This is a genomic window from Lactobacillus helsingborgensis (genome assembly GCF_000970855.1).
GTDB lineage: Bacteria > Bacillota > Bacilli > Lactobacillales > Lactobacillaceae > Lactobacillus > Lactobacillus helsingborgensis.
Genome location: NZ_KQ034047.1, coordinates 567,093 through 612,229, shown reverse-complemented (window position 1 = coordinate 612,229; position 45,137 = coordinate 567,093). Strand labels below are relative to the sequence as shown.

At 36.9% G+C, this 45,137-nt stretch carries 40 protein-coding genes and 1 pseudogene; 19 read left to right on the top strand and 22 right to left on the bottom strand.

Going from position 1 to position 45,137, the window contains the following annotated elements; translation table 11 throughout:
- Positions 1 to 662: 662 nt before the first annotated feature.
- From JF73_RS08645 to JF73_RS08635, 3 genes are all read right to left on the bottom strand, one after another.
- Positions 663 to 1,319, bottom strand: coding sequence for an ABC transporter ATP-binding protein (locus JF73_RS08645; protein ID WP_046327845.1), 657 nt, complete (start codon positions 1,317 to 1,319; stop codon positions 663 to 665).
- Between the two features lie 2 nt (positions 1,320 to 1,321).
- A complete protein-coding gene (locus JF73_RS08640) occupies positions 1,322 to 3,511 on the bottom strand; it encodes a bacteriocin-associated integral membrane family protein (RefSeq protein ID WP_046327844.1) in 2,190 nt (729 codons plus the stop codon).
- A 120-nt stretch (positions 3,512 to 3,631) separates the two neighbouring features.
- Entirely contained in the window at positions 3,632 to 4,480 is an 849-nt protein-coding gene (locus JF73_RS08635) for a helix-turn-helix domain-containing protein (RefSeq protein WP_046327843.1), read from the bottom strand.
- 458 nt (positions 4,481 to 4,938) lie between these two features.
- Here JF73_RS08635 and rpmH point away from each other — a divergent pair, with 458 nt between their 5' ends.
- The 8 genes from rpmH (at position 4,939) to JF73_RS08595 (ending at position 15,016) form a co-directional block, all read left to right on the top strand.
- Entirely contained in the window at positions 4,939 to 5,079 is a 141-nt protein-coding gene (gene rpmH, locus JF73_RS08630) for a 50S ribosomal protein L34 (RefSeq protein WP_003549412.1), read from the top strand.
- 52 nt (positions 5,080 to 5,131) lie between these two features.
- On the top strand, positions 5,132 to 5,500 hold the full coding sequence (gene rnpA, locus JF73_RS08625) for a ribonuclease P protein component (protein ID WP_038524829.1): 369 nt from the start codon (positions 5,132 to 5,134) through the stop codon (positions 5,498 to 5,500).
- A gap of 1 nt (position 5,501) precedes the next feature.
- Positions 5,502 to 6,365 (top strand): membrane protein insertase YidC, encoded by an 864-nt coding sequence (locus tag JF73_RS08620; protein WP_046327842.1) that lies wholly within the window; start codon positions 5,502 to 5,504, stop codon positions 6,363 to 6,365.
- 115 nt (positions 6,366 to 6,480) lie between these two features.
- On the top strand, positions 6,481 to 7,866 hold the full coding sequence (mnmE, locus tag JF73_RS08615; protein WP_046327841.1) for a tRNA uridine-5-carboxymethylaminomethyl(34) synthesis GTPase MnmE: 1,386 nt from the start codon (positions 6,481 to 6,483) through the stop codon (positions 7,864 to 7,866).
- A 12-nt stretch (positions 7,867 to 7,878) separates the two neighbouring features.
- Positions 7,879 to 9,777 (top strand): tRNA uridine-5-carboxymethylaminomethyl(34) synthesis enzyme MnmG, encoded by a 1,899-nt coding sequence (gene mnmG / locus JF73_RS08610; RefSeq protein ID WP_038524822.1) that lies wholly within the window; start codon positions 7,879 to 7,881, stop codon positions 9,775 to 9,777.
- A 275-nt stretch (positions 9,778 to 10,052) separates the two neighbouring features.
- Entirely contained in the window at positions 10,053 to 11,867 is a 1,815-nt protein-coding gene (spxB, locus tag JF73_RS08605) for a pyruvate oxidase (protein ID WP_046327840.1), read from the top strand.
- 109 nt (positions 11,868 to 11,976) lie between these two features.
- The gene (gnd, locus tag JF73_RS08600) at positions 11,977 to 13,362 is read left to right on the top strand and encodes an NADP-dependent phosphogluconate dehydrogenase (RefSeq protein WP_046327839.1); all 1,386 of its coding nucleotides are present in this window, start codon (positions 11,977 to 11,979) and stop codon (positions 13,360 to 13,362) included.
- 97 nt (positions 13,363 to 13,459) lie between these two features.
- On the top strand, positions 13,460 to 15,016 hold the full coding sequence (locus JF73_RS08595) for a ClC family H(+)/Cl(-) exchange transporter (RefSeq protein ID WP_046327838.1): 1,557 nt from the start codon (positions 13,460 to 13,462) through the stop codon (positions 15,014 to 15,016).
- A 29-nt stretch (positions 15,017 to 15,045) separates the two neighbouring features.
- Here JF73_RS08595 and JF73_RS08590 read toward each other — a convergent pair.
- The 4 genes and pseudogenes from JF73_RS08590 to JF73_RS08575 form a co-directional block, all read right to left on the bottom strand.
- Positions 15,046 to 15,981, bottom strand: a pseudogene (locus tag JF73_RS08590) (MFS transporter); the annotation flags it as partial.
- A gap of 137 nt (positions 15,982 to 16,118) precedes the next feature.
- Positions 16,119 to 16,409, bottom strand: a complete 291-nt coding sequence (locus JF73_RS08585; RefSeq protein ID WP_046327837.1) for a hypothetical protein — start codon at positions 16,407 to 16,409, stop codon at positions 16,119 to 16,121.
- 144 nt (positions 16,410 to 16,553) lie between these two features.
- Positions 16,554 to 17,864, bottom strand: a complete 1,311-nt coding sequence (locus JF73_RS08580; RefSeq protein ID WP_046327836.1) for an NCS2 family permease — start codon at positions 17,862 to 17,864, stop codon at positions 16,554 to 16,556.
- A gap of 304 nt (positions 17,865 to 18,168) precedes the next feature.
- Complete coding sequence (locus JF73_RS08575; RefSeq protein ID WP_046327835.1) at positions 18,169 to 19,476, bottom strand: NCS2 family permease; 1,308 nt, start codon at positions 19,474 to 19,476, stop codon at positions 18,169 to 18,171.
- Positions 19,477 to 19,699: 223 nt separating this feature from the next.
- Between JF73_RS08575 and JF73_RS08570 the strand changes: the two genes are divergently transcribed.
- A complete protein-coding gene (locus JF73_RS08570; protein ID WP_046327834.1) occupies positions 19,700 to 20,491 on the top strand; it encodes a Cof-type HAD-IIB family hydrolase in 792 nt (263 codons plus the stop codon).
- Here the strand turns inward: JF73_RS08570 and JF73_RS08565 are convergent.
- The 5 genes from JF73_RS08565 to JF73_RS08545 form a co-directional block, all read right to left on the bottom strand.
- Complete coding sequence (locus tag JF73_RS08565; protein WP_046327833.1) at positions 20,488 to 21,336, bottom strand: amino acid ABC transporter substrate-binding protein; 849 nt, start codon at positions 21,334 to 21,336, stop codon at positions 20,488 to 20,490. The genes JF73_RS08570 and JF73_RS08565 overlap by 4 nt on opposite strands.
- Positions 21,337 to 21,990, bottom strand: coding sequence for an amino acid ABC transporter ATP-binding protein (locus JF73_RS08560; protein ID WP_046327832.1), 654 nt, complete (start codon positions 21,988 to 21,990; stop codon positions 21,337 to 21,339).
- Between the two features lie 15 nt (positions 21,991 to 22,005).
- Positions 22,006 to 22,647 carry an amino acid ABC transporter permease gene (locus JF73_RS08555; RefSeq protein ID WP_038524791.1) on the bottom strand — a complete coding sequence of 214 codons (642 nt, stop codon included), beginning with the start codon at positions 22,645 to 22,647 and terminating at the stop codon, positions 22,006 to 22,008.
- A 266-nt stretch (positions 22,648 to 22,913) separates the two neighbouring features.
- Positions 22,914 to 23,603: a deoxynucleoside kinase gene (locus JF73_RS08550; RefSeq protein ID WP_046327831.1), complete on the bottom strand. Its 690-nt coding sequence runs from the start codon at positions 23,601 to 23,603 to the stop codon at positions 22,914 to 22,916.
- A gap of 12 nt (positions 23,604 to 23,615) precedes the next feature.
- Positions 23,616 to 24,266: a deoxynucleoside kinase gene (locus tag JF73_RS08545; RefSeq protein ID WP_038524784.1), complete on the bottom strand. Its 651-nt coding sequence runs from the start codon at positions 24,264 to 24,266 to the stop codon at positions 23,616 to 23,618.
- Positions 24,267 to 25,029: 763 nt separating this feature from the next.
- On the opposite strand from JF73_RS08545, the gene JF73_RS08540 reads away from it, so the two are divergent.
- On the top strand, positions 25,030 to 26,658 hold the full coding sequence (locus tag JF73_RS08540) for an ABC transporter ATP-binding protein (RefSeq protein ID WP_052727796.1): 1,629 nt from the start codon (positions 25,030 to 25,032) through the stop codon (positions 26,656 to 26,658).
- Positions 26,659 to 26,891: 233 nt separating this feature from the next.
- Here the strand turns inward: JF73_RS08540 and JF73_RS08535 are convergent, their stop codons facing one another.
- The 6 genes from JF73_RS08535 to JF73_RS08510 all read right to left on the bottom strand — a co-directional run bounded on the left by JF73_RS08535 (position 26,892) and on the right by JF73_RS08510 (position 32,794).
- Positions 26,892 to 27,404 (bottom strand): Asp23/Gls24 family envelope stress response protein, encoded by a 513-nt coding sequence (locus JF73_RS08535; protein ID WP_038524779.1) that lies wholly within the window; start codon positions 27,402 to 27,404, stop codon positions 26,892 to 26,894.
- 24 nt (positions 27,405 to 27,428) lie between these two features.
- A complete protein-coding gene (locus tag JF73_RS08530; RefSeq protein ID WP_038524776.1) occupies positions 27,429 to 27,611 on the bottom strand; it encodes a DUF2273 domain-containing protein in 183 nt (60 codons plus the stop codon).
- 11 nt (positions 27,612 to 27,622) lie between these two features.
- Entirely contained in the window at positions 27,623 to 28,177 is a 555-nt protein-coding gene (amaP, locus tag JF73_RS08525; RefSeq protein WP_046327830.1) for an alkaline shock response membrane anchor protein AmaP, read from the bottom strand.
- A gap of 156 nt (positions 28,178 to 28,333) precedes the next feature.
- Positions 28,334 to 29,059, bottom strand: coding sequence for a glucosamine-6-phosphate deaminase (locus JF73_RS08520; RefSeq protein ID WP_046327829.1), 726 nt, complete (start codon positions 29,057 to 29,059; stop codon positions 28,334 to 28,336).
- A 161-nt stretch (positions 29,060 to 29,220) separates the two neighbouring features.
- On the bottom strand, positions 29,221 to 31,566 hold the full coding sequence (locus JF73_RS08515) for an ABC transporter ATP-binding protein/permease (protein WP_046327828.1): 2,346 nt from the start codon (positions 31,564 to 31,566) through the stop codon (positions 29,221 to 29,223).
- 136 nt (positions 31,567 to 31,702) lie between these two features.
- Positions 31,703 to 32,794, bottom strand: coding sequence for a YdcF family protein (locus tag JF73_RS08510; RefSeq protein WP_370567560.1), 1,092 nt, complete (start codon positions 32,792 to 32,794; stop codon positions 31,703 to 31,705).
- 214 nt (positions 32,795 to 33,008) lie between these two features.
- On the opposite strand from JF73_RS08510, the gene JF73_RS08505 reads away from it, so the two are divergent.
- Positions 33,009 to 33,689, top strand: a complete 681-nt coding sequence (locus JF73_RS08505) for a CPBP family intramembrane glutamic endopeptidase (protein ID WP_257011521.1) — start codon at positions 33,009 to 33,011, stop codon at positions 33,687 to 33,689.
- 72 nt (positions 33,690 to 33,761) lie between these two features.
- Here JF73_RS08505 and JF73_RS08500 read toward each other — a convergent pair whose 3' ends face one another.
- The 3 genes from JF73_RS08500 to cbpB form a co-directional block, all read right to left on the bottom strand.
- Entirely contained in the window at positions 33,762 to 35,633 is a 1,872-nt protein-coding gene (locus tag JF73_RS08500) for a heavy metal translocating P-type ATPase (RefSeq protein ID WP_046327825.1), read from the bottom strand.
- Between the two features lie 120 nt (positions 35,634 to 35,753).
- Complete coding sequence (locus JF73_RS08495; RefSeq protein ID WP_046327824.1) at positions 35,754 to 36,323, bottom strand: hypothetical protein; 570 nt, start codon at positions 36,321 to 36,323, stop codon at positions 35,754 to 35,756.
- A 279-nt stretch (positions 36,324 to 36,602) separates the two neighbouring features.
- Positions 36,603 to 37,088, bottom strand: a complete 486-nt coding sequence (gene cbpB, locus JF73_RS08490; RefSeq protein WP_046327823.1) for a cyclic-di-AMP-binding protein CbpB — start codon at positions 37,086 to 37,088, stop codon at positions 36,603 to 36,605.
- Between the two features lie 571 nt (positions 37,089 to 37,659).
- Here cbpB and JF73_RS08485 point away from each other — a divergent pair.
- From JF73_RS08485 to JF73_RS08450, 8 genes are all read left to right on the top strand, one after another.
- Entirely contained in the window at positions 37,660 to 37,977 is a 318-nt protein-coding gene (locus JF73_RS08485) for a hypothetical protein (protein ID WP_046327822.1), read from the top strand.
- A 116-nt stretch (positions 37,978 to 38,093) separates the two neighbouring features.
- Positions 38,094 to 38,246, top strand: coding sequence for a teichoic acid D-Ala incorporation-associated protein DltX (locus tag JF73_RS08480; RefSeq protein WP_038524754.1), 153 nt, complete (start codon positions 38,094 to 38,096; stop codon positions 38,244 to 38,246).
- 14 nt (positions 38,247 to 38,260) lie between these two features.
- Entirely contained in the window at positions 38,261 to 39,775 is a 1,515-nt protein-coding gene (gene dltA, locus JF73_RS08475; protein ID WP_046327821.1) for a D-alanine--poly(phosphoribitol) ligase subunit DltA, read from the top strand.
- Positions 39,775 to 41,019 carry a D-alanyl-lipoteichoic acid biosynthesis protein DltB gene (dltB, locus tag JF73_RS08470; RefSeq protein ID WP_046327820.1) on the top strand — a complete coding sequence of 415 codons (1,245 nt, stop codon included), beginning with the start codon at positions 39,775 to 39,777 and terminating at the stop codon, positions 41,017 to 41,019. The genes dltA and dltB overlap by 1 nt, the downstream gene beginning before the upstream one ends.
- A gap of 27 nt (positions 41,020 to 41,046) precedes the next feature.
- A complete protein-coding gene (gene dltC, locus JF73_RS08465; RefSeq protein WP_038524744.1) occupies positions 41,047 to 41,286 on the top strand; it encodes a D-alanine--poly(phosphoribitol) ligase subunit DltC in 240 nt (79 codons plus the stop codon).
- Positions 41,279 to 42,586, top strand: coding sequence for a D-alanyl-lipoteichoic acid biosynthesis protein DltD (gene dltD, locus JF73_RS08460; protein WP_046327819.1), 1,308 nt, complete (start codon positions 41,279 to 41,281; stop codon positions 42,584 to 42,586). Before dltC ends, dltD begins: the two co-directional genes overlap by 8 nt.
- Positions 42,586 to 43,560, top strand: coding sequence for a serine hydrolase domain-containing protein (locus JF73_RS08455; protein WP_046327818.1), 975 nt, complete (start codon positions 42,586 to 42,588; stop codon positions 43,558 to 43,560). The genes dltD and JF73_RS08455 overlap by 1 nt, the downstream gene beginning before the upstream one ends.
- 549 nt (positions 43,561 to 44,109) lie before the next feature.
- Complete coding sequence (locus JF73_RS08450) at positions 44,110 to 44,817, top strand: DUF975 family protein (RefSeq protein WP_046327817.1); 708 nt, start codon at positions 44,110 to 44,112, stop codon at positions 44,815 to 44,817.
- A gap of 84 nt (positions 44,818 to 44,901) precedes the next feature.
- On the opposite strand, the gene JF73_RS08445 is transcribed toward JF73_RS08450, so the two are convergent.
- On the bottom strand, positions 44,902 to 45,137 hold a 236-nt coding region (locus JF73_RS08445), incomplete at its 5' end, for a transposase (RefSeq protein WP_046327816.1).

The following is a 45,137-nucleotide window of genomic DNA, read 5'->3' as shown; positions in this document are numbered from 1 at the left end:
AATATTTCCCTCCGCTTACGTTGAGCAACACATATTTTACCATCTAATAAAAATGTTTTCCACAAGTGAACAACATTAATTCAGAATTAACAAGTTGTGGATAGATTAATAGGGAAAATGCACAAAAAAATGCTGAATTTTACTAATTAATTATTTTTGTACAATAAATTTGTGGAAATTTTATACTGCTATGACAGTAAAAGAGCATTCTTGGGTGACAATATATCCACATACTGTGTATAAAATTTTAAACAGCTTGTAGATTGTGGATAAAAGTGTGGAAAATCATGTTAATTGCAAAATGTGGATAATTTTTAGAGCGAAAATGTAAACAGCTTAAATGAAGAATAGTTAGCCAATGAAGAACAAAATCTTTTGTCATAACATAAAAAGATTAACTTTTAGTTCGAAGGAAAAAGTAAAGGTAATAATCATTAATTTAAAAGCTTATTGCTGCTTTTAATAACTAATAGCTTATAGTTATTTTTCGTATAACTTTAGTATTACAGTCTGCAATTTTAAAAGCTATAGAAATTGTTAAATAAGATATAAGTTATATTCCTTGTTTATAGCAGAAGCGCAAAAAGACATATTTGCTATTTTTCAAATATGTCTTTTTGTTTAGTTAATTTTTTACGGCATTCTGCATTAACTTTCGTTAATTATTGCCCCTTTGTGAGTACAATTTGGTAGTCTGCTGCCTGGGCCAGTTTCATATCATGAGTGACCATGATGATAGTTTTATGGTGCTCGTGCTGCAATTTTTGGATCAATTTCAGCACATGAAGAGCAAGTTGCGGATCAAGCGAGCCAGTCGGCTCATCGGCAAGGATTAGCTCACCGGGTTTTAAAAATGCACGTGCTAACGCAACGCGTTGCTTTTCGCCAACTGACATTGTTGCAACCGTATCATCCAGCCGGTTTTGCAATCCGACTTCTGCCAAAATGTCTGCAATTTGTTTGTCAGTTTTATTTTTGGGAACGCGGCTAAAGTTTAGAGCCAACTTGAGATTCTGTCGCACGGTCATGTTGGAAACGAGCGCAAACGTCTGAAAGAGGTAATTGATGTCATTGCGTCTTGCCAAAGTTGCTTTTCTGCTGTTAACCTCCGGTGCAGACTTGTTATTTAAAAGGTAGGATCCGCTATCGAACTGTTCCAGTAGCCCGATGATGTTCAAAATGGTTGATTTGCCAGAGCCTGACGGACCAATCAGGGCAGCAAAATCGCCATGATTAACGGTCATTGAAAAGTGGTTGAGAATTGTCCGTTTGCCGTATTTTTTCGTAACTTGTTCGAGTTTAACAATTGCTTGGGCCATGGTTATTCCTCCTTTAAGCTGTATAGCAGCTGCTTGGTGCTGCTTTGCCGCAAGTAAAGCAAACAAAATAATATTTGTATGATGAATTTAATAATAATAACCAATGTTCCGGCTTTTGAACGGTTGAAAATGGTTGTCAGCAATTCAACTACAAAAGTGATGCTCAAAAAAGCCAGCGGCTTGCTGTAAATACTATAAATGCTGTAACCTAAGAATTTTTTGATATTGAAAAGTTCCTGTTGAGATACTTGGTAGATTTTAATAATAGCGTAGATCATGACCAATGAAAGAGCTAAAAGGATGATCCCCACGATACCAAAGAGATAGAGCGTATAACTAAGGTCTTTTTGGATGCCTTTAATATAGTTGCCGATAGTGGTAAAGGCAGGCTTATAGGGGCTAATTCGGGGGTTGGAAAAAATCTTTTTCTTGGTTGTATTGGACATTTTACTAGTAGAAAATTTTGCAAGACCGCCAAATCCCTGCGCACTTAAGTTGTCACTTTCAAAATAAGACATGTTAGCTGGCGTTGCGACCAAAATAATTGCCTGTTTCATCCGTAAGGGCTCTGCAGTCTTAGTTGCCCAAGTGAAGAAATCTGTTTGTGGTCGATAGGAACCAAAGATAAATTGCCGCTGCTGGTTAAAAACGGTAGGTGTATCTTGCGGACTAATCGACTGTGTGTCGTCTTTTTGCAGCCATTTTTTAAATTTAGTAGTTGTTGAGAGTGAAAGCGAGGATGGAAGTAGGTAGAGACGTTTACCTTGTTCAGCAGCTTCCAGCTTTTTCGTGGAGACTGTTATCCCTAATTCTTTCAAGTAGTTAGGGGAGACCGTCAGTTTTAAGAAGGGTCTTTTGCTGGGCATATTAGTCCCAGCGGCTACCAAATCTTCAATCATCTTGGTGGTATAAATAGTTGTACCAACAAGATATACGCCATTTTCTTGATAAATATCCTTGTACCATTTATAGAAATCTTTACTTCTTTTTTTGAAAGCCTCTTGCTTGCTTTGATTTTGTTTGCTAAATTGGGAACTTTTTAGAATGGTTAGATGTGAAACATCTTGCCAACTTTTGGACATTTGATAAGTGTTATTAAGTGTTTGTAGAGGCCCATCGAGGGCGTAAGAACCAAAAATAATGCCGCCACTTAGTAGTATATAGCCTAAAATTGATAATGAGAGTAACGCTTTGCGCGGAAACTTATGCTTTAAGATGTCAAGAAAAGACATATTCATTACTAGAGAGCTGGCGAGCAGGGCTAATAGTACGACAAGTGCAGTACTTATGAGATTGACTGTAAAAAATAGCGACCATAAGGACAGGTATTTGCCGGAAATGATAGTGCCAAGGGGTACAGTAACAATGCTCATCGCGAATGCGGTAATGATATAAGGCAGGTAAAGTCGCAATAAAAAGTTGACTTTTGACCAGCCCAGCAAAACCAGATCGCCTAAAAGCGCTAGTGACTGCAGAAGATTGAGCAAGAAAAGAACCAAAAGCCCCAGAATGTTCAAGGCTAACCCAGTCAACAAGATAGTTGGCATCATACTCTGTTCTACTCCCAAGCCGCTTAATTTCATCTGCAACTGTTTTCTAGATTTCTGGGTACACTTTGCCAGTCCCGTTAAAAAACTAACCTGCTGTTTGCCGCTAAGCCCAATCACTTGGTAGGTGCCATTGATGCTGTGGTTCTGTTTGACCAGATCTTCAAGCTTGAAGACTGTCAGATGCTGCCCACCAGCGAAATTTGGTGTTTTGGCAATGCTTTTGTAATCTAGTGCATTGCCAATAGTTTGTGTATCTGGAGATTGCAGCAGCTTTTTCAAAGTTTCGGGTCTAATAATGGTATGACCAGCAAAGGTTAATGGTAAGGGATGCTTATCAACATCTCCCATAATACCAAGCTGGGTTTCTTGAATGCTGCCATTTTGACCTACACTTTGATCTGCGCGAACGATTACTAACTTATTCTTGATCGCTTGTTCGGCGAGAAAGTTCAAGACTTTGTTTTGCTGCGTGTCTGCAACATTTTTAAGGTAAAAAGTTGTTTTGGGCACATTGGGATAGTCGCTAATAGCGTAGTTATAGTTTCGTCCGATAAAAAAAGCCGCCAGCAAAGCAAATAAAACACTTTGGCAGGCAACCAAAAAAAGAGTAAGTAATTTAATCTTTTTATTTTGAAAATTCACGGCAGTTTATCCCTCTCCTTATTTTATCTATACAGGTTTAGTATATTTGTAAAATATTAAAATAATATAAAAAAGTCATATTTGATATTTTTGCTCAAATATGACTTTTCAACTAATTGATTACTTGTTTTCTGAAAAAAATTTAGTTAGCTCTTTGCTATACGCAGGCATACCTATAAATGAAAGAAAATCAATTGCCTTCAAACAGTTATCAATATAAGATGGTTCTTTAGTGAAATGGTAGTTGAGCAAATTAATTGGTACGAGTAAAACATCTTTATAAAAGCATAATTCTGGTACAGTGGGAATATTATTTGCAACTTTTACAAAAGGCTTTGTCTCGTCGTAGCGCTTGTTTTCGATACATAAGAACAACAAATTGCCAATAATTCCTAAAATTCTTTTTTGTATTTCAACATCAGTGCTGTTTTGAAACTGACTAACAATTTTTCTAGCGATCAGTAAGTTATCATCAATATTATAAAGTTGCATAAAAGCACAATATATGGCTAAGGATTGCTTGTCAAAACCTCTGAGGCTGAAAATTTCTCTTTTGATAATTGCTTTCGTTTCTTCATCTAATTTTTCAATATTACTTTTTGCAAGAGCAGACAAGCTTTTAGCCAAGGTAAATAAGTTATTTTGATGAGGCAATTTTTCGAGTTCAATTACGCGTTTTAGTTGTTCAAATTTACTGTTTGAATTTTGATAATAAGCATCGACTAGCAAATTTATCAGCTCTCGCTCTCGTTCATACTGCAGCTTTCTTTTGGGTCTTAGTTCGCTAAAAAAATTCGCAGCCGAAATTCCGTTGTGATCGAGCAGGTCAATTAAGTTATCAGCTGAGATGTGATTGAGTCCTTTTTCCACCTTAGAATAAAAGGAGGGACTGACGGTACTGCCGACCCATTCCTTTTGGGTCTTGTTAGCGCGCAAACGATATTGTTTTAATAGTTCACTGGTTGTCATTGGTAGTTCCTCGCTCGTAAGATAATTTTTAAGGATTAAGTTCAATTCTAATAATTATATCAGAATATTATTATAGGAGCTATTTAGTTATCAATATGATAGGGAATTCAATGAATTGAAAAAATGAACTTGTGGATTTGCCTGCTTGGCACCGATTTGCCGTTTCTTAATCACTAGCCATTAATTGAAATTACACATAATGATTTATCCTAGAAAATATTTTTACTATTAATGACGTAAAATTAAAAACTGCCGCACGCTTTAAAGAGTGAAATCAAGACTATAAAAGTGATTGAACATCCTGCTGACATGGCTTAGAAAGTTTTTGTGTTAAGGCGAATATATTTAGGTAATAAATTCGCAATTTTTTGTCTTTTTGCTTGGTTTTTTACTTTAATCATGGTATTCTAGATATTAAATTGTGCAGTCTGCATACAAAAAATTGGAGGTGTAGTTTAATGACAACTAAAAGAACTTACCAACCTAAAAAGCGTCACCGTTCAAGAGTTCATGGCTTTATGAAACGGATGAGTACATCTAATGGCCGTAAGGTTTTGGCTAGACGCCGTGCAAAGGGTAGAAAAGTCTTATCTGCTTAAACCACTGAAATCCCAGTGGTTTTTTTAATTTATAAGAGTGGAATGAAACGTTTTGAGAAAGTCTTATCGCGTTAAAACAGAAAATGATTTTCAAACAGTTTTTAAGTCGGGCAATTCAGTAGCCAATCGGGCCTTCGTTATTTATCAATTAGATAAACCGGAGAATGAACATTTTCGTGTTGGTATTTCCGTTGGTAAAAAAGTCGGTCACACTGCTGTAGTCCGCAATCGCCTCAAACGTTATATTCGTGCTGTTCTTACGGAAAACAGGTCTTTAATCAATCCCCAGATTGATTTTTTAGTAATCGCTAGACCTTATGCGCGTAACTTTAAATGGGTGGACGTTCGTAAGAACCTATTGCATGCACTCTTTTTAGCCAATATAATTAAAGAGATACCGAATAAAGTTGAGGAAGATTAGAGTGAAAGACATTTTAACCAAAAAGAATGTCAAGCGTCTACTTGTGCTGCTGACAGTAGTTGCTTTAGCAGTTGTTTTAACAGGTTGTGCGTCATCTAACAATACAGAACCCGTTTCACATACAAGCGGCAGCTGGTGGAATCGCTGGGTCATTTATTATATGTCCACGTTTTTACTTTGGCTGTCTAAATTAATTGGTAACAACTACGGTTGGGCAATTATCATCTTTACTGTTATTGTGCGGCTTATTTTGTATCCTCTTAGTGCCATTCAAATTAAAAGCACTACTAAGATGCAAAAAATTCAGCCTGAGATGGACGCTCTTCGTAAAAAGTATCCTGGTAGCGACACAGAATCGCGTACTTTGCTTTCGCAGGAGACTAACAAATTATATAAAGAGGCTGGAATTAATCCTTATGCTGGCTGCTTGCCTTTAATTATCCAAATGCCGGTTATGCTTGCTTTATACGGAGCAATTGCTCAAACACCGCAGCTTATGACCGGACATTTCATGTGGATGGATTTGGGTGTACCCGACCCGTACTATATTATGCCGATCTTATCTATGGTTTTAACCTTCTTATCGACATATATCAGTCAGTTGTCAACACCGAAGGAATCACAAACTCTGTCATCTAAAATAATGACTTATGGTATGTCAATCATGGTTGGTGTAATGGGTATTTATTTCCAATCAGCTATTGTAATTTACTGGGTAGTTTCAAACTTATTCCAAGTAATCCAGACCTTCATCTTGCAGAACCCGATTAAATACCGCCGTGAGCAGGAGGAAAAGGCACGCCAAGAGCGTGAACGCAAGCGTCAGTTGAGAAAGACTTATAAACGGCTGAAACGCAAAAAATAATTTTTAAAATTTTTAATCTAAAGTATTGATTTAGATAAAGTAGTCAAAGTGCTTTATCCATCATGATTATTCATGGTGGAATAATGCGCTTTTTTTATTGAAAAAGGAGAAAATCATGACCCAAACTTTAACGGAGTTTGATACGATTGCAGCAATTTCAACACCAATTGGTGAAGGTGGCATTTCTATTGTCAGAATGTCTGGTGAAGATGCAGTTAAAATTGCCAATCAGGTTTTCAAAGGTGCTAATTTAACTAAGGTACCAACACATACTATTCATTATGGGCACATAGTTGATCCAATAAGCGGGCAAGTCATTGATGAAGTTATGGTTTCTGTGATGCTTGCTCCTAAAACATTTACCCGTGAGGACATTGTTGAGATCAATTGTCATGGTGGTATTGTTGTTACCAACCATATTTTGCAATTGTTATTGAAAAATGGTGCGCGGATGGCTGATCCCGGCGAATTTACTAAAAGGGCATTTGTTAATGGCCGGATTGATTTGACACAGGCTGAAAGCGTGATGGATATCGTGCGTGCCAAAACTGATAAGGCTAGACAAATAGCAGAAAAGCAGCTGGAAGGTGGCTTGCTTGAAAAAATAAGGGCAATGAGGCAGGAAATTTTGGATACGCTGGCTAATGTAGAAGTTAATATTGATTATCCAGAATATGATGCTGATACCGTAACGGCTAAACAAATGACGAGTGTTTCTCAATCAGTTATTAAGAAAATAGATCGCTTGCTCAAAACGGCAAGTGAAGGAACGGCGTTACGTAACGGCTTGGCTACCGCGATTATTGGTCAACCAAATGTCGGAAAATCATCCTTGCTTAATTATCTAACGCAAAGCGATACGGCTATCGTAACGGATGTTGCGGGCACAACGCGGGATACGCTGGAAGAATATGTTTCGGTTAAAGGCGTCCCCTTAAAATTAATTGACACTGCAGGTATTAGGCATACCGAAAACAAGGTAGAAAAAATCGGTGTTGAGCGCTCGAAGAAGGCTTTGGCAAAAGCCGACTTAGTTTTGCTTTTGTTTGATTCAAGTAAGGAACTATCAGCAGAAGATAATGCTTTAATTGCTGCAACAGCGGAGAAAAAGCGGATTGCTATTTTGAATAAGACGGATTTAGGGCAAAAAATCACTGCCGCTCAAATTAAACAGCTGACCAAGAGCCCTGTAATTGCTATTTCAATCTTGCAGAAACAAAATCTTGAGCAATTAGAAAAGACAATTAAAGAACTATTTTTCCAGGGGATTGAGAATTCTAATGATCAAGTAATGGTAACCAATCAAAGACAGGTTGGACTATTAGAAAAGGCTAAAAAGCAGCTCCAAGACGTTATTCAAGCACTAAAAGACGAGGTGCCGCTGGATATTGCGCAAATTGACTTCAATGGTGCTTGGGACACTTTAGGTCAGATAACAGGTGAAAGCAGTCCGGATGAGTTGGTTAATGAACTGTTCAGTCAATTTTGTTTAGGAAAATAGGTGTGAAAATTAATGATTAAAAGTTATGATTCAAATGATTATGATGTCATTGTAGTCGGTGCGGGACATGCTGGTAGTGAAGCGGCCCTGGCAAGTGCCAGAATGGGGCAAAAGACACTGCTTTTAACTATTAGCCTGGATATGGTAGCTTTTATGCCCTGCAATCCTTCAGTTGGCGGGCCTGCTAAAGGAACGGTGGTACGCGAAATTGATGCCTTGGGCGGTCAAATGGGTAAAAACATTGACGCTACCTATATTCAAATGCGCATGTTAAATACTGGTAAAGGCCCTGCCGTGCAAGCATTACGTGCACAGGCTGATAAATGGCAATACCACGAGCAGATGAAAAAAGTGATTGAGGACACGCCAAACTTAACTTTGCGGCAGGCGACAGTTGATGAACTGATTGTTAAAGATGGAGTTTGTTCAGGTGTAATTACTAATACAGGCGCTAAATATCATGCTAAAAGTGTTGTTTTAACTACCGGAACATCAGCTCGCGGACGCATTTTTATTGGCGAATTGAATTATTCATCTGGTCCCAATAATACTATTCCTGCAATTAAACTATCAGAAGATCTAGAAAAGCTGGGCTTTAAACTGCGCCGTTTTAAAACGGGAACGCCACCACGTGTTAATAGCAATACTATTGATTATTCTAAAACAGAGGAAGAACCCGGTGACAAAATTCCGCGACACTTTTCTTATGAAACTAAAGATGAAGATTATCTCAAGGATCAGGTTTCTTGCTGGATGACTTATACTAATAAAACTACACACAAGATAATCAATCAGAATTTGACCCGTTCTCCTATGTTTTCAGGAGAAATTAAGGGCGTAGGGCCGCGTTATTGCCCGTCAATTGAAACTAAGGTAGTACGCTTTGCGGACAAGCCGCGTCATCAAATTTTTTTGGAACCAGAAGGAAAAGACACTAAGGAAGTCTATGTCGGCGATTTTTCAACTTCCATGCCAGAAGAAATTCAGCTAGAAATGTTGCATTCGGTAGCTGGGCTTGAAGATGCAGAATTAATGCGGCCAGGCTACGCTATTGAATACGATGTGATTGATCCGTGGCAATTAAAACATACTTTAGAAACCAAAAATATTAAAAACTTATTCACAGCGGGGCAAATGAATGGTACTTCAGGCTATGAAGAAGCTGCTGGGCAGGGACTGATCGCTGGTATTAACGCTGCTTTACGCTCAGCTGGTCAGCCAGGATTTACCTTAGGCCGTGACGAAGCATATATTGGTGTTTTAATTGATGATCTGGTCACCAAGGGAACTGAAGAACCTTACCGCTTGTTAACTTCAAGAGCAGAATATCGTTTGATTTTACGTAATGACAATGCTGATTTACGTTTAACTGATTACGGCTTTCAGCTTGGCTTAATCTCTGAAGAGCGTTATTCCAAATTTTTAGCAAAAAAAGAACAAATTGCACAAGCTGCTAATGCTGTTAAAAATATTACGGTTCACCCCACACCCGCAGTACAGGATTATCTTGCAAGTATTGGTGAAGAAAAATTAAAAGCGGGTGTCAAAGCCGACGTTTTTCTTAGAAGACCGCGAGTTAAAGTTGCTGACATTGAACGTTTGACGGGAATGAGTATTTCAAACGAGCGCTACGTGAGAGAACAAATTGAAATTAACGTCAAGTACGCGGGCTATATTAAGAAAGAACAGCAGCAAATTAACAAATTGCATCGCCAAGAAGCAAAGAAAATACCAGTTGATATTGATTACGATGCAATTGATGGGCTGGCAACAGAAGCACGGGAAAAGTTTGCCAAAATCAGACCGGAAACAATTGCCCAGGCTGAACGTATTTCTGGAGTTAATCCAGCAGATATGGCAATTCTAAGCGTTTACGTGCAAAATGGGCGCTATACCAAAATTAACAAATGAATTTAGTAAAAATTTAAAAATTATAAAAAATATTTTTGCTGACTAATCTAGCACAAAAAATGCACAAATTTTATGGTAATGATCAAACAATCACAAGTATTGATTATTGCTATTATCAAAAAGTTATAAATTAATTGTACAACATTGTGAAGATAATATTTTTACAAAGCGCTTACACCTTGCAATAATCGTAAATTTTGCTCACTTGAAATTGTGAAATTATATGTTTTAATACAATATGTAAGTAAACATGTATTTAAGGAGATGCACTTAAAATGGCAAAAATTAATGGCGCAAATGCCATGCTCCAAGTTTTATTGGACTGGCATATTGATCATATTTATGGTTTTCCGGGTGGCTCATTTGACTCAACAATGAACGCTATCCATGACTTTAAGGGTAAGTTGAAGTACATTGAAGTTCGTCACGAAGAAGCTGGCGCTTTGGCAGCTTCAGCTGAATATAAATTCACTGGCAAACTTGGTGTATGTTTTGGTTCAGCTGGTCCTGGTGCTGTTCACTTGATGAATGGTTTGTATGACGCAAAATACGACAAGGTTCCTATGGTAGCTATCGTAGCTAACGTTCCAACTAGCCGTCAGGATATGGATTTCTTCCAAGCTTTTGACGAAAAGCCTTGGTTTGATCCGGTTGCTGTTTGGAACCACCAAGTTAAGCGTGCAGAACAAATTCCTTCAATGATGGATGAAGCAATTCGTCAAGCTTATGCAAAGAAGGGTCCAGCCGTATTAATTCTTCCTAAGGACTTCGGTTGGGACAAGATTAGTGACAGCTACCGTGTAAATTACAATGCAATGCAAGCTGTTCCAAACTATGCAGCTCCTAAAAAAGAAGAAGTTGAAGCAGCTGTTAAGCTTCTTGCAGAAGCAAAGAACCCAGTTGTTTACTTCGGTCTAGGTATGAAGGGTCATGGCGATGTCTTAGAAAAATTTGCTGAAAAATTCAAGACCCCATTGATGTCCTCAGTTATGGCTAAAGGTGTTGTTGAAGATAGATGCCCAGCTTATATGGGTTCAATTGGTCGTGTTGCACCTAAGCCAAGTGATGACATTCAAACCCATGCTGATGCAGTTATCTGGGTTGGTAATGACTCACCATTCTCATTGTTCTTCTTTGACCCTAAGGCTAAGGTAGTACAAATTGATGTTGACTCAGAAAAATTGGGTAAGCGTCACGCAGTTGATGTTCCAATTTTGGCAGACGGTGCTAAGACTTTGCAAGCTATGATTGATGCAGGTCAACCTCGTGAAGAGTCACCACTCTACAAAGCTGCTATTGCAGACCGTGAGAACTGGGAAGAATGGGAGCACAGCTTTGACGATTCAGACGAAATGCCAATTCGTCGTGAACCAATTTTTGACATTATCAACAAATACGCTGATGACGATGCACAATTTGCTATTGATGTTGGTAACATCAACATTGACTTCCAACGTTTAGTAAACTTGCATGATGAACAAACTTGGGCAACTTCAGGCTTATACGCAACTATGGGCTTCGGTTCTCCAGCTGCACTTGCAGCAGCAACTGTTCACCCAGAGCGTGAAGTTTGGAACTTGAGTGGTGACGGTGGCTTCGCTATGATGAGTCAAGAATTGTTGACTGAAGCTCGTTACAACATGCATATCTTGAATGTTGTCTTCACAAATGATACTTTAGGTTTCATTGAAGCTGAGCAAGTTGACGAATCACACCAACCATTATCAGGTGTTATTATGCCTAATAACGAATGGGCTCAAGTTGCTGAAGGTATGAACGTGAAGGGTGTAACTGTACGTACTAAGAAGGAATTCGAAGACGCAGTTAAGGAATTCAAGCAAATGGATGGACCAATGTTAATCGACATCAAGTTCACTCATGACATGCCTTACTCAACTGAATTGAACACTCTTGATGACCCAGAATTCGTTAAGAAGTATCAAGCTGAAGGCTTGAAACCATTTAGCTACTTTGCTGAAAAGTATGGCTTGGTTGAAGATACTGCTTCAGGCGCTTCAGAAGCTGAAGAAGAACCAGAGCCAGAACCAGAAGAAGAACCTGATACAACTTCAGGTGCTTCAGCTCACTAATAAGCTAAATTATTAGAATGAAAAAAGCGGAACTTTTTGAAAGTTTCGCTTTTTTGCTGTCTTACAAGTATAATAATAAAGTATGATTTTTAATGATGGAGGACTATCAATGCAACAATTCGGTATTATAGGCTTATCGGTTATGGGTAAGAACCTGGCTTTAAATATTAGAAATAATGGCTTTTCCGTTTCTGGCTTTTCAATTGATAAGCCAGAAGTTGATGCTTTTGCTAAATATAAGGATGCTAAACTAAAACCAACTTATACTTGGGAGGAATTTGTTAATTCACTGGAAAAGCCGCGCAAAATTTTAATTCAAATAGCAGCGGGTAAGCCCGTTGATGAGACTTTGCAAAAATTATTACCTTTGCTTGATCAGGGTGATATTTTGCTTGATGGTGGCAATTCTAATTTTCATGATACCAATCGCCGTTTTCATGAAATGGAAAAACATGGTATTCATTTTATTGGAATGGGTGTCTCAGGTGGTGAAGAAGGTGCTTTAAATGGCCCTGCGCTCATGCCGGGTGGTGATGAAGAAGCCTATAATGAGGTCGCACCTATATTAGAGGCGATTGCAGCTAAAAATGAGGAAGGTCAGCCATGTGTCAGCTTTATTGGTCCAGAAGGTAGCGGACATTATGTCAAAATGGTTCATAATGGTATCGAATATGGCATCATGCAGGAATTTTCTGAAGTCTATGATATACTGCGAAAAGTTGCAGGCAAAACAAATGACGAAATGTCGGCCATCTTTGCTGACTGGAACAAGGGGATAGTCAAGGCGTATCTTAGTGAAATAACGGCTGAAGTTTTAAAGCAAAAAGATGAGTTGACCCCTGACCATGTGATTGATCATATTTTGAATGTTGCATCTTACAAGGGTACTGGTAATTGGATGCTTGAAGATGGTGTGCATTTAGGTGCGCCAATTAGCGTAATCGCTGAAGCAGTTATTAGCCGTTTTATGTCTAAGGCAACTACGCGTGAAGGTGCAGAAGTAAAATGGAGTGGTGCTGTACCTGACGACTTGGTTGATAATCTCGGTCAAGCTTTGCAATTGAGCCAAGCTGTAGCTTATGCTCAAGGCTTCCAACAATTAAAAATGGCTGCTGATGCTTATAATTGGGACTTACGTTATCCAGCAATTGCACAATCATGGGAAGCAGGGTGTATTATTCGCTCATCAATGTTAAAAGATATTGAAAAAGCTTTTGCTGAGGGCAAAAAGCTTGATAATATGTTCCAAGATCCATACTTTAAAGACTTGATGAACAAGAATATTCCAGCATTACGGGCTGTAATTGAACTAGCAACTAAAGCGGGCATTCCAACACCGACTTTAAGCGCATCACTGAATTACTTAGAATCAATCTTTAACCCGAGTTTGCCGGCAAATCTCATTCAAGGGCAACGTGACTACTTTGGTGCCCATACCTATCTCAGAAATGACCGTGACGGTGTTTACCACACCCAATGGTATGAAGAAAAATAATTTTGTTACACGTGTAACAACTGAAACCAGTTAAGTTTGAGCTTTGACTGGTTTTTTGCTAGTGTGAAAAATATTTTAGCTAAAGAGTGGAGGTACTATGAAAAATAAAAAAGCGCAAATAAAACTTTTGGTCCTAGCCATGGTGGTAGGACTCTGTAGTGGCATAGTAGTTGGCTTTTTTCGCTTTGGCATCGCCAAAATGACAAAGCTATGGTTGACTCTGTTTCACATGGCACATAAAAACTTTCTCTGGTTTATACCCATTATTATTGGTCTGATGGCGGTAGGAATAATTGCAGGCTATTTTGTTAAAAAATACCCGCATGTTGGTGGTTCAGGCATACCTGAAGTAAAACTGCAATTGGCAGGGAACCTGACTTTAAGCTGGTGGCCGACACTATGGCGTAAAGTAGTAGGAGGCATTTTAGTTATAAGTACAGGGCTGTTTTTAGGACCTGAGGGTCCTTCTTTACAAATAGGCTCAACTATAGGTCAAGGTGTCGGAGAAAGCGCTAAAGAGTCTAAAACAAACGCTCGCGTGCTTTTAGCAACAGGAGCAGCCAGCGGTTTGGCTGCTGCTTTTGGGGCTCCGCTAAGTGGAGCCTTATTCGTACTTGAAGAAGTCTTTCACAACTTTTCTCCCCGGGTCTGGATGAACGCACTTGCAGGTGCTTTAGTAGCTGATTTTGTTGTTTCCAATATTTTTGGGCAGAAGCCATCTTTATCTCTTGTTTATCGTCATTCCTTTCCCGTAAAGTTATATGGCTATTTGCTCATTTTAGGTTTGCTCTTAGGATTATTAGGTCACTTATATAAAGCTGGACTCTTTAAGGGTAAAAAGTTATACACAAAAATTACTTTCTTACCTAGCAGGCTCTACGGGTTGATCCCACTATTTTTGTTAATCCCAATTGCCTACTTTTGGCCACTAATAACCGGTCCAGGTAATCGTTTGATTTTAGCTTTACCACAAATAATTAATCACAGTGGCTGGAAGGTGATTGGCATTTTGGTATTTTTCTTTATCATTAGAATAGTATTTTCCATTATTTCCTATGATTCAGGACTTCCCAGTGGCATTTTTCTGCCAATATTGACAATGGGTGCTTTAATTGGTGCAGTCTATGGCTTAACTTTAGTGCAGCTTCATTTATTACCAGCAAAATTGGTTATTAATCTAGTAATTTTTGCTATGGCGGGGTTTTTTGCTGCGGTAATACGGGCACCTTTTACTGCCATAATGCTCATTACGGAAATGGTTGGCTCATTACTACATTTAATGCCACTCGCCGTGGTGGCTTTTGTGGCGCTGCTAGTCGATGAATTTTTAAATGGAGAGCCAATATATGGTACGCTGGCACGTGTAATGTTGACAAAGAGTAAAAAGCAGCAGGTTAAAATTTCTGGTGAAACTGATCAATTGACTGTGCCTATTTATGAAGATAGTCAATTAAACGGGAAAATGATTATGCAAATCAAATGGCCTCAACATACTTTAGTTAAAGCAATTTATCGCGATGGTAAGTCTATTATTCCCAATGGTCAGACTATAATTAAAGCAGGTGATTCTCTGATTTTGACCTTAGATGCAGGTCACCGAGGGGCAGTATTTAACCAAATTAAACGGATGCAAAAAGTGCGCTACGACGGCTAAAAAAGACACGCTATTAGAATATGATATGACCCCCAAAAGATACCTATTAACATGCTAATGTTGTATAAATTTCCCGAAATCTTAGGATTAGTAATATTCATCCCCTGTAGCAAAATAGGCAAGAAAATACTAATTCCAAAGAAGGCAAAAGTTTGACATGCATAAAAACTGCCGCCTACTAAGGTACTTCTGATATACTTTTTGCTAAAAAGTATTGTCCAAGAAACTTGTCCTTGCTTTTTAGAGCGTTTAAAGTGACAAGAGATGCCCCATTTATGACCTAAAATTTTACCAATTAATCTGTTTGCAGCTTTAATTTTACCCTTACTTGCTAACCATCCAGGAGAAGGCGGCAAGGGAAAGAAACTACGGAAAAGAGCTGTGAGCAATGCTGGTATGGCACCAGTTGCTAAAATAATTTGCCAGGTATGTTGACCATATCCTTCAAGATAAGTCCCAGTTAAATACGAAGCAATAAATCCTAAACCCCAGTAGATTAATAGGTGACTTTGTCGTTTACTGTCCTCACCTTTAGGCAGCCATTCAGTTAATAAAGCATTACCCGCTGTAAAATCAATTGCCATCATCAGTCCAATGCCAATCCTAATTAAAAAAGTCAGCGCTAAACTGCTTGTAAGGGGATGCAAAAGTGAAAGGATAGCTAATATATACATGTTGCTCATCAATAATTGGCTACGGCCAATTTTATCGGATAAACGACCGATAAGTGCGCTACTAGATAAACCAATTAGTCCACCAGCACCAATAAGTCCGGTCCACATATCACTAATTTGAATATATTTTGTAGCATTAGTTAGCGCGCCGCCAGTAATCCCTAATGAAAAGCCGCAGGTAAATTGGCCCAAAACAATGGCAGTTAATACCCGCAAATGAACTTTTGAAAGTGGCGCTTTTTTATAATCTTTTTTGGCTAATTTTGCCTTTTTTCTAGCATAGTAATAAATTAAGCAAGCACTGCTCAACCTACTTTATAACATCCCTTTCAATAAATGACTTAACTGTTATCTAACATAACAAATTTTTAGTGTTCGTGCAAAAAGACTGGGGAAAGGTAGCTTGAAATTTAAGCGCTGGTTACCCTTTATTTTTGAAAAACTAAGCCGAATAATACCAGTACTAAAGCTGCTAAAAGCCAGATACTGAAATTTACTACTGCTTTTGCCGTATTTTTGTTATCAAGGCTAATATGATTGATCAAATATTCGCCAGCAAATAGTGTAAAGCTAAAAGTGATGAGCCATAAAATGGCGCAGAGCCTTCCAGTAATAGAATAGGGGAAAAAGGCAGAATTGAAACTGGTTAGTAAAGCAACAATAAAGAAAGTAGTGGTACCGGTATATTGATTAAGCAATTTTTTGGCAGTTTTGGGCATAGTAATTTCGCTTCTTTCGCTGTTAGTTAAAATATTATGTTGCATTATAATACTAAACAAACAAAAAATAAATATTTATTAATTATGTAGAAAACAAAAAAATCACTTCTAAAGAAGTGATCCTTAATAATTAAATTAATATTTTTACATATTTGTGATTAAGAAAAAGAGCACGAACACAACTAGTAAGACGTACATCATTGGTGAAACTTTTTTGGCTTGCTTAGAAGCGATCATAGTAATCGGGTAGGCGATCATACCAAGAGCCAAACCATCTGAAATACTATAAGTTAGTGGCATGCCAACTACAGTTAAAAATGCTGGAAAAGCAATCTCAAATTTGTCCCAGTTAATTTTTTTCAGGTTTCCTGCCATTAGCACACCGACAATGATCAATGCAGGTGCAGTTACAGTGGTAGGAATAACAGCTAACAGCGGGCTGAAAATCATTGAAATCAAGAAAAAGATTCCTACAAAAATGGCAGTTAATCCGGTACGGCCTCCCATTGCAATTCCCGCACTTGATTCTACAGAAGTCCCGAGTGGTGCTGTGCCCAAGACAGCTCCTTCAACCATTGCTAAAGAATCAGAAATAAAGGCCCTGCCGATACGTGGAATCTTACCATTTTCATCGACCATACCGGCTTGTTCTGTCATACCAATCAGGGTACCTGCGGTATCAAAAAATGTAACTAAAAGAAACGTTAAAACTACCATAAACAATTGTGGAGTATTAATGTCTTTTAAATGGAAAACAGCTTGCCCAAAGGTAGGGGCAATACTGGGAGCAGTGGCAATAATACCTTTAGGAACAGCGACTTGACCGATAATCACCCCGAACACAGCTGTTACCACCATGCCGATAAAGATTGAGCCGGGAATATTCATAGCCATTAAAATTACTGTTAAGGTTAAACCAAAGAGAGTAATCCAAACAGCTGGTGAATTAAACTTACCTAGAGTAACTAAATTTGAGTCACTGTTTACGATTAATTTACCATTTTGCAAACCAATGAATGCGATAAATAAACCGATCCCAGCTGAAATAGCATATTTCAAATCTTGTGGAATAGCATCAACTACTATTTCACGTAATTTCAAGACTGTTATCAAAATAAACAAGATAGACGCTACTAAAACTGCAGCTAAAGCTGTTTGCCAGTTAATATGCATGCCGCCACAGACATTGTAAGCAAAAAACGCAGCACTACCTAATGTTGGCGCTAAAGCTACAGGATAATTTGCTACCAAACCCATAATGAAACAGCCAATTGCAATTGAAATTGCTGTGACAGTAAACGCTGCTCCTTTATCAATACCAGCTGCGTGTAAAATGTTAGGGTTAACAAAAAGGATGTAGGAGAGACTGACAAACGTGGTTAATGCAGCTATCAATTCACGTTTAACAGTGGTATGAGCATCGTTTAAATGAAAGACTTTGTCTAATGTCGTCATTTTTTCCTCCAAAAATATTTAAATTACAAAAAACTAATATATCTAGTATATAACTTATTTGTACTGTGAGTTACCCGAATAGAGAATATTTCCCAGGAAATACTTGCTATTGGCTAGTTTTGATTAGTATCTTTGTGATTGGTTAAAATAAAATCATTGCTTAATTATTAAAAAAAGGCTCCACCAAAATTTAGTGTGCAATAAATCTAGTTTGGAGATTAGATAAATAGTTAGTAACTCTTATAAAAAATGTGTTAAAAAAAGCAAATATATTTAAAATATATTTGCTTTTTAGATATTAATTTTAGAAGTTCAAAACCCATAAGAAAACTATAAATACGAAGAACAGTATCCACATCATTGGGGTAACTTCTTTAGCACGTTTAGCTGCAACCATACATATTGGATAGGTTATCAGTCCTAAAGCCAAACCATCTGAAATGGAATAGGTAAGAGGCATACCAATTAATATTAGGAAAGCCGGCACGGCAATTTCCATTTTATCCCAATGTATGTGTGCCGTATTTTGTGCCATTAGGACACCAACAATAATTAATGCCGGTGCAGTCACGTGAGTGGTAAATAAGCCTAAAAGTGGACTGAATATCATTGATATTAAGAAGAAAATGGCTACGAAGACAGCTGTTAAACCTGTCCGTCCGCCAACCGCAATACCAGCACTTGACTCAACGAAAGCACCGACTGGTGAAGTTCCCAAAATTGAACCAACCATCATGGCTGTTGAGTCAGAAGCTAAGGCTTTGCCTACACGTGGCATTTTATTATCTTTCATAAAACCAGCTTGTTGGGCTAAACCGATTAAGGTACCAGCAGTGTCAAAGAATGTAACCAAGAGAAAAGTCAATACAACTACCCACATTTGTAAAGTATTAATATCTTTCACATGAAAAATTGCTTGACCAAATGAAGGAGCAATACTTGGCGCCACTGAAACTATTTTGGTTGGCAAAGAAATCTGTCCAGTTATTACACCAAAAATGGCAGCTAAGACCATACCGATAAAAATAGCACCGGGTACATTTAAAATCATTAAGATAACAGTGACAATTAAGCCAAAAATGGTAATCCAAACGGCTGGATCATGAAGGGAACCTAGTCCAACTAAAGTAGACTTATTTCCTACGATTAAGCCACCGTCTTGCATTCCTAAGAATGCAATGAACAAACCAATTCCAGAAGAAATCGCGAATTTTAGGTCAGAAGGGATAGCGTTGATAATCTTTTCCCTTAACTTAAACATAGTGATCAGAATAAAAATAATTGAAGCAACAAAAACTGCCGCCAAAGCTGTTTCCCATGAAACATGCATACCTACACAGACTGTATAAGCAAAAAAAGCATTGATGCCTAAAGCAGGGGCCTCACCAATAGGATAATTGGCAACTATACCCATTATTGCTGTACCTAATGCACTAGCTAAGGCTGTTGCTGTAAAAACAGCACCTTTATCCATGCCGCTAGCGCCCAAAACACTAGGATTAACAAATAAAATGTATGACATGCTGATAAAAGTTGTTAGACCAGCGAGAAATTCAATTTTAACGTTGGTTTTATATTTATCGAGTTGAAAATAACTCTTTATAAAATTCATCTAACCTCTCCCAAATTTATTGTTCGTCTTTTAATATTAATTAGACAACGATTATAGTTTACCATTCATGAAAATAAATGTAAACACGAATTATAAGAGGTAAAAGTATAGCAAAAAGCAATTATTCTCAACTATAAGCCAAAACCGCAAGTTGACCGCACGATAGGATAATCGGTAAAATGAAAATAAATATCATAGATATTGCAGTCCATAAGGAGGAAAAATGGCTAAACTGATTTTTTCGGATATTGATGGTACTTTAATCAATTCAAAGCAAGAAGTTACCCCGAAAACTAAACTTGCTATCCGTCAGCAAATTATTAAAGGCAACGTCTTTATTCCAGTTTCTGCACGTATGCCCCAAGCAATCATGACTGTCGCAGGACAAATTACCAAGTCTTGTCCAATGGTCGCTTACAACGGTGCTTTAGTGCTAGATGAGATGGGACAACCACTGAACTCCTATTTTATGACGGCTGCCAAAGCAGCAGAAATATGCACATACATTGAAAGTAAAAATAATGGTGTCGTTTGGAACGTATATAGTGGCTATAACTGGTATTATTTCCCAGGAAATAATAATAGGCGAGTTAAAAATGAAGAAGCAATAGTAAGAGTTAAGGCACAACCAAGTTCTATTGCTGAAGTCAAAAAACTTAAGGGTGTGCATAAAATTTTGCTCATGGGGGCTCCAGAATTATTGGATGCTACGCAGAAAGACTTACAGGGTTTGTATCCCGAGTTTTATATAGTAAAATCTGCGTCTAACTTGTTAGAAGTTGTTGTTAAAGGGGTCTCTAAAGGACAAGGTGCTAGAGCGATAGCACAGGAATTTGGAGTAGATTTAAAGGACTGCTGGGCTTTTGGTGATAATTATAATGATGAAAAGATGCTTGAAGCTGTCGGTCATCCAGTAATAATGGGAAATGCTCCTGAAAATTTGAAGAAAAAATTTAGAACTACATTAGATAATAATCACGATGGTATTGCCTTAATACTCAATCAATTAAACTAGTTTTTATAAAGTAATGGAGATTCGGCCTTTTTGCCGAACCATTTATGGTCAATTTTTGTAATAGTGCCATTTCTAGCTAATTTGGTCAAAGCGTGGTTAATTTTGCGTTTTAAAGTTATATCACTTTTTCTCATACCCACACCAAATTCTTCTTTAGGGAATGGACTATTAATTTGAGTGTAGTCTTCTGGATGCTTTTGTCGGGAAATGTAATAGTTGGCATAAGTACTATCAATTAATAAACCTTGAATACGACCGGCATTAAGGTCAATAAAGGCATTTGTAAAAGAATCATAGAGAATTGGCTCATGGTTTTTAATTCGCTTTTTAAAAACCTGTGGATATTGCATTACATCATTGTAGCCGGAAGAACCTGTTTGTACACCCACCGTCTTACCTTTCATGGCAGCGATCTGATCTATCTTATTTTTTTTAAGGCTTACTAAAACTTGGGTGGAATATAGGTAAGTTTTACTAAAATTAATTTTAGCTTTCCGTTCGGGATTTTTACTAAAGCCATTCCAAATGAGGTCAATCGTACCGTTTTTGAGTTCAGTGGTGTTCATTGACCAATCAATAGTCTGGAAACTAACTTTGATATCATAAAGATCAAAAACGGCTTTAGCAAGATCGACATCATAGCCGATTAACTGACCATTCTTTTGCCTAAAGTCCATCGGTACAAAAGTATCATCAACACCAACAGTAATGTAACCACGCTGCTTTATGTGAGACCAATTGTCTACCGTATTCGCTTTTCTATTCACTGATACGCCGCTACAAGCAGAAATGAATAAGGTGCAAATTAGAGTTATTAATAAAGCCGCAAGTCGCTTAATTTTCACTTACATTACCTTCTTATCATCTAGAGCTTTAACGGTAAAAATCTGATCAGCCACTTGGTGTGCAAATTCCATGTCATGAGTGACAATAATTTGAGTCATTTGGTTGTCGGTTTTTAATTTTAAAATTATTTCGCCCACTTTTGTCCGCAATGCAGGGTCTAAAGCAGATGTGGGCTCATCATAACATAATATATGAGGCTGCATTGCTAATGCCCTGACAATAGCTACTCTTTGTTGCTGGCCACCTGATAATTGGTACGGATAAAGGTTTTCTTTTCCGTTTAAATCAAGCTGTTTTAATAATTTACGGGCTTGCTTTTCAGCTTGACTAGCTGTTTCTTTTAAAACTAACGTAGGTGCAAGAGTAATGTTATCAATAACGGTTAGGTTGGGAAAAAGTTCGTAACTTTGAAAAACGACACCAATAATGTGGTTTTTGCTATCAGGCTCAGCTGGATTAAATTCTTGTCCGTTCCAGAGAAATTTACCGGAATCTATTTTTTCTAACCCACTTAAACAACGTAATAGCGTGGTTTTTCCAGCACCTGACGGTCCTACAATAGCTAGAATTTGTCTATCCGGGATAGTGAGATTTAATTTATTGAGTATAAGGCGGGAACCAAATTTTTTAGTAATGTTCTTAAGTTCTAGCATAATATTTCCTTTGCATTATTTCCATTTAGCAAAATTGTGTTCGATTTTTTTCAGTAAGAATGATGCAATACCAGTCATCATTAAATATATTATTCCTACTATTACTAATGGAACCAGTGTTACGTCTCTAGCAGTGGCGACATTACCAGCTCGTAATAGTTCTCCCAAACCGATAACATAAACCAGAGAAGTATCTTTTACTAAATTAATGACTTCGTTGCCAATAGAGGGAATAACTATTTTGCTAACCTGAGGAATAATAATGTGCGATAAAGTTTGCCAATAGCTTAGCCTTAAAACACGAGCACTTTCATATTGACCCACCGGTATTGATTGAAAGCCACCACGAAATATTTCCGCAAAATAAGCAGTGTAGTTTAAGATGAAAGCAAAAAGAGCAGCATCGTATCGTTGAAATATAATACCAATGATTGGCAGACCATAAAAAATAAAAATTAGTTGTAAAAGCAGTGGAGTTCCACGCATAATCCAAATATAGAATTTTAGTATTAAGCGCAGTGGCTTAAAGCGAGAAAGTAAACCTAAACTAACGATGATTCCCAGAGGAATAGAAACGATCAAAGTCCAAAAGAACAAGATCAAAGTCATTTTTGCGCCTGTGATTAAAGAGGGCATGATTGAGATGATATAGTCCATTTTCTTCTCCTTTGTATTTAGCTGAGACTGAGTTTAGGTTGGTAACAATAATTGTACATAATATAATTAAAAAAATATGTGAAAAAAGATATGATTTAATAATAACACAAATTTAACGCCTTATTACTTTTGATTAAACAATCTAAAGCATGTATTTGGCCAATCTGAGGCTTGATTATTAAATGACATAAAAAATAGTATAACACTAAGTGAAAAAGAACCCCTAGAGTAATAACTAGGGGTTCTTTGAGTAAGCTAACTTTTGTTTATTGTTCTTCTATTTGAATATCTGTTGGTTTGTCCCAAGAGTTAGGTAATTTACCCATTTCTTTCAGCTTGGTAACAATTTGATCTAGTACAACTTCTCTGGCATGTTCGTCAGTCATGAAGTCCAGCTTGTCACCATCAATTTCCATTTTAGGAGAATAATCGTATTTTTCGTACCATGGTTTGTAATAGCGCAAAAGCCGTTTATAGTAATCTTCCAGTGTCGCGTCATAGCTCAGCTGTTCGTATGGTCGACCACGTTTTTGGATCCTTTTAATCATGGTATCGTATGAAACATTAATGTGAACCAGCAGATCTGGATTTTTCTTTGGCATGTGCTTAAGTTCACCCATCATGTTGTTGAGAAGTTCGTAATATGTATCTACTTCTTCACTCGTTGCGCGCCCAATATCAGCGTTCATTTGGAAGAAAAGGGCATCCTCATAGATTGAACGATCAAGAACGTTGTTATCGTCAGTTAGTGCGTTTTTGATGCTACGAAAACGAGTGTTTAGGAAAAACACCTGAAGTAAGAATGCGTATTTTTTAGGATCAGCGTAAAAGAGTGGCAAAACTGGGTTATTGTCGACACTTTCGTAAAATGGTTTGGTTCCTAAATATTTAGCTAAAATACTGGTTAGACTGGATTTACCGGCTCCAATTGGCCCGCTTAAAACAATAACTGTCATCACGTTCCTTCTCTATTCTAAATTGCCTATTGCATGCAATTTGTCATCAATCTGACGTAAAACTTCTTTTTTGGCATCTTCATCGCAGATAAAATCGTATTTATCCCCGTCGATTTTAATCTTAGGAGATGCATCATAATTTTCATACCATGGTTCATAATACTTAATTAACCTGGCATAGTAGTCTTTTAAACTAGGATCAGTACTGATTTGTTCAAATGAACGTCCACGTTTTTTAATGCGTTTAAGCATAGTGTCTAAAGAAACGTGAATGTAAATCAATAAATCAGGCTTTTTGCTGGGATTACCGGGGGTATCTTCCATCATATTTTCAAGTAGACTATCATATATCTTAAATTCAGTTGGATCAGCCACTTTGCTGTCTGCATTCATTTTGAAAAAGAGTGCATCTTCATAGATTGAACGGTCTGAAACACTATTTTTTTCTCGAATTGCTTGGTTAATTTGTGCTAAACGGTGGTTAAGCAAGTAAATGTTAAGCAAAAAAGTATAGCGTTTCATGTCTTGGTAATATAAAGGAAGAACAGGATTATTATCTACTCCCTCGTAAAAAGCTTGTGTACCTAAGTGCTCAGCTAAAATACTAGTTAAACTGGATTTACCGGCTCCAATTGGCCCACTTAAAACAATAACTTGGATCACGTTCTTTCTTAAATATTAAATACAACATATAGATTCTTATCTAGTTTAATACGAGATATAGTGGTATACAAGCAAAAAGTAAATTTAAATTGTGTCTTAAAAGTCAAGTGATTTTGTATAATACAGAATAAAAAATTAAGCTTTGATAAAGTAACTAAATTGTTGCTTAAGTTAAATGTTACACGTGGAACTAAAATTAAAAATTAACAAAGCCAATTTTAAAATTCGGACTGGAAAGTCTTAATTTGCTAGGACATGTTAGCGATATTATTAGGTATCAATCCCTTTAGTCCGTACTTTAATTCTTTTAATGCTGTAATAAACAATAATTCCTGGTTTAAATTGATTTAATTATGATAGATGATTTTGCGCTTATAAAGCAGAATATTTTGCCTTTTTTCAGTCCCGAAAAATTGTTCGTAATATTTATATACTGCCGTGATAAGCCAACTCTAAACTAAAAAATTAAAAATAAATTGCATTTATGTTAGTAAAAACATAAAATGATAAGTAGATTATAAAAGAAACAGCGAATACTTCAAATAAAAAGGTATACTGATATGTTTCATGCTGTAAATGATACGACGGGCTTTTTAGGAAGAATACAAAAACTATTAAAACTTCCAATAATAATTAAATTATTTAAGAGCCTACAGCTTTGAAATAGGTCAAAGATTAATGTTCTTTGCAAACTGTTTCTCTCAAGAAGATATGTCATTTTAGTATTAACCCTGAAAATAGGGATTTAGACAGGAAGTAAATCATGGACAACACTGTAGCAAAATTTTCGCTTTGGACCTACGTTAAACGTAATTCAGGTATGTATGTCATTCTGGCTATTTTATATTTTGGGCGGAATTTAGCGCAAATTGGTGCCAGCATTTTTCAAGGTAATGCACTTACTGCTTTGACACAGCACAGTTTAAAGGGCTTTATTGTTGATACAGGTTTAAATTTGCTTAGCTGGGGCTTTTTCCTAATTTTCTTTTTTTGTAGTTCACGGTATTCCGCTGTAATTATCAGGGCTGTTGATAATTCTATTAGGAGTTCATTAGCCCATGTAATTGGTCGTCAAGAGTATGAAAGCTTTAACAACCATACGGAAGCTGACTATGTCTCTTGGTTTACTAATGATATTAACCAAATTAATCAAGATGGCTTTTTCAGTTTAGAGCAAACATATAGCAGTGCACTCTTAGGTATTATTGCCAGTGTCATCCTGCTTTCTTATCATCCACTCTTATTTGTCACCACTTTGGTTTTTGCTGTTGTTATGATTTTATTTCCCCGTCTTTTTAAGAAAAAGTTGGAGGAGTTATCGCAAAAACAAAGTAGTCAAAATGAGGTGTTAACGGCAAAGGCAACCGATGCTCTTGAGGGTTTTGTCAACCTGCTCACGCTTGGTCAACAAAAATTGCTCAATAAGATAGTTTATGCCGCATCAGATAAGGCAGGAAGGGCACGGGTTAATTATATTACGGAAATGTCCTTTTCTAATTCACTAATTAACCTGATAAGTATATCTGCTCAAACTATTTTAACCATTGAATCTGGATATCTGGCGTTTCGCAACCAGCTTCCTATCGGTGCTATTTTAATTGTTGGTTCATTGTCCGGTAACGTTTTTGGCAGCTTGACAGAAATCAGCATTGATCTAACTTCAATTCGGGCCGTGCAGCCTATTTTTGACAAGTACAATAAACTAGCTAATGCGCACAAGAAGACAGGGGACAGGGATGCTGCTCCTTTGACCCAGCAAATCGCATTTAGCGACCTTTCATTCAGCTACCCCAATAGTGATAGACCTATTTTAACGAATGTTGCCGGCAGCATTAAGCGAGGAGAACGGGTAGCTATTGTTGGACCGTCAGGCTGCGGTAAGTCGACCCTCGTAAAATTAATCGGCGGTTTGTTAACCGGCTACCAGGGATCACTTACCTGGGATGACAATGAATACCGTGAGCTTAATTTAAGTTCGCTGCACAAGCAGATTGCTTACATTGACCAATCCGCGTATATTTTTGATGGCAGCCTGCGCTATAACATCACTTTAGATCGCGAGGCAACAGACAAAGAAGTCAACGCTGCAATTACGCACGCCGGTCTCGAAGAATTTGTTGCAGATAATGCCAGCGGTCTTGACACTGTTTTAAAGCACGCCGGTAACAATATTTCAGGTGGACAAAAGCAGCGCATTGCACTAGCACGGCAACTGTTGGGTAACCCGCAAGTTATTCTGGCCGATGAAATTACCTCTGCAATCGACGAAAAAGATGGACAAAAAATCGAACAGAGTCTGCTTGATTTGGACAACATAACGTTAATCTATATTTCCCACCATTTGAGACCTGAAATCAAAAAGCAGTTTGATCAAGTAATCGAATTGGGATGATAGAATACTACATTTAATGACCTGTTAAAAAGCTGTGAAACTCTAATCTTTTAGATTATGGGCATAGTGTTTTATGCAAATGTGGCTATTACCTAAAATTCTACAGAAATAAAAAGAGGGCCTAGCTCTAAAGTTGGAGCTGGCCTTCTTTTTGCATGATATTGTAATGGTCTATTTTTAGTTACATGCCACTATATAAGTTACTTCCAATTTGTCGATTGAGATTGAAAATACTATTTAACTCTATTTTCTTTCTTCTTTTCCTCAACTTTATCTTGAGCTTTGTCTTTTTGATCGCTGATTTTATCCTTAGTGTCGTTAGCAGCACCGGTGATACGGTCCTGTAAGCTGACAGAATCTTTTTCATGCTGCTCTTTAGTTTTAATATCAACTACAGTAACGTTGACTTCAACTGTATCAAGACCGGTCATTTCTTTGACTTTTTCTTGGATCTTTTCTTTAATTTGATCATATAGTTTGGTAATGTCTACGCCATATTCTGCAACGATCTCAATATCAACGGCTACTTGCTTTTTGCCTACTTCAACATTTACACCTGAAGTGACGTCATCGCTATTAACTATTTTATCAGCAATATTTGAGAAAAAGCCGCCGTTAACTGTTAAAAGACCTTTAATGTCAGATAAGGCAATACCTACGATTTTTTGAATCACCTTTGAATCATATTTTAGATCGCCTTTAACTTCAGGTTTTGAACTTCCTTGATTTGAACTTGATTGTACCATATTGCATATACTCCTTATATTAAATTATTTATTCTGCAACATCTTTTTAAATACCGGCCAGTAATGACCAACTAAAAAGCCACAGACTAACATTACAATGACGAAAATAGTTTTGAAAAATCCCAGTACCAAAAAGCAAAATGCCAGTAACAAACCAATTACAGCACCGCTTATTTCTGGGAGGTATTTTTTATATTCTTCTTTCATCTTAACCTCCTTTATTGAACGCGCTTCTCAGGTTTAGCCCCTTTGTGATAATTGGTAAACTTGATGTTAATTTTTGGCTTTTGTTCAATTCCCAGCAACTGCTTTAGATTCTTTTTCAATTCTTCAAGGTATTCATCAAGTAGAGCAGAAATGTTTTCACCTGCACCAAGGTCACCGCCAATTTTGATTTTAATATGGCGTTTTGTTAACTTGGAACTAACTTTAGCATTATTTAGGTAAGGCAAATCAGCAAGTGAATTCATTACAAAGCTGTTGATAGCTTTTGAGGTGACTTTAACTTGACCATCACGTTTGTGAATTAGATTAAAGTATCTTTGGACTGGCCAGAATAGGATGACAAATAAACTGATAATTAGTATTATAAAGATAATTGCACTAATACCAATTAAGTACCATGTAAAGATGGGATTAAGAGAGCCTAAATGCGGTAATTTAATCCTTAAATATTTTTGCCAAAAACTGCTGGTTTCCCATAATAGGTAAACGGGAATTGGTAGCAATAATATTATGCATAGTACTAATAGCCATTTCTTAATTCTTTTCAACTTATCACCATCCTCTCAGTGTTCACCTTAATAATAATACTGATTATTTTAACAGACTAACAATATGCTCCATATATATACATTAACAGTTTGCGCTTTTTTACACACAAAAAGCGGTGCCGTAAAGCACCGCCTTTATTTCCAAAAACGAACTGATTATTTTTGATATTTAGCACTTAACTTGCTTGCTGCAGCCTGATCAACAATTACAGTGACATTTTGATGTTGTTGCAAAACTGAAGCAGGTACATCTTCTGTTACTGGACCTTCAACCATTTTAGCCACAGCATCAGCTTTATTGTCGCCAAATGCCATTACCACAATTTCTTTTGCAGACATAATGTTAGCTATTCCCATACAAATTGCAGTCTTTGGCACATCATCAATGTTATCAAAGAAACGTGAGTTAGCTTTAATAGTATTGTCTGTCAGTTTTACTTCGTGGGTAACGGAATCAAATGATGTTCCCGGTTCGTTAAAGGCAATATGTCCATTTCTACCAATGCCTAATAACTGGATATCAATTGGATTCTCTGCAATTATCTTATTGTAATCGTCTGAAGCTCCTTCAGGATCCTTGATTGCTTTAATACCATCTGGAACATAAGTCTTCTTAAATGGCTTTTCATTGAATAAGTATTTTTGCATAAAGTAATGGTAGCTTTGGTCATTGTCAGGAGCTAAACCAACATATTCATCAAGGTTGATGCTGGTTAGGTTACTCGTATCCATGTCGCTCTTAACCCATTCTTGGTATAAAGCAACAGGAGTAGAGCCAGTTGCTAAGCCAATGACTTTGGCACCATTAGCGATACTTTTTTCAAAAATTTCAAAGCCCTTTTTACTACCATTAGACTTGTCACTTGTAATAATTACTTTCATTTTATTTACGCCTCCATGTTTGTTACCTTAATTATAAATTGGTATATGCCAATTTGTCAACTGGTATAAAGTGCATTAATTACTATTTTTTAAATATAAAAAAAGTTCAATTAATGTTACATGTGAAACACACGTTAATTGAACTCATTAGCAATTATTAATTATTCACTTCTTAATGCAATTGCTGCATCCTTTTTGGCTGCCATACGCGCAGGCAAATGTCCACCAACCATTGTCAAAATAGTGGAAATAATAACTAATACCACTGCGTGCACCGGATTTAGTTGTGCCACATTAGATAGGTCCGTAATGGAGTAGAGAACAGAGTTAATCGGGAATACCAGCAGCCAGGCAATGAATACGCCTAACACGCCGGAAAAGATACCTAATATAAATGTTTCTGCATCAAAGACACGGGTGATATCTTTTTTGCGTGCACCTAAGGCCTTCAAAATACCAATTTCTTTGGTTCTTTCCAAAACAGAAGTATAAGTTAAAATTCCAATCATGATCATTGAGGTTACTAAAGAAATAGCGGCAAAAGCAACTAAGACGGTAGTAATACCATTTAGCAATCCGCCAGTCATTGAAGTTACAGCACTTGACATGTCAGTATAGATAATTTTATCTTGTTTCTTTTTGCCCTTGTTCCACTTATCTAAATAATCAAGTACTTTGTCTTTAGCATCAAAATCGTTAGGATAAATCATGATACTGGTTGGAATAGTGGAGCCACCAATTGACTGCATCATTTGCTTCTTTTCCCGTGAATTCATATTTTGACCAGTCATCACATTTTGAGTGGTTTTCTTTTGGGCTTTTACTATTGCTGAATTCTTATTTTTCTTAATAATATTTTGTGCCAGCTGATCACTGTAGGCAATTCCAGAGGATAAAAGAGCCATAGAATTTTCGTTTTTAGGTCGGATGACACCAACAATTCGGAGAGTAGTTTTACTATGTTCATACATAGAATTGCTTACTTTTTGCGGTATGAACATTCCTGTAGGCAGTTTTTGATAATAATCATCGTTAGCGACAATTTTAAATTTTTGCCCAACTAGCTTCTGGTATTTTAACCTTTCTCCTGTTTTAACTTTTAAACCAAGGTTTTTAAGGATGTTAATATTTAGCTTGTTTTTGTTGTCAGTCACTAAAACCAGGTCAGTGGACTTATCTGGCCAAACACCAGACAATAATTGGTAATTTTCTTTTAAAAAATTGTTTTTGCTTTTTCTTAGAGTAGTAGGAAAGACGGAAGAGCCCAGACCAGTGGCACTAATTGCCTGCATGCGCATCTGAGCAGCAGCCTGTGAGCCGTTTGAATCAGCGGAGATTGGTGAAAATTGCACAGGCTTAACTTTATGGTTTTTACGCGTTAAGATATTTAAATTAACGCCGCGCTGATATGAAATGCTGTTGGCATAATTAGGATTGATCTTTTTAACGTAATTAACGTATTTTTGATCAATTTTGTTTTGGTGAGTTGACTCTTGCAGCCTATCTTTTTCAATTGTGATATAGCCGTGATTTTTGACATTTTTATTAGATTCATTGCGGTCTTGCACATTGCTGGCATCCGTAGCAGTTTGATTGATGGTAACAGGATATTTAGCCAGTGCTTTGCTCATCGTCGTATCAATCTGTTTTTGAAAACCATTAGACAAAGCTAACACAACTGCAATGGAAATAATGCCGATACTTGAGGCAAAGGCGGTTAAGGTGGTTCTGCCTTTTTTAGTCATAATATTAGTAAAGCTTAATTTAATAGCATTCCAATAGGACATTTTTGTCCGCTTTAATTTAAAAGTATCTTTTTCTTTTTCAGGAGTGAAGGGGTTGGAATCATTTAAAATTTTGCCGTCTTTAAAATTGACGATTCTGGTTGCATATTCTTGAGCGAGCTCTGAATTATGGGTAACCATAACTACTAGGCGGTCTTTTGACAACTCTTTGATTAATTTCATGATTTGCTCAGAAGTTTTGGTGTCAAGAGCACCCGTAGGCTCATCACAAAGCAGAATATCAGGATCGTTTGCTAAAGCACGAGCGATAGCAACCCTCTGCATTTGCCCACCAGAAAGCTGGTTGGGGTTTTTAGAAATATGATCCTTTAATCCGACTTGCGTTAAGGCATTGACTGCCCGCTGATGTCTTTCCGCAGCCGAAACGCCAGACAGATTCATTCCTAATTCGACGTTAGCAATGATTGATAAATGTGAAATCAGATTATAATTTTGAAAAACAAAACCAACGGAATTGTTCCGATAAGCATCCCAATCGGTTTCTTTAAAATTCTTAGTGGATTTACCATTGATAACTAGATCGCCACTATCATAGCGATCAAGTCCGCCCACAACGTTTAAGAGCGTTGTTTTACCAGAACCACTAGGTCCTAATATTGCGACGAATTCCTGGTTACGAAAAGATATAGAAACATCGTCAAGTGCATGGGTGACAGTATCACCGACATGATATGATTTACGTAAATCTTTTAACTGCAGCATGTCTTTTTCTCTTTCTTTTTAATAATTAATTAATAAGAGATAGTTTAACATTTATAAAATCGCAAAGCCAAAAGAAGTTGTTTTTAAGACCAAACTTTATTTTTTCTAATGATAATAATTCTGCTAATTAAATTTTTTAATGAATAAGACCAGTTAAATCAAATAAAGCGTAAATAATGAAGAAGAGAATAATTAAGAGGATGGCAACAATGTGCCTTTTCTTTTTTAAGAGTAAAACTGCCGCAAACTCGCGCACAATAGCATTAGGTAGAAAATAAAAACGAGTATAGCAACCTACGCCATTTGCGTTTAAGCCCGCTGCTTTAGCATAAAGAGAAGCCCTGAAAATGTGATAGTTATTACTGAAAAACTTAGCTCTGTAGTCTTTACTCCCAAAATCTTTTGCTGCCACTTGGGCAGAAAATTTCATGTTTTGGAAAGTATTTTTGGAACGATCTTCAAGTAAGATTTGGTTAGGCTCAATTCCCCTTGCGATAGCGTATTCGGTCATAGCTTGGGCCTCAGAAACTTTTTCATCTCCGCCTTTACCACCGGACATGATCAGTTTAGGCATTTTTCTTCCCTTAGTAACTTGCTTTTGAGCATATTCAATGGCGCGATTAATGCGACTTGCTAATAACGGTGTAACAGTTTCACCGTGTGAAAGTCCTGCTCCTAAGACAATTAGGTAGTCTTGATCATACTGTCTTGGTACAATTTGATAAAGCGTGAGATTGACTAAAAAATCATAGGCAACAAAAAGTAAATAATCTAAGACACCAGTAGGGGCATACAAAAGAATTCTTACCCAAGAAGGCAGATTTCTAAAGGGACCAATCAATGCAATGAGCCAAATAACTATTATTCCGATACCAATAAATAAAGTTAAAAGGTTAGATAGAGTATGACTTTCCCTTTTCCATACAATGTAGGCATTCCACAAGAAAAACAGCCATGAAAAAGCCGCCATCAAAGTTATTGCCGCTATAAACAGCACTATTATAATTTCATAAGCTAATATAAGCGGCCGAATACTGGTAGATAAAATCATCACTGTCAGCCACACACCTAGCATCAGTAAAAAAATGGTAAATAAAATACCATTAAGTAATCTGCGTGGTTCTTTTAACCATGAAATTAAAAATACTGCAAAAGATGTCAGCATAATAAGCGATAGAATTATAAAAGAGCGGTTCTGGTTTAGTATTTCAAAAATTCTGATCATAATAACCTACCTTAGATGTTAAAACTAAGTCTATTATAATAAAGATGAATAAAAAGTCCTAGTAAATTAAAATATGATAAAATAATAAAGTTATTTCCCGGGAAATAATCTAGTAGGCAATATTTTGTTTCAAACTGGTTTTAATGAATTGGTAGCACATGCCACGAAAACTTGTTGTTAGCTGACTATTCTGGTTTTAATATGAAAAGGGTGCAACATGATGAAGAAAATTTTTTATTTCTTAGGCAATATAATTACTATGATTGCTGCTTTTATAATTTACAGCTTCGTACAACAATTTTACTTTTACCCTTTTAAATTAAAAAAAAGACTAGGATTAACTAGTTCTTCTTTTGTTATTCTGGTACTGGCAATTACAATTATAACTTTGTTATTAGTCTTTTTCCTGTATCGCATGCAATTAAAGCAAAGTAACAATTGGAACTACAATAGCAGGCCACATTGGAATTTCAAGAAAATATTGATTGCCATTTTAGGAACATTCATGCTGATTATAGCTAGTGCGGTCGTTCAGTTTGCTTTAGGACTGGGTCTTGAACAAACTTCCACCAATCAAAATTTGCTTGATCAAATTTCCCATCAGTCAGGTTATTTCTATCCGGTAATGGTTATTTTAGTGGGACCGATGTTTGAAGAACTCATCTTTCGGGGATTATTCTTCAATACTTTCTTTAAAGAAAATAACAAATTAAATAAGTGGCTGGGGATAATTCTAAGTGGTTTTATTTTTGGCTATGTTCATGATCCCGGACTAACTAAATACATATTAGTTTATTGGGCACTAGGGTGTGTATTAGCATGGGTCTACACTACCACCAGAGATCTGCGCTATTCAATGCTGTCACACATGCTTTTTAATTCGCTAGGTTTTGTATAAAAAAGCCTGATAAGTTTGCATCAGATATTAAATGCAATTTATCAGGCTTTTTAGTTGAAAACATTTTAAAATTTACTTAGAGGTTTTAATGCCGGTTTGTGCAGGATTTTTAGGAGTGGTTTTTGCTAATAGCGCAAGGCTGATCGAAATCATATCAACAACTTCCTGTAGAATTGCTCCCCAAAAAGCAGGAATAATACCGGTAAAGGCAATCAATTCGATAATAACTACAATTGTAATAGCGGTTAAAACATCAATGTTAGCAACTTTCATAGTATGCTTGGATATTGCTACTGCATCATTAATTTTTGATAAATCATTAACCATAATGATAGCATCCGCACTTTCACTGGCAGCAGAAGCACCTTTTGCTCCCATAGCAATACCAACATCAGCAGCTGACAAACTAGGTGCATCGTTGATACCATCACCCGTCATTACTACGGGTCTATCTTCATTTTTGACATCTCTAATAGCAGCAATTTTTTCTGCTGGTAATAAGTCGTAACGGATATCAGTAACACCTACAGACTGACCAATTTTATCAGCGACATCTTTATGATCTCCGGTTAGCATCATGATATGAGCACCGCTTTGACGTTTCAAGCGTGCTATTGTTTCTGCACTTTCCGGACGAACTTGATCTTTAAAGGTAATGCAACCAGCATATTCGTTGTCAATGGAAATGTAAACAGCAGTAGCGTTGACTGGAACAGTTGTCGTTTCAGGGCTAACATATTGTAATTTACCAACTTTGACTAAATGATTTTCTACCATGCCACTGATTCCTTGACCGGTAGCTTCTTTAATATCTGTTGCTGGTTTTAAAAGTTTTTTATCAGCTACATTTACTAATGAATTGGCAATAATGTGGCTAGACTGTTGTTCTACACTTGTAGCATAGCTTTGCAAAGTTTCTGGACTAAAAGCAGCACCCTTATTTGCTGGGATGATTTTATCAATTACCAGCTGGTTTTCTGTTAGTGTGCCAGTTTTGTCAAACGCAAATGTTTTAGCCGTAGCTAATTTTTCTAAAGTAGGACCAGACTTAACTATGATGTGGTGTTTTGACATTGAGCTCATACCTGATACTAAGGCTACAGGTGCAGCTATTAATAAAGGGCAAGGTGAGGCAACAACCATAACTTCTGCAAAGTTAACAGGATTGCCAGAATGAATCCAGGCAGCAATTCCGATTACCAAGGAAATAATAGTAAAAGGCACAGCGTAACGGTCAGCCATTTTAACAAATTTTGCTGGTTGTGCTTGTGAAGATTCAACTAGTGAAACAATTGTTTGATATTCTGAATCACTGGCTTTTTTAGTAACGGTCATTTCTACCGCAACACTACCATTAATTGAGCCTGACATTAGCTCATCACCAATTTTTTTATTAACAGGTACTGATTCTCCTGTTAATGATGACTGGTCAAAATTTGATTCTCCGCTAACTACTTTACCATCAACTGGAACTTGTTCGCCCGGCTTAATCAGAACGTGATCTCCAATTGTTAACTGGTCAACATCAACAGAAACCAATTCTTTATTAACTATTTTATTGGCAATTGTTGGAGAATTGCTTAAAAGGGAGCGCAATTCTTTATCTGCTTGACCAGTGGCATAATCTTCCAGTGTTTGACCACCTGTCATCATGACCAAGATCATCCATTCGGCCCAAATATCTCCAATTAGTATTGTAGAAACGACAGCAATCACGGCTAAAATGTCAACACCATAACGCCCTGACTTAAAGTCGCTAGCAATTTCACATAATAAAGAAATTGCCATCATAATACCGATAATATCAATCAAAATTGCTTGAATGGGGAACTGTAAACTGCCTAACTGAAACAGGCTTTTTGCTTTCAAACCAAATTGGCAAAACAAACCAATAATTCCAACGACTAACACCAGGATAAATTTCCATTGACGTTTTAAACTCATTAATTGCTTCCTCCTAAAATAGTATAATTTTTATTTTAACACTAATTTAGAATAAGTCTAAATTAGAATATAATTTTTAGCATAAAAAAAGAAGGTGGAGAACTAAACACCTTCATTAATTTAATAATCTTTAAGTTTAATAATCTTATTGAATTGCTTACTTTGTTTATTTTGTTTTGAGTTAGTTTCAAGATGAAGATTTTTTGAAGATTTTTTATCGTCATCATTTATTGGGGTGATTTGAAAGATTTTCGTTCTGCCGATAGAATCAATTATGTCAGAAGAAGACATGGTAATAAAGTTGTCATTATCACCGTAATCATCGGTTTCAGCAAAGTAGTGGTCAATTTTCTCTATTCCTTTTTCCGAAAAGTGTTCTTCACGTGCCAAGTCTAGCAAAAGAGCATGCAACCGGGTAGCTGATACTAATTCATGCTGCAAGATCATAAAGATCCAAGAAAAGTTTGAATCCACTGATTTGAATCTTTTACTTACCTTATCTCTATAAAAAGCCTCAGTAATTTTTGTTACTTCATCCATATTTTTTGAATTTGCGGTCAGTTCTTTTAGCTGAGCAACCAATTCAGACCGCTCTTTTAACGATAATTCTTGACCATTAGGATAAGTCCAGTTTTTAATAATTGCGCTTACCAAAAAAGTTAGTTGCTCAGAAATCATTTTACTTGCCATATTAGTGTTCTTCTTTTCCAAATACTTTAGGATTACCAATAAAACTTATTAACTAATTTAGCAAAGTGTTATTTATTTCCTAATTAAAATTCAGAATATCTGTAATTGTGTATATATTTAAAAATACATACTAAAAATGATTGAAATTTTAATAGCATATCAACCAAATAGCCATATAAGGAAATAACAACACGTTGTTCCCTGCTACTTTTTATTATAGTCTAGTTTAGAATAAAGTACACTAAAAAGTAATAAATAATCATAAATTAACAGTATATTTTATAATCGTTTGCTTTTATTAATAGGAGTAACTTGATACTTGCTTTCAAAATTGTGGGCAATGTAATTAAAAGCCTTAATCCATTCTCTTCGAGTTAACAGCCCTTGAAAAACGCCATAATCATCAACAACGGGTAGAAAGGCGTTGTTAACAAGTAAGTGCAATTGCGTTTCTAAAGTCGTTTGCACAAAGTTAATTTTGTCAAATTTTGTCTGCATGACATCGCGCACTTGCAATTTATTTAATGGTTCAAGTGAGATGTTGTCTGTTTCCATCATTTTATCTGTAATCATTGCCAAACTTAAAAGTCCAACAACGCGGCTTTGACGGTCAAGAACCGGAATTTTTGAATATTTGACACGCGTCAGAATCATAAATGCGTGATATAAAGGGTTGTCGTCTTCAACAAAAGCGATGCGAGAGGCAGGAATAATGAAAGAACCTGATTTTTCTTCCAATAAGTGTTTGATTGTGGGTGAAAACATTAAATATAAACCTTTCATCATGAAAAATAATAATTGTTCAAATTTAATCCTATAACAAAGAAAAAAGGCCCGCAAGATCTGCGGGCCTGTTAGTTTTCATCTACTTTGAAGGAGTAAGAATGAATGAAATAAAAAAGTGGGAGTATGTAGTAAGTTTTGCTTTCGCTTACTACATAAAAAATAATATCTCTAAAATATGAAGTTAAGTTAGAAAATCTCTTATAAAAGGGTAAAGAATTTCTTTAGAACTGTTTAAGACCATAGAAAAACTCACGTAACGCACGTGAGTCGAAAGGGATAGATATGAAAATGACCTGTAAAGTCATTTCGGTTTTTTCATTATTATACTTGGAGGAGTATGAATGAAAAACAAAAAGTTGAGTGTGATATAAGAAAAAAGCAAATGTTTCCTATATCACATTTTCAGTATAACTATAAAATGTGAAAAAAGTATGACGAAAGTAGGAAAAATGCAAATTTTAGATTACTGCAAAATTGTTTGTTACAAGTCTCATTGCTATAATTGGACTTACTTTATTTCAAATAATAGAATTAAAGCCTAAGGAGAAATATGAAAAAGCAAGATTACCGTAAAAAAATTACTTTCTGGTTACGTTTTTCAGGTTGGTTTTGTTTACTACCAGCATCCAACTTGTTATTGTTCTACCAGCGAATTGGTCAAAGTCCCTTGAGATATCTCTTTTTAGCGGAATTGGTTTTCACAATTTTGTTTGCAGCTTATATCCTGACAACTGCGTTAAGTGAGCGCTGGCTTGAAGACAAGAATATTTTTATTCTGATAATTATCGCACTGTTATTTGGACCGGTTATTGTGGCAATTCCTCTAGGTTTTGCATATCACGCTTGCCGTAAACTGAATAGCGAATAGTATTAGGAAAATATTTAAATTTGGTAAAAGTTGATGACGATTTTTTTAGTTGGAAATCTTTAGTAGTACTATATTCGATAGTACATTTTATTGATATTTGAAAGAGATCTGAAATTATGGCTAAAAAAGAAAAAACTGATTCACGTGGTAAACGTGTGGGTAAGTTTATTTTGACGACAATTATCTATTGCGTCATTTTACTGGTACTAATCTATTTGTATCAATACAGCGGCCTTACTTCCGTTCACTTTATTTATAATGAATTTTAAGATGGTACGTTAATATGATTAAAAATGTAATTGAAAAAATTGATGAAGTTGCCCAAAAAGAACCTGAGCGTATAGCCTATGATTATTTGGGTAAAACCAATACCTATGGTGATTTAAAAAAGCGTTCAGATGAGTGGGCACATAAAATTGCCAATTTAGGTCTTTCGCCTCAAAGCCCAGTTATGATCTGGGGCGGCCAAGACTTCGAAATTGTTGCCAGTTTTTTGGGTTGTGTCAAGTCGGGGCATGCTTATATTCCCATTGCCAGTTACTCTAATGCTGAACGGATAGTTATGATCCAAGATGTTTCCCGCGCTGAAGCGCTTCTAGCGATTGACGATCTGCCTGAAATTGATTTACCACCTATTAAAGTAGTGCATCCTGTTGATGTAGAAAAAGGAGACTTTGAATCTGACCCTGCGAACTTTGTTCAAGGTGATGACAACTTCTACATCATTTTTACTTCAGGCACCGGTGGCAAGCCTAAAGGGGTGCAAATTAGTCATAATAATCTGCTTAGCTTTATCAATTGGGAAATGACGGATTTTGATCTGCCAGAGCATCCAGCATTTTTATCCCAAGCGCCATATTCATTTGATCTTTCAGTGATGAGTCTTTATCCCGCTTTAGTTGGGGCAGGGAAGTTAGTTGCTCTGCCACATGAAGTCACGCAAAATTTTGCCCAGTTGTTTCAGACGCTGCCCAATTTGCAATTTAACGTCTGGGTTTCGACACCTTCATTTGCGCAAATGTGTTTTCTGGATAAAACTTTTGACGAAAAGCACCATCCAAACCTGACTCATTTCATGTTTTGCGGTGAAGAACTGCCACATAACGAAGTGGTAATGTTAAAAAAGAAATTTCCCCAGACGCGTATTTTTAACACTTACGGGCCAACTGAAACTACGGTCGCAGTCACTCAAGTAGAAATTACTGATGCTGTTTTAAAAAAATATGACCGTCTGCCTATAGGCAAAGTTAAAGCTGATACCAAAATTACCATTGATAAAACTAAGGGCGATCAACCGGATGAAGGTGAGATTATCATTACCGGGCCGAGTACTTCGAAGGGTTATATGAATAATCCTGCAAAAACTGCTAAGGCTTTCTTTAAAAAACCGGGTGATCAATATCTGAGTCACCGTTCAGGTGATGAGGGTTTCTTTGATCACGACATGCTCTTTTATCGGGGCAGAATTGATTTTCAGATCAAGTTTAACGGCTACCGTATTGAACTGGAAGAAATTAACCATTATATCGGGATGAATGAGTTGGTTGATCACGGGGTAGCCGCACCTAAATACAACCAAGATCATACGGTCAAGCAAATCGTCGCCGAAATTAAGCTGAAAGATGGTGTGAAAGACCGCTATTCTGAAGCAGAAATCACTAAGATGATTAGAGCAGATTTGACTAAAAATTTGATGCCGTACATGATTCCGCAGCGCTATGTTTACCGTGAAACATTACCTGTCTCTCAAAATGGAAAGGTTGATATTAAAGCGGTTATCAAGGAGGTTAACGAGTAGTGAATTTTAATTTCATTAACTTGCAGCCGTACTCTAATCCGCATTACTTTGTGTATTTGTTGATTGGTTTAATTCCAATCATTATTGGGCTGTATTGGGGACGCCGCTTAAAAATCTATGAAGTTGTGTTCTCATTAGTTTTTCTTTTTCTTATTTTTGATGCGGAAAAGTGGCAACAGGGTGTTAGTTTGATTATCTACGTTCTGTTTCAGTTGCTAGTCACCTACGGCTACCTTTATTATCGGAGGCGCAAAAATAGTCAAAATAAAACCTGGGTTTTCTATCTGGCCGTCATTTTAGCAATTGTGCCTCTGATTTTAGTTAAAGTGCAAACTGCTTTTCCGCAAGCTAAGATACCCGGCGTTTTGGCATTTTTGGGCATCTCTTACCTAACTTTTAAGACTGTTCAAGTTGTAATGGAGGTCCGCGATGGTGCCATTAAAGAGCTTAATCTCGGAACGTATCTACGCTTTCTCTTATTCTTTCCCACTATTTCATCGGGCCCAATTGATCGCTACCGTAGGTTTGCTAAGGAATGTGATATGGCTCCTAAACGCAGCGAATATCTGACTGATTTAGAACTAGCGACACGTTATTTGTTTCAAGGCTTCTTATATAAATTTGTCTTGGGCTGGTTCTTTGGTACCCACTGGCTACCTAGAATTACGCGAGCAGCAATGATAACAGGTACGGCTAATGGCGGTTTGAAACTGTCGTGGTGGGTAGTCGCCTACATGTACTGCTACAGTATGTATTTATTCTTTGACTTTGCGGGCTATTCCTTGTTTGCAGTGTCGATTTCCTATTTTATGGGCATTCACACTCCAATGAACTTTAATAAGCCGTTTATTGCGCAAAACATCAAAGAATTCTGGAATCGGTGGCACATGACCTTGTCCTTCTGGTTCCGCGACTACATCTATATGCGGTTTACCTTCTTTGCGATGAAGAAAAAGCTGTTCAAGAATCCCGTTAGACTATCTCAAGCAGCTTATCTGTTATTATTCTTAGTGATGGGTTTCTGGCATGGATTAACCTGGTACTACATTGTTTACGGCTTATTCCATGCTTTCGCTATCATCATCAATGATTGTTGGTTGCGGTTTAAAAAGAAGCACAAAGATAAATTGCCATCGAACAAATATACGAAATGGCTGGCAATTTTTGTTACTTTTAATGTTGTTTGTTTCAGTTTCCTGATTTTTTCAGGGTTCCTCAGTCAATTATGGTTTGGCTGGAAATAAGCAGTGAATTATTAAGGAGTTTTTATCATGGATACCAAAAAAGAAGTTTTAGCAATTTTACAAGATTTAACTGGTGAAGATTTAACAGACAGAATGGATGAAAATATTTTTGCCAACGGTTTAATGGATTCAATGGCCAGTGTGCAAATGTTGTTAAATTTGCAGGAAAAATTCCAAATTGATGTACCTGTTTCTGAATTTGACAGAAATGAATGGGACACGCCTAATAAAATTGTGGCAAAGGTGGAAAATTTAGAAAATGAGTAACAAACGCCGGCTGTGGCAGATTTTTGGCCCGGTACTTTGCGCTGCAGTCCTGTTACTGGTCATCTTTTTATTGCCGTGGGAGCGGACTTTTTCGCAAGGTGCGATCTATCAAGCTGCGAATTCGCAGACCACGACCATTTTTAAGGGCTCCTTAATGAAACAAGATGCTTATAAAGAGGGTTATGTGCCTTTTTATGGTTCAAGTGAATTGTCCCGGCTTGATCCGCTGCATCCCAGTGTAATTGCGCAAAAATATCACCGCGATTACCGGCCATTTTTGTTAGGTGGGCCAGGTAGCCAATCCTTAGCGCACTTTTTGGAAATGCAGAGCACGCACGAGCAGCTTAAGGGCAAAAAGGCCGTGGTCATTGTTTCACCGCAATGGTTTACCAAGATGGGGCAAAATCCCGATGCCTTCGCGCTGTATTATTCACCACTACAAGCCTGTAATTTTCTGTTAGAGATTAAAAAAGATACACCGACAAACCGCTATGCAGCTAAGCGTTTCTTGCAAATGCCAGAAGTGAATAGTTTTGTCAGGCAGGGGATGAAAAGAGTTGCTCACGGGCAAAAGCTGACCGGTTTTCAACGTTTTTATCTCGAAAACCAGCGGCGCATACTTAACAATGAAGATAAGTTTTTCAGTACCTTTCAGTTGCGTGACCGTATCAAAAAAATTAACGATCGGGCTAAGCTGTTACCAGCTACCTATTCAGTTAAAGCTTTAAATAAAGTGGCAAGTGAGCAGGCTGCTATAAACACCAATTCTAATAATTTTGGTATTAATAATCGTTTTTATAAGAAGCGCTTAAATAAGAGAGTACTAGCTAAATTAAAAAATAGTCAGCGTCATTTTAATTACACCAAATCGGTGGAATACAGTGATTTTGAATTGATGTTGCATCAGTTTGCCAAGCAGCATACCAATGTGTTGTTTATTATCCCGCCGATTAATGAAAAATGGTCTAATTATACGGGCTTATCGCAGGAAATGTACCAAAAGGCCGTTTCTAAAATTAAATACCAGCTGGCGAGCCAAGGTTTTGATAACGTCACTGACTTATCCAAACGTGGTGGTGAACAGTATTTCATGGAAGATACTATTCATATAGGCTGGCGCGGCTGGGTAGCTGTTGACCAGGCAGTAAAGCCGTTTATGGCGCAAGCCGATATTCCACGTAATTATAATATTCATAATTACTTTTACAGTCGCAAGTGGCAGAATAAGCCATATCAGATTAGTTTAACTAATGAAAATCCATTAAAAAGCAATTCAAAAGAATCTTTAAAAGGCAAGTAGTGCGCCAGCAAGTTGATGCCCTGGGAATTAAAGGCTCAATTCTAGTCATTAAAAATGGCAAAATTATGCTTAACTATGCTTTAGGCAATAATACTGACACTAGTTATTTAATCAATTCTGTGCAGAAGTCTATGACTGCTGCAATCGTTATGCGTTTGGTACAAGAAGGCAAGTTAAGTTTGCAGGATAAGCTTAGTCAATTTTATCCCCAAATTCCGGGCGCGAATAAGGTTAAAATAAAAAACCTGCTGGCAATGACAGCAGGACTGGATCTCAAACCGGGAACAAAGTTAGGACGCAAGCATTTTATCTCAGATAGCGATAATATTCGTTGTGATGCGGCTAAAACTATTTTTGAGCCACATCTATTGAATAAATGGCACTATAGTTCACTCAACTACGTGTATCTTTGCGGAATAGCCAGTCAGATAACTAAGAAAAGTTATGAACGGCTATTTCGTCAAACTTATGTTAGGCCTTTAAGGCTGAGACAGACCGAGTTTTTATGGTCTAAACCGGGAAAAATAATTGCCAGTCACCTAGTACCGGGAATGATTTACCGCAAGGGTCGTTATGATGTGGTTAAGCATAAGGCTGCTTTAAAAGACGCCCATAATGAATTGGGTGCAGGATCGGTAGTGATGTCTAATCATGATTTGGCCAAAGTAATTCATTATCTCCTGGTGGGCAAATTACTGACTAAAAAGAGTCGTATGCTGCTATATCGGGCCGGACCACCTGCTTATTATAATGGCGGTTTTTATAATAATAATAAGCTGCAAACTAAAACAGCTAACGGTGCTGGGCAGGGATATTATACTTTTATGCGCAGCACCAATAATGCTCAAACAATATTAATTATTCAGTCAAATAAAACCCGTGAAGGCGAGTTTGACCAGCTAAAAGGGCAAATCAATCAAATTATGCTAGAACTGCTTGGCCGTAAGGCTAGAAGTGCAAATATGTTTGGTTAAAACTTGTTTTTTATATAATTGCATGCTAAAATTCTGTTGTGTCGCCATAGGAAGTAATCATTTTCTCCGGTAGCGAAAATGTAAATTTCTTTAATGTGGTCAGTAATGACGGCACAAACACTGTGTGAGCTTAGTTCCGATGTTGGTGGAACTAGGCTTTTTGTATGCCTCAAAATATTGATAAATAAAGTCATAATATTTTTTTAAAGTAAAGACGCAGTTTTAGCAGCACTCTGCAACGTGAAATGTGCAGATAAACCAGCCGTAAATACTGGGAGCTGTGAAGATTGGCTCCCAAGCCAAAACAAACTGCAGATATTAATCATGCAGGTAAAAAACTCGTTAGCCTAAAGCAACCAGCATAAAAAGCATATAGATAAAGATAATGAATAAAAATTAGTTTTTATAATGTGGGTATTAAATCAATACAGGCATAGTATTAGCATAGATTAAATACTGATAAATCTATGCTTTTTGGTATATTTTTTGCTAAATATTACTAATGAAGTGTAAAATAAAATTAATATATATTAGGTAAGGAGATAGGTTATGACTAGAGCAGAATTAAAAGCAGAAGCCAAAAACCAGTTACGGCATAATTGGGGCTGGGCAATTTCTGTTGGTATAGTAATGACTGTGTTCGTTGGTATCTTTTTTGGTAAACCCGTGTTTGATACCACTGTAAGAACTATGAATAATATGAATGACGCTATGGGTAGCGGTTCGCTTGATTCAGTATTTAAGCCCGGAGTTTGGGCTGGACAATTAGGTATTAACACAGGAGTAAACTTTCTCGGCAGCTTTTTCCTATTGAGTTTAGTGGTGACGTTCTTGCACTTTACCCGTGGGGAAAGGATGGGCTTTTTCAAGAGCATTTTTTCTGTTTTTATGGATAGTCGTTTTGTGCCCGAGTTTCTGAACTTTCTGTTAAGCTATATTTTTCAATTTTTATGGTCCTTGTTGCTGGTAATTCCTGGTCTGATAAAATCTTATTCCTATGCTATGACACCCTATATAGTTAATGATTTAGTGGAAAGTGGACAAGAAGTGCATGCAACCACTGCCATAACAGCAAGTCGGCAATTGATGGATGGGCATAAATGGGAATTATTTGTGTTGAACTTAAGCTTTATTGGCTGGTACATTCTTTCCGTTATTACTTTCGGCATTGGTTATATCTGGCTATTGCCATATGAACAGACGACAAAAGCCAACTTTTACCGTAATTTAGCTGGTGATCAGTTTTTGAAAAAGTAATCAGCAATAATAAATAAAAAGAGCGAGATTATTAAAAAAATGGCTCTTTGTCAAATCCTGTTGATAGAGCTTAAATGAATAGAATCAAGCAGCTAATAAACTGCTTGGTTCTTTTTCTTTTACCTTGTTTTCTGCTAATCTAATCCTGGTTAGCAGATTGTGGAAGTTGGCGTAGCCAAAAGCTGTGCGCTCAATTTGTTTAATCTTGCGATTGAAGCCCTCTAAGCAGCCGTTGGAATAATTCAATGTTATCCCGTTAATTACTGCTTTCAGGTTATGCTTAAAAGTTAACAGGGTTTGATGCATTTGCCAGCCAACTT

Coding starts and splice junctions, on each gene's coding strand:
- dltD (WP_046327819.1), top strand. CDS start 41,279: ATGAGTAACAAACGCCGGCTGTGGCAGATTTTTGGCCCGGTACTTTGC.
- JF73_RS08505 (WP_257011521.1), top strand. CDS start 33,009: ATGATGAAGAAAATTTTTTATTTCTTAGGCAATATAATTACTATGATT.
- mnmE (WP_046327841.1), top strand. CDS start 6,481: ATGACCCAAACTTTAACGGAGTTTGATACGATTGCAGCAATTTCAACA.
- JF73_RS08480 (WP_038524754.1), top strand. CDS start 38,094: ATGGCTAAAAAAGAAAAAACTGATTCACGTGGTAAACGTGTGGGTAAG.
- JF73_RS08595 (WP_046327838.1), top strand. CDS start 13,460: ATGAAAAATAAAAAAGCGCAAATAAAACTTTTGGTCCTAGCCATGGTG.
- JF73_RS08530 (WP_038524776.1), bottom strand. CDS start 27,611: ATGAAAGAAGAATATAAAAAATACCTCCCAGAAATAAGCGGTGCTGTA.
- JF73_RS08515 (WP_046327828.1), bottom strand. CDS start 31,566: ATGCTGCAGTTAAAAGATTTACGTAAATCATATCATGTCGGTGATACT.
- JF73_RS08550 (WP_046327831.1), bottom strand. CDS start 23,603: ATGACAGTTATTGTTTTAAGCGGGCCAATTGGAGCCGGTAAATCCAGT.
- spxB (WP_046327840.1), top strand. CDS start 10,053: ATGGCAAAAATTAATGGCGCAAATGCCATGCTCCAAGTTTTATTGGAC.
- JF73_RS08520 (WP_046327829.1), bottom strand. CDS start 29,059: ATGAAAGTAATTATTACAAGTGACAAGTCTAATGGTAGTAAAAAGGGC.
- JF73_RS08585 (WP_046327837.1), bottom strand. CDS start 16,409: ATGCCCAAAACTGCCAAAAAATTGCTTAATCAATATACCGGTACCACT.
- JF73_RS08570 (WP_046327834.1), top strand. CDS start 19,700: ATGGCTAAACTGATTTTTTCGGATATTGATGGTACTTTAATCAATTCA.
- JF73_RS08635 (WP_046327843.1), bottom strand. CDS start 4,480: ATGACAACCAGTGAACTATTAAAACAATATCGTTTGCGCGCTAACAAG.
- JF73_RS08575 (WP_046327835.1), bottom strand. CDS start 19,476: ATGAATTTTATAAAGAGTTATTTTCAACTCGATAAATATAAAACCAAC.
- dltC (WP_038524744.1), top strand. CDS start 41,047: ATGGATACCAAAAAAGAAGTTTTAGCAATTTTACAAGATTTAACTGGT.
- JF73_RS08645 (WP_046327845.1), bottom strand. CDS start 1,319: ATGGCCCAAGCAATTGTTAAACTCGAACAAGTTACGAAAAAATACGGC.
- dltA (WP_046327821.1), top strand. CDS start 38,261: ATGATTAAAAATGTAATTGAAAAAATTGATGAAGTTGCCCAAAAAGAA.
- JF73_RS08580 (WP_046327836.1), bottom strand. CDS start 17,864: ATGACGACATTAGACAAAGTCTTTCATTTAAACGATGCTCATACCACT.
- rpmH (WP_003549412.1), top strand. CDS start 4,939: ATGACAACTAAAAGAACTTACCAACCTAAAAAGCGTCACCGTTCAAGA.
- JF73_RS08535 (WP_038524779.1), bottom strand. CDS start 27,404: ATGGTACAATCAAGTTCAAATCAAGGAAGTTCAAAACCTGAAGTTAAA.
- JF73_RS08560 (WP_046327832.1), bottom strand. CDS start 21,990: ATGCTAGAACTTAAGAACATTACTAAAAAATTTGGTTCCCGCCTTATA.
- JF73_RS08485 (WP_046327822.1), top strand. CDS start 37,660: ATGAAAAAGCAAGATTACCGTAAAAAAATTACTTTCTGGTTACGTTTT.
- JF73_RS08450 (WP_046327817.1), top strand. CDS start 44,110: ATGACTAGAGCAGAATTAAAAGCAGAAGCCAAAAACCAGTTACGGCAT.
- cbpB (WP_046327823.1), bottom strand. CDS start 37,088: ATGTTTTCACCCACAATCAAACACTTATTGGAAGAAAAATCAGGTTCT.
- JF73_RS08540 (WP_052727796.1), top strand. CDS start 25,030: ATGGACAACACTGTAGCAAAATTTTCGCTTTGGACCTACGTTAAACGT.
- JF73_RS08555 (WP_038524791.1), bottom strand. CDS start 22,647: ATGGACTATATCATCTCAATCATGCCCTCTTTAATCACAGGCGCAAAA.
- gnd (WP_046327839.1), top strand. CDS start 11,977: ATGCAACAATTCGGTATTATAGGCTTATCGGTTATGGGTAAGAACCTG.
- mnmG (WP_038524822.1), top strand. CDS start 7,879: ATGATTAAAAGTTATGATTCAAATGATTATGATGTCATTGTAGTCGGT.
- JF73_RS08500 (WP_046327825.1), bottom strand. CDS start 35,633: ATGAGTTTAAAACGTCAATGGAAATTTATCCTGGTGTTAGTCGTTGGA.
- JF73_RS08495 (WP_046327824.1), bottom strand. CDS start 36,323: ATGGCAAGTAAAATGATTTCTGAGCAACTAACTTTTTTGGTAAGCGCA.